The organism is Devosia naphthalenivorans, from assembly GCF_003056355.1.
Lineage (GTDB): Bacteria > Pseudomonadota > Alphaproteobacteria > Rhizobiales > Devosiaceae > Devosia > Devosia naphthalenivorans.
Map to the genome: position 1 here is coordinate 1 of NZ_PYVW01000011.1, position 56,602 is coordinate 56,602.

Annotated in this window: 57 protein-coding genes and 1 pseudogene (1 of these 58 cut by a window edge); 29 read left to right on the forward strand and 29 right to left on the reverse strand. The window is 59.4% G+C overall.

Annotated elements, in window-relative coordinates; all coding sequences use genetic code 11:
• Together C8264_RS13745 and C8264_RS13750 are read left to right on the forward strand one after the other, a co-directional pair.
• A partial coding sequence (locus tag C8264_RS13745) for a cation transporter dimerization domain-containing protein (RefSeq protein WP_483863842.1) occupies positions 1-351 on the forward strand: 351 nt, incomplete at its 5' end.
• A 229-nt stretch (positions 352-580) separates the two neighbouring features.
• Positions 581-1,363, forward strand: coding sequence for a L,D-transpeptidase family protein (locus C8264_RS13750; protein WP_245893188.1), 783 nt, complete (start codon positions 581-583; stop codon positions 1,361-1,363).
• Positions 1,364-1,514: 151 nt separating this feature from the next.
• Here the strand turns inward: C8264_RS13750 and C8264_RS22580 are convergent.
• The 6 genes and pseudogenes from C8264_RS22580 to C8264_RS13780 all read right to left on the reverse strand — a co-directional run.
• A pseudogene (locus C8264_RS22580) lies at positions 1,515-1,739 on the reverse strand (cation efflux transmembrane domain-containing protein); the annotation flags it as partial.
• Between the two features lie 57 nt (positions 1,740-1,796).
• A complete protein-coding gene (gene dmeF, locus C8264_RS13760) occupies positions 1,797-2,741 on the reverse strand; it encodes a CDF family Co(II)/Ni(II) efflux transporter DmeF (protein WP_108461557.1) in 945 nt (314 codons plus the stop codon).
• Positions 2,738-3,016: a metal/formaldehyde-sensitive transcriptional repressor gene (locus C8264_RS13765; protein WP_108461558.1), complete on the reverse strand. Its 279-nt coding sequence runs from the start codon at positions 3,014-3,016 to the stop codon at positions 2,738-2,740. The genes dmeF and C8264_RS13765 overlap by 4 nt, the downstream gene beginning before the upstream one ends.
• Positions 3,017-3,500: 484 nt before the next feature.
• Entirely contained in the window at positions 3,501-3,833 is a 333-nt protein-coding gene (locus C8264_RS22585) for a four-helix bundle copper-binding protein (protein ID WP_108461559.1), read from the reverse strand.
• 438 nt (positions 3,834-4,271) lie between these two features.
• Positions 4,272-4,538 (reverse strand): response regulator, encoded by a 267-nt coding sequence (locus tag C8264_RS13775; protein WP_245893190.1) that lies wholly within the window; start codon positions 4,536-4,538, stop codon positions 4,272-4,274.
• 151 nt (positions 4,539-4,689) lie between these two features.
• A complete protein-coding gene (locus C8264_RS13780; protein ID WP_108461560.1) occupies positions 4,690-5,397 on the reverse strand; it encodes a Crp/Fnr family transcriptional regulator in 708 nt (235 codons plus the stop codon).
• 465 nt (positions 5,398-5,862) lie between these two features.
• Here C8264_RS13780 and C8264_RS13785 point away from each other — a divergent pair, with 465 nt between their 5' ends.
• A complete protein-coding gene (locus C8264_RS13785; RefSeq protein WP_108461561.1) occupies positions 5,863-6,186 on the forward strand; it encodes a hypothetical protein in 324 nt (107 codons plus the stop codon).
• Positions 6,187-6,344: 158 nt separating this feature from the next.
• On the opposite strand, the gene C8264_RS13790 is transcribed toward C8264_RS13785, so the two are convergent.
• Positions 6,345-6,620, reverse strand: coding sequence for a universal stress protein (locus C8264_RS13790; protein ID WP_108461562.1), 276 nt, complete (start codon positions 6,618-6,620; stop codon positions 6,345-6,347).
• A gap of 163 nt (positions 6,621-6,783) precedes the next feature.
• On the opposite strand from C8264_RS13790, the gene C8264_RS13795 reads away from it, so the two are divergent.
• From C8264_RS13795 to C8264_RS13805, 3 genes are read left to right on the forward strand one after another with little or no spacing between them, the layout of a single operon-like run.
• Positions 6,784-8,397 (forward strand): Mu transposase C-terminal domain-containing protein, encoded by a 1,614-nt coding sequence (locus C8264_RS13795; protein ID WP_108461563.1) that lies wholly within the window; start codon positions 6,784-6,786, stop codon positions 8,395-8,397.
• A gap of 12 nt (positions 8,398-8,409) precedes the next feature.
• Positions 8,410-9,291 (forward strand): TniB family NTP-binding protein, encoded by an 882-nt coding sequence (locus C8264_RS13800; protein ID WP_108461564.1) that lies wholly within the window; start codon positions 8,410-8,412, stop codon positions 9,289-9,291.
• On the forward strand, positions 9,288-10,154 hold the full coding sequence (locus C8264_RS13805) for a TniQ family protein (protein WP_108461565.1): 867 nt from the start codon (positions 9,288-9,290) through the stop codon (positions 10,152-10,154). The genes C8264_RS13800 and C8264_RS13805 overlap by 4 nt, the downstream gene beginning before the upstream one ends.
• Before the next feature lie 145 nt (positions 10,155-10,299).
• On the opposite strand, the gene C8264_RS13810 is transcribed toward C8264_RS13805, so the two are convergent.
• The gene (locus C8264_RS13810) at positions 10,300-11,004 is read right to left on the reverse strand and encodes a molybdate ABC transporter substrate-binding protein (RefSeq protein ID WP_108461566.1); all 705 of its coding nucleotides are present in this window, start codon (positions 11,002-11,004) and stop codon (positions 10,300-10,302) included.
• A gap of 355 nt (positions 11,005-11,359) precedes the next feature.
• Here C8264_RS13810 and C8264_RS13815 point away from each other — a divergent pair, with 355 nt between their 5' ends.
• The 4 genes from C8264_RS13815 to C8264_RS13830 all read left to right on the forward strand — a co-directional run bounded on the left by C8264_RS13815 (position 11,360) and on the right by C8264_RS13830 (position 16,281).
• Complete coding sequence (locus C8264_RS13815; RefSeq protein ID WP_108461567.1) at positions 11,360-12,223, forward strand: IclR family transcriptional regulator; 864 nt, start codon at positions 11,360-11,362, stop codon at positions 12,221-12,223.
• Positions 12,224-12,371: 148 nt separating this feature from the next.
• A complete protein-coding gene (gene gndA, locus C8264_RS13820) occupies positions 12,372-13,799 on the forward strand; it encodes an NADP-dependent phosphogluconate dehydrogenase (RefSeq protein WP_108461568.1) in 1,428 nt (475 codons plus the stop codon).
• 12 nt (positions 13,800-13,811) lie between these two features.
• Positions 13,812-15,293 (forward strand): glucose-6-phosphate dehydrogenase, encoded by a 1,482-nt coding sequence (gene zwf / locus C8264_RS13825; RefSeq protein WP_108461569.1) that lies wholly within the window; start codon positions 13,812-13,814, stop codon positions 15,291-15,293.
• Positions 15,280-16,281: a class 1 fructose-bisphosphatase gene (locus C8264_RS13830; RefSeq protein ID WP_162783650.1), complete on the forward strand. Its 1,002-nt coding sequence runs from the start codon at positions 15,280-15,282 to the stop codon at positions 16,279-16,281. Before zwf ends, C8264_RS13830 begins: the two co-directional genes overlap by 14 nt.
• 67 nt (positions 16,282-16,348) lie before the next feature.
• Here the strand turns inward: C8264_RS13830 and pgi are convergent, their stop codons facing one another.
• The 13 genes from pgi to C8264_RS13895 all read right to left on the reverse strand — a co-directional run bounded on the left by pgi (position 16,349) and on the right by C8264_RS13895 (position 30,221).
• On the reverse strand, positions 16,349-17,983 hold the full coding sequence (pgi, locus tag C8264_RS13835) for a glucose-6-phosphate isomerase (RefSeq protein ID WP_108461571.1): 1,635 nt from the start codon (positions 17,981-17,983) through the stop codon (positions 16,349-16,351).
• Between the two features lie 23 nt (positions 17,984-18,006).
• On the reverse strand, positions 18,007-18,963 hold the full coding sequence (gene tal, locus C8264_RS13840; protein ID WP_108461572.1) for a transaldolase: 957 nt from the start codon (positions 18,961-18,963) through the stop codon (positions 18,007-18,009).
• A gap of 24 nt (positions 18,964-18,987) precedes the next feature.
• Entirely contained in the window at positions 18,988-19,770 is a 783-nt protein-coding gene (locus C8264_RS13845) for a hydroxypyruvate isomerase family protein (RefSeq protein WP_108461573.1), read from the reverse strand.
• Positions 19,771-19,833: 63 nt separating this feature from the next.
• Positions 19,834-21,042: a M24 family metallopeptidase gene (locus C8264_RS13850; RefSeq protein ID WP_245893192.1), complete on the reverse strand. Its 1,209-nt coding sequence runs from the start codon at positions 21,040-21,042 to the stop codon at positions 19,834-19,836.
• A 184-nt stretch (positions 21,043-21,226) separates the two neighbouring features.
• Positions 21,227-22,729, reverse strand: a complete 1,503-nt coding sequence (locus tag C8264_RS13855) for a tripartite tricarboxylate transporter permease (protein ID WP_108461574.1) — start codon at positions 22,727-22,729, stop codon at positions 21,227-21,229.
• A 9-nt stretch (positions 22,730-22,738) separates the two neighbouring features.
• Positions 22,739-23,230, reverse strand: a complete 492-nt coding sequence (locus tag C8264_RS13860) for a tripartite tricarboxylate transporter TctB family protein (RefSeq protein ID WP_108461575.1) — start codon at positions 23,228-23,230, stop codon at positions 22,739-22,741.
• A gap of 9 nt (positions 23,231-23,239) precedes the next feature.
• Positions 23,240-24,205 (reverse strand): Bug family tripartite tricarboxylate transporter substrate binding protein, encoded by a 966-nt coding sequence (locus C8264_RS13865; protein ID WP_108461576.1) that lies wholly within the window; start codon positions 24,203-24,205, stop codon positions 23,240-23,242.
• Between the two features lie 151 nt (positions 24,206-24,356).
• Positions 24,357-25,406, reverse strand: coding sequence for a zinc-dependent alcohol dehydrogenase (locus tag C8264_RS13870; RefSeq protein WP_245893194.1), 1,050 nt, complete (start codon positions 25,404-25,406; stop codon positions 24,357-24,359).
• Positions 25,407-26,059: 653 nt separating this feature from the next.
• Entirely contained in the window at positions 26,060-26,536 is a 477-nt protein-coding gene (locus tag C8264_RS13875) for an ureidoglycolate lyase (RefSeq protein WP_108461578.1), read from the reverse strand.
• 48 nt (positions 26,537-26,584) lie between these two features.
• A complete protein-coding gene (locus C8264_RS13880; RefSeq protein ID WP_205245689.1) occupies positions 26,585-27,346 on the reverse strand; it encodes an SDR family oxidoreductase in 762 nt (253 codons plus the stop codon).
• A 2-nt stretch (positions 27,347-27,348) separates the two neighbouring features.
• Positions 27,349-28,389, reverse strand: a complete 1,041-nt coding sequence (locus C8264_RS13885; RefSeq protein ID WP_108461580.1) for a zinc-dependent alcohol dehydrogenase — start codon at positions 28,387-28,389, stop codon at positions 27,349-27,351.
• 2 nt (positions 28,390-28,391) lie between these two features.
• Positions 28,392-29,039, reverse strand: a complete 648-nt coding sequence (locus C8264_RS13890) for an RraA family protein (RefSeq protein ID WP_108461581.1) — start codon at positions 29,037-29,039, stop codon at positions 28,392-28,394.
• A gap of 24 nt (positions 29,040-29,063) precedes the next feature.
• Complete coding sequence (locus tag C8264_RS13895) at positions 29,064-30,221, reverse strand: mandelate racemase/muconate lactonizing enzyme family protein (protein ID WP_108461582.1); 1,158 nt, start codon at positions 30,219-30,221, stop codon at positions 29,064-29,066.
• A 175-nt stretch (positions 30,222-30,396) separates the two neighbouring features.
• Between C8264_RS13895 and C8264_RS13900 the strand changes: the two genes are divergently transcribed.
• The 6 genes from C8264_RS13900 to C8264_RS13925 are packed head-to-tail and all read left to right on the forward strand — an operon-like array spanning position 30,397 to position 35,200.
• Positions 30,397-31,065 carry an amino acid ABC transporter permease gene (locus C8264_RS13900; protein WP_108461583.1) on the forward strand — a complete coding sequence of 223 codons (669 nt, stop codon included), beginning with the start codon at positions 30,397-30,399 and terminating at the stop codon, positions 31,063-31,065.
• Between the two features lie 8 nt (positions 31,066-31,073).
• A complete protein-coding gene (locus C8264_RS13905) occupies positions 31,074-31,727 on the forward strand; it encodes an amino acid ABC transporter permease (protein ID WP_108461584.1) in 654 nt (217 codons plus the stop codon).
• A gap of 24 nt (positions 31,728-31,751) precedes the next feature.
• Positions 31,752-32,552 carry a transporter substrate-binding domain-containing protein gene (locus C8264_RS13910; RefSeq protein ID WP_108461585.1) on the forward strand — a complete coding sequence of 267 codons (801 nt, stop codon included), beginning with the start codon at positions 31,752-31,754 and terminating at the stop codon, positions 32,550-32,552.
• Between the two features lie 47 nt (positions 32,553-32,599).
• Positions 32,600-33,328, forward strand: coding sequence for an amino acid ABC transporter ATP-binding protein (locus C8264_RS13915; protein ID WP_108461681.1), 729 nt, complete (start codon positions 32,600-32,602; stop codon positions 33,326-33,328).
• A 20-nt stretch (positions 33,329-33,348) separates the two neighbouring features.
• Positions 33,349-34,335, forward strand: a complete 987-nt coding sequence (locus C8264_RS13920) for a 2-hydroxyacid dehydrogenase (RefSeq protein WP_108461682.1) — start codon at positions 33,349-33,351, stop codon at positions 34,333-34,335.
• Positions 34,336-34,384: 49 nt separating this feature from the next.
• On the forward strand, positions 34,385-35,200 hold the full coding sequence (locus C8264_RS13925; RefSeq protein ID WP_162783651.1) for an IclR family transcriptional regulator: 816 nt from the start codon (positions 34,385-34,387) through the stop codon (positions 35,198-35,200).
• Positions 35,201-35,822: 622 nt separating this feature from the next.
• Here the strand turns inward: C8264_RS13925 and proX are convergent.
• Complete coding sequence (gene proX / locus C8264_RS13930) at positions 35,823-36,965, reverse strand: glycine betaine/L-proline ABC transporter substrate-binding protein ProX (protein WP_108461587.1); 1,143 nt, start codon at positions 36,963-36,965, stop codon at positions 35,823-35,825.
• Positions 36,966-37,880: 915 nt separating this feature from the next.
• Between proX and C8264_RS13935 the strand changes: the two genes are divergently transcribed.
• Complete coding sequence (locus C8264_RS13935; RefSeq protein WP_108461588.1) at positions 37,881-38,954, forward strand: AAA family ATPase; 1,074 nt, start codon at positions 37,881-37,883, stop codon at positions 38,952-38,954.
• Positions 38,848-41,394 (forward strand): S8 family serine peptidase, encoded by a 2,547-nt coding sequence (locus C8264_RS13940; RefSeq protein ID WP_162783652.1) that lies wholly within the window; start codon positions 38,848-38,850, stop codon positions 41,392-41,394. The genes C8264_RS13935 and C8264_RS13940 overlap by 107 nt, the downstream gene beginning before the upstream one ends.
• A gap of 78 nt (positions 41,395-41,472) precedes the next feature.
• On the opposite strand, the gene scpB is transcribed toward C8264_RS13940, so the two are convergent.
• Together scpB and C8264_RS13950 are read right to left on the reverse strand one after the other, a co-directional pair.
• Positions 41,473-42,135, reverse strand: a complete 663-nt coding sequence (scpB, locus tag C8264_RS13945; protein WP_108461590.1) for an SMC-Scp complex subunit ScpB — start codon at positions 42,133-42,135, stop codon at positions 41,473-41,475.
• Positions 42,136-42,143: 8 nt separating this feature from the next.
• Entirely contained in the window at positions 42,144-43,103 is a 960-nt protein-coding gene (locus C8264_RS13950) for a DUF1403 family protein (protein ID WP_108461591.1), read from the reverse strand.
• Positions 43,104-43,227: 124 nt separating this feature from the next.
• Between C8264_RS13950 and C8264_RS13955 the strand changes: the two genes are divergently transcribed.
• From C8264_RS13955 to C8264_RS13970, 3 genes are all read left to right on the forward strand, one after another.
• On the forward strand, positions 43,228-44,325 hold the full coding sequence (locus C8264_RS13955) for a tyrosine-type recombinase/integrase (protein ID WP_425430681.1): 1,098 nt from the start codon (positions 43,228-43,230) through the stop codon (positions 44,323-44,325).
• A gap of 226 nt (positions 44,326-44,551) precedes the next feature.
• The gene (locus C8264_RS13965) at positions 44,552-44,836 is read left to right on the forward strand and encodes a hypothetical protein (RefSeq protein WP_108461594.1); all 285 of its coding nucleotides are present in this window, start codon (positions 44,552-44,554) and stop codon (positions 44,834-44,836) included.
• 14 nt (positions 44,837-44,850) lie between these two features.
• On the forward strand, positions 44,851-45,063 hold the full coding sequence (locus C8264_RS13970) for a DUF2934 domain-containing protein (protein ID WP_245893196.1): 213 nt from the start codon (positions 44,851-44,853) through the stop codon (positions 45,061-45,063).
• Between the two features lie 36 nt (positions 45,064-45,099).
• Here C8264_RS13970 and C8264_RS13975 read toward each other — a convergent pair whose 3' ends face one another.
• The 5 genes from C8264_RS13975 to repA form a co-directional block, all read right to left on the reverse strand.
• The gene (locus C8264_RS13975; RefSeq protein ID WP_108461595.1) at positions 45,100-45,618 is read right to left on the reverse strand and encodes an RES family NAD+ phosphorylase; all 519 of its coding nucleotides are present in this window, start codon (positions 45,616-45,618) and stop codon (positions 45,100-45,102) included.
• The gene (locus C8264_RS13980; RefSeq protein ID WP_425430682.1) at positions 45,615-45,986 is read right to left on the reverse strand and encodes an antitoxin Xre/MbcA/ParS toxin-binding domain-containing protein; all 372 of its coding nucleotides are present in this window, start codon (positions 45,984-45,986) and stop codon (positions 45,615-45,617) included. Before C8264_RS13980 ends, C8264_RS13975 begins: the two co-directional genes overlap by 4 nt.
• A gap of 99 nt (positions 45,987-46,085) precedes the next feature.
• Positions 46,086-47,426, reverse strand: coding sequence for a plasmid replication protein RepC (repC, locus tag C8264_RS13985; RefSeq protein WP_108461597.1), 1,341 nt, complete (start codon positions 47,424-47,426; stop codon positions 46,086-46,088).
• A gap of 249 nt (positions 47,427-47,675) precedes the next feature.
• Positions 47,676-48,704 carry a plasmid partitioning protein RepB gene (gene repB, locus C8264_RS13990; RefSeq protein WP_108461684.1) on the reverse strand — a complete coding sequence of 343 codons (1,029 nt, stop codon included), beginning with the start codon at positions 48,702-48,704 and terminating at the stop codon, positions 47,676-47,678.
• The gene (gene repA / locus C8264_RS13995; RefSeq protein WP_108461598.1) at positions 48,701-49,915 is read right to left on the reverse strand and encodes a plasmid partitioning protein RepA; all 1,215 of its coding nucleotides are present in this window, start codon (positions 49,913-49,915) and stop codon (positions 48,701-48,703) included. Before repA ends, repB begins: the two co-directional genes overlap by 4 nt.
• A 461-nt stretch (positions 49,916-50,376) precedes the next feature.
• On the opposite strand from repA, the gene trbB reads away from it, so the two are divergent.
• The 8 genes in view from trbB to C8264_RS14030 are tightly spaced (at most 10 nt apart) and all read left to right on the forward strand, a layout consistent with a single transcriptional unit that may run on beyond the window.
• Positions 50,377-51,345, forward strand: a complete 969-nt coding sequence (gene trbB / locus C8264_RS14000) for a P-type conjugative transfer ATPase TrbB (protein WP_108461599.1) — start codon at positions 50,377-50,379, stop codon at positions 51,343-51,345.
• On the forward strand, positions 51,335-51,703 hold the full coding sequence (locus C8264_RS14005) for a TrbC/VirB2 family protein (protein ID WP_108461600.1): 369 nt from the start codon (positions 51,335-51,337) through the stop codon (positions 51,701-51,703). The genes trbB and C8264_RS14005 overlap by 11 nt, the downstream gene beginning before the upstream one ends.
• A complete protein-coding gene (locus C8264_RS14010) occupies positions 51,696-51,995 on the forward strand; it encodes a conjugal transfer protein TrbD (RefSeq protein WP_108461601.1) in 300 nt (99 codons plus the stop codon). The genes C8264_RS14005 and C8264_RS14010 overlap by 8 nt, the downstream gene beginning before the upstream one ends.
• 7 nt (positions 51,996-52,002) lie before the next feature.
• Positions 52,003-54,453 carry a conjugal transfer protein TrbE gene (locus tag C8264_RS14015; RefSeq protein ID WP_108461602.1) on the forward strand — a complete coding sequence of 817 codons (2,451 nt, stop codon included), beginning with the start codon at positions 52,003-52,005 and terminating at the stop codon, positions 54,451-54,453.
• Complete coding sequence (gene trbJ / locus C8264_RS14020; protein ID WP_108461603.1) at positions 54,425-55,225, forward strand: P-type conjugative transfer protein TrbJ; 801 nt, start codon at positions 54,425-54,427, stop codon at positions 55,223-55,225. The genes C8264_RS14015 and trbJ overlap by 29 nt, the downstream gene beginning before the upstream one ends.
• Positions 55,222-55,416 carry a TrbJ/VirB5 family protein gene (locus C8264_RS22200; RefSeq protein WP_162783653.1) on the forward strand — a complete coding sequence of 65 codons (195 nt, stop codon included), beginning with the start codon at positions 55,222-55,224 and terminating at the stop codon, positions 55,414-55,416. The genes trbJ and C8264_RS22200 overlap by 4 nt, the downstream gene beginning before the upstream one ends.
• Complete coding sequence (trbL, locus tag C8264_RS14025) at positions 55,413-56,579, forward strand: P-type conjugative transfer protein TrbL (protein ID WP_108461604.1); 1,167 nt, start codon at positions 55,413-55,415, stop codon at positions 56,577-56,579. Before C8264_RS22200 ends, trbL begins: the two co-directional genes overlap by 4 nt.
• A gap of 10 nt (positions 56,580-56,589) precedes the next feature.
• On the forward strand, positions 56,590-56,602 hold the 5' end (the start) of the coding sequence (locus tag C8264_RS14030; protein ID WP_108461605.1) for a conjugal transfer protein TrbF. The gene runs 650 nt beyond the window's last position; the window shows 13 of its 663 coding nt (coding positions 1-13); the start codon lies at positions 56,590-56,592; its stop codon lies beyond the right edge, outside the window.

Consider the following 56,602-nt stretch of genomic DNA (forward strand, 5'->3'; position numbering starts at 1 on the left):
GCCATCTACGTTCTGATCCATGGCGGAAGCGAAATTCGCGAATCCATTTCCGTGCTTATGGACAGCGCCCCGAAAGGGTTCGACCACGATGGTTTGTTGGCCCACCTTCGATCGGCCGAGGGGGTAGCCGATGTACACCATCTTCATGTTTGGGAAATCAGTGAGGGGCGCACCGCCGTTGAGGTGCATCTTGCCACGGACAGGGACGACCTGGCATCGGCGACGGACATGAAGGAGACCTTGAAGGGAACCCTGCACGACCTGTTCGACGTGGAGCATGCAACAATCGAGATAGAGCTGGCAGGACGTGTTGATCACAAGGGACAGATCATTGCCAAGGATGATGACTGAGGGTTCATTAGCGAGTTTCCCTCCCGGCTTCTGGTCGGCAGGACTCAACAGGACTGCCCCGATCTCGCGCCTCTTTCAGTAGGCTTTGTTTCGCGCTGCCCTTTTGAAGTGCAGCCGATAGGCACGTACCTTTGCCTTACTTGTCTCAGAGCAACGGCGCCACCGGGGTGGACACCAGCCGGTAACCATCGACGCAGTAAGATCGGGCACGTTCAAGATGGACTTTCCGATGCTCAAGCAACTCCTGCATGCCGTCACCCTGTTCGCTACCGTGCTCCTGGTTGCGGGCTGCAGTCAGTTCGTCGGCGACAACCGCCACAATGTTCCCTTGAACAAGGCAGTGGTCGACCGCCTGGCCGAAATCGGATCCTCGCCCGCGGAGCCGATGATGATCCGGGTTTTCAAGCAATCGTCCGAGCTCGAGGTCTGGAAGCGCACCAACTCGGGTCGTTATGCCTTGCTCAAGACCTACCCGATCTGCAAGTGGTCCGGGGCGCTCGGTCCGAAAATCCAGGAAGGCGACTACCAGTCACCCGAAGGTTTCTATGATGTCACCCCGGCCCTGATGAACCCGAAGTCTGCCTATTGGCTCTCATTCAATGTCGGCTTCCCCAACAAGTTCGACCAGGTATGGGGACGCACAGGCACCAATCTGATGGTGCATGGCGACTGCAAGTCGGTCGGCTGCTTCGCCATGACGGATGAAGGTATCAAGGAACTCTATGCCTTAGTCCGTGAGTCGTTTCGTGGCGGAAACCGATCCGTGCAGCTCCAGTTGCTGCCCTTCCGCATGAACGACACCAACATGGCAGCACACGCCTCCAGTCCGCATACCCCCTTCTGGGCCAATCTGAAGCAAGGCACGGACGCTTTCGACGACACCCTGCAGCCACCGGCGTGGGATGTGTGCGAGCGGCGCTACGTCTTCAACCGAAACCAACCAGGCGGGGTACCGCTTGATCCGAATGGTCCTTGTCCCGTTGGTTCGCTGTCAACCATAGTTGCGCTCTAGAAGCTCCACGGCCACTGGTATGGTGCTGCGGCAGCAAGGGCGCTGCCCAAATCAATCCAGGTTGCCGATCGCTGGCACTTGATGGGGAAAATGCCAGTGCTGCTTTTACCGATGCCGTACGGGGAAACGAAGCTTCATAAGCTTGATAAAGCATCGCGACGGCCGCGAAGAGGATCATCACGCCCACTACTATCGCCGAAAGGTATTCGGCCTTGTGATGTCCATAAGGGTGCTCGGCGTCCGGCGGCTTCGCCGCGATCCTGATCGCGATGATAACAGCCGCCGCGGTCGCGACGTTGACGACGCTCTCAAGCGCGTCCGAATAGAGCGCCACGCTTCCTGTTAGCAGGTAGGCAGCATATTTGATCGCGAGCACCGCAAGGCTGATTGCGCAAGCTGCCAAGGGCTGTTTTCAGGGGAGACTGCATGCCCTTTATGCCGCCCTTTCGACCTCAATCGTCACATGCGAGAGGTCGTGAATGTGGGCCAGTTTCTCACGATAGATAGATGGCTCCCGGGGAGCGGCCGTCCGGATCGACACGATTGCACCATGATGGCCTGGACCAAGCTGCCAGATGTGCAGGTCGGTAATTTGGTCGCCTTCGCCCTCAATAGCTTCGCGGATTTCGTCGGGCAAATCTTCCCCGGCAGGTATGTAGTCGAGCAGGACGCCGCCAGCGTCCCGGATCAGGCCCCACGACCACCGGGCAATCACAAGGCCACCGACTATGCCCATGGCTGGGTCCATCCAATTCCAGCCGTAAAAACTGCCAAGCACAAGGGCGGCAATCGCCAGAACCGATGTGAGGGCGTCGGCCAGTACATGCAGATAGGCCGCGCGCAGATTGTTGTCCCCGGCATGCTCATGGTTGTGGTTGTGGTCATGCCCATGGCCGTGATGGTGCCCATGATGGGAATGATCTTCGCGTAGCAGCCAAGCGCAAAGCAAATTCACCCCCAGCCCAACAACCGCTACAGTGATAGCCTGCGGGAAGTTGATCGCTACAGGGCTGTAAAAGCGCAGCAGGCTTTCCCACCCGATCAGCAGGGCAACAAGGGCTAGCACAACGGCACTGGCGAAGCCTGCAAGATCACCCAGCTTGCCCGTGCCGAAGGTAAAGCGCGGATTGCGGGCATTCTTCCGGGCAAAAAGATAGGCGAGAGCTGCGATGAGCATTGCCGCCGCATGCGTTGACATGTGCCAACCGTCTGCAATGAGCGCCATGGACCCGAACATCGACCCGGCTGTGATCTCAACAAGCATCATTGTTGCTGTAATCACAATGACCAGCCAAGTACGGCGTTCGTTGCGTTCGTGGTTGTCGCCTAGAAAAACATGTTCATGAGGGCTCAAGAGCGGGGCGCTTCGATCGTTCATCTTAAGTACGTCCTAACGACTTCGATTAGTTCGGCCGCCCCCTGGGCACGGGCTGAATTGTCGTCCTTATCGGGATTGGAGACATGCTCGCGGATATGATCCTCGATCAGCTCGGCCGTTAACCCGGTGACCGCGCCGCGAATGGACGCGACGAGGTTCAAGACCTCGCCGCAAGGAGCCTCGGCCTCAAGGGACCGCTCGACGGCTTCAATTTGGCCCTTGAGCCGCCGCACGCGGGAAAGAAGTTTGGATTTGTGTTTCGCAGTGTGAGACATAAGGTAGGGGGATACCCTATCTACACAGGGCCTGCAATGAAGATAGCGAGGAGAAATCATGTAGACTGATCTGGCCCAGTGGGCCGGGAAAGTGCCAGTTTGCTCATTGAAGGGGCATGCCCCGGCGCAGTTTCCTCGCCCAGCGCAGCGCGCAAGCGGCAGGGATCAACAACATGGCCCCGGTGTGCACGCTGAGGGCAACGGCGTCGGACTAGAACCGATGAACTTCAGCTTTGCCCAACGGCTCCAAGGGCAGCCCTGTCTGATTTCCGCTCGGAGCGGTCGCAACTTTTCAAAAGCGGCAGGTGCCTGATACAGGCTTCAGCAGGGATGGGCATTAGCCGCTCAGTGTTCTGCTTAAGATCAAAGACGAGCCTAGATGCGCGTCTAGATTCTGCGCCATTCGACAACCTACCTGGCTCGCAGCGTCCGCATGTGATGCATAAATCTAAGTTTGTGCACCACATGCATCGGAGCCCAGCCGTCAAGCTGCCATCTCGCGGCAACTTTCTGCACAGCGGCGGCAGGCATCCACGCATTCTTGCATGTCACCAACCCGCCCGCAGTCTTGGGCGCACTGCTCACAGATTTCAGCGCACTCGCGGCACGTATGCTTATGGTGAGGTGTCCCGATCAGCATAAAGTGGGCGCTCGTCCGGCAGATTTCGGCACAGGCCATCATCAGTTTGAAGTGTGCCGGCTCCGTGTGCTCACCACCCATTTCGAGGCAGTGGTTCATAGCCATGCTGAGGCAGGTAGAATAGCACGATAGGCAATTATCGAGGCAGGCTTTCATCTCCGGTGAGAGCTTGTCCATGATTGTTCCCTTTCAGTTGGTAAGCAGGAAACTGACCAACGGCGGGATGATTAATAAGTTCGCTCTGCGTATTGCCGAAACCTTGCGACGAAAGGCGCCTGGACGAGGTTCTTCGGGCCATTTGTCGAACAGTTACCAGTGGGCCGGTAAGGCCCTCCCTTCGGGACACCTCAGCGGAAACCGTGAGGATTTTGCCGGTCGAGCGAAGTTCCGAAATGGACCCGCGCGTCAGCATATCGCTCCGTCGTTCTCGCGCTGGTTCAGATTAGGGCAATGCGGTTGCTTAGGGGTCTGCGTCTCCGTTAAGGCTCGCCGAGTTGCTAGCTTAGTTCAGCAGGGTGGTTAGGGCCGTGATGAGTTGGGCAAATACGAATGGCTTTCGCAACATGATGCTTTCAGGCACTCCGTTGGCTGACCAGTCATAAGCGCTATCCCCGCTCATGTAGATTGTGGAACGCCGGAAACGGCCTCACGTCCCTTGTGCCCTACGTCCCAACCATTCGGACCTGGGCCTAATCTTATGTCGGTTATGACGGCCTTGAAGCGGTCGCCGGTCGCGTCCAGCTCCGCAATAGCTTGTGCACCACTGGTGGTGGCAACCACTTCAAAGCCTTCGTCTGCAAGCGCTAGTTCCAGCACAGCCCGAAGAAGGCCGTCGTCTTCGACCAATAGCAAAATAGGCTGCTGTTCAGGATTTGAGGTCATTTTGCTCCACCGTAAAAGGGGAGCAAACGGCAAAAGGACCATTATCTCTCAGCCGCCAACAACCGGTAAAATATGCCTGACGGTACGGCACCGTACCAAGCAACTGGTCGGCCCGCACCCCTTCCATGACAAACGGTGATCGCTGGAAAAGCTACTTCATCGGTCCGATCAAACGCCCATATTCCCGCTCGGGAACGCCATAGGCATCGGCCGCAAAACTCTCCAGTCCTGCGCGATCGCGGATCGTTATGAGCCCCCGGTCCGAGTAGATCAGCCGATTGCCTTCGAGAACATGCAATGCGGTCGTAACGCTTGGCCGCCGCACTGCCAGCATGATGGAAATGAACTCATGCGTGAGAGCAACATCGCCATCCTCAGCCCGGTCAATGGACATCAATATCCAACGTGCCAATCGTTCCTCGACATGGTGGACGGCATTTGAAAGAGCGGTGTAGGCCGTCTGGACAGCGAGCGTCTGCACAAACCGCACCAGCAACCGACGCAACTCCGAAGTGTCAGAAATCAATTGGCCAAAAACACTCGCCTCGATGCGGTAGCCATGGCCTCCCACCTGTACGATTATGGTATGAGGCGTGCTGTCGCACTCCATGATCGCTGCTGTCGGGAGAACCCCATCGCGGCCCACAAGGCCGACTTCGACCTTTTGACCTTCTAACGAGATGGCTACGATTGAGCCAATGCCAGTTTCCATGAAGTAGTAGTGCTCGATAACCTGATCGGGCTCGACCACGCGAAAGCCCTTTGGCATCTCAACGTGTTCCAGATGCGCGGCGATGCTCTGGAAGGCATCTTCCGATAGAAAACGCAGCAAGCGGTTTTGAACTTCGGATTGGAGCATAGAGCTTGCTTCACACCAGGTGGCGAAGTGACATAGCCTATTACCGCCAGCTCGACCGCATTGACGTCATGGCGCACAATGGGCGCGACACTGCCATGGCTAAGCAGGTTGGCATAATGCTCAAAGAGTCACTGGACCGCAGCAGCGCATGGCTGAACTTCCTGCGAAACTTGCAGCAGTAAAATACAAGAGACTGTGCTTCGATCACCAAGTGACGACCGCTTCGAAAATTAGCGGCATTACAATCGAATAGGGTCGATGGCTGTCTCGAAAGGCAAACGTAACACAATCCAGAGTTGCTAGATTTCGGCCGCTATACTCAGAGCATTCAAACGTCTAGTGAATGGCCTGTTCAAATCAATCCAGGTGATCGCGATGACCATAGTGGCGGATACGGCAACTCACCTCATCCATGCGAAAGGCGCTCGCGGAAACGGTTGAGCGCCTTTCTTTGTCCGACTGCTCATGATGCGGCGCATTCCGGCCGGCATAAGCTCCGAGACACAGCTGGAACGATTTCGCGTTCTCGGTGCCATCATTCCCGAGTTGGACGATATTGTTACCGACAGGCTGATATCGCTTCCATCTACAGCCAGACCGATCCTGCCGCTGCATTTGCGTCCGGCATTGCTTGCCGGTGTCGCGATGGTGGAGCGCATCGGACCCGCCATGCTGGAAATGCTCAAGACCCACACGTTGGGAGAAAATCGAAATCGCTTCGGCAATCTCGTCGCGAAGATGACAGGCCAAGGCGCAGGGCGAACACCGATACAGCTGCAGTTAATGTGAGAATGCGACCATTCCATTCTCATAATTAGATGCCCAGTCCCGTTCTCTTTGCCGTGTTCTTAAATTTAAGTGCCAAACGACAGCGGCCATTTCTCGAACTGCCGGGTAGGGGCCGCAACCGGACCAACTGCCTCTGGTTCTTCGTGGTGCGAAAACATTCAAGCCCTTGGCTGCGAGAGTGGCTGGGGCCGGACAACAAGGATATCCGTCTTGAACGTTTCGAGGATGCGGGGGCCCTGCCCGCCGATCAATGAGTGAAAGAGACGACCCCGTTCATAGGCTCCTATCACGGTAACGTCGGATTCGTGTTCCGCGCCGTATTCCTGCAGCATCTGCGAGGGCGGTCCGTGCTCGACCAGGGGAACGACCCCGTCCTTAATGACCTGCGGAAGGTCCGCGCGCTCGATGAAGCGGCGGATGGTTTCCTTCTCCATGGCGCTGTCGCTTTCCACTTAATTCTGAGAATCCGACCTCAACGATTTCAGTACGTTAATCGCGCACTTAATTTGAGAATAAGCAGTTAATTTGCGAATCTGCCTTGGCGTTTGTTACTTAACGTGAGAATAGGGCTCGCAGTGTTTCTCTCGCGAGCTGGCCATGAGTGACCCTTTCCCCGACGAGATTGACCAGACGCTTTGGGACGAAGCGTGCCGACGGGCGGATGCGATCCGCAACTTCCTGAAGGGCCATCCTGACGGCACCACGTCCCGCGACGTTGCGGAACTTGCGGCCGATCTCGGCCTCAGCCAGGCAACGGCATATCGTCTAATCAAGATATTTCGCGGAGGCGGAACTGTCCTGTCTCTGGTTGATCGTAAACGTGGGCGGCCAGAGGGGCATCGCGTCCTGGACGTTAAGCGAGAGCAAGTCATCCGCGCCACAATCAGCGCGTACTACCTGAAGCGAACCAGACCGAGCATTTCGCAGTTGGTCCGGGACGTACAGACAAGCTGCATTTCGGTTGGAATGAAACCCCCGCATCGCCGGACGATCGCGGCTCGCCTCGAGGATATTGACCTCCAGAAGCGCGCCCGGCGCCGCGGTGAACAGAAGATCTTGAAGGAGACAACGGCTGTCCCCGGGACTTTCAGCGCTTCCCGCCCGCTGGATGTAGTCCAGATCGACCATACTAAGGCCGACGTCTTCGTCGTCGACGAGGAGACGCGGCAGCCACTCGGCCGACCGTGGCTGACGCTGGCGATGGACGTCTGCAGCCGCATGGTAACCGGATTCTATCTCACAATGGACGCCCCTTCCCGACTGTCCACCAGCCTTTGCCTTCTCCATTCAGTCTTCGACAAGTCGGCATGGCTGAGAGAACGCGAAATCACGGACCCCTGGCCTGTCGCCGGTCTGCCCGCACTGGTTCACGTCGACAACGGCGCCGACTTCCGCAGTCGGGCGTTCAAGCGCGGATGCGATGATGCCGGCATCGCGATTGACTGGCGCCCCCCGGGCGAGCCGCGCTTCGGTGGTCACATCGAGCGTTTGATCGGCACGCAGATGGGAAAGCTGCACCTGCTGCCCGGCACGACGTTCAGCAATGCGCAGGAGCTCGGCGAATATGACTCGAAACGGCATGCGGCGCTCACACTACGTGAGCTCGAGCGGTACATTGCACTCGACATTGTTGGCTCCTATCACCAGTCAATCCACGGCACCCTGGGCCGCCCGCCTATTGCGGTCTGGCGGGAGCACGAGGGCGAGATCCCACTCAGACTACCGCAAGATCGGCTCCGCTTCTGGCTCACCTTCTTACCCGAGCAGGAGCGCACTTTGCGGCCAACCGGCATTCATATGTTCGGCCTGCGCTATTGGTCCGCAGCCCTCAGCGCCGACGTCGGACGTTCTGACCGTCGTCTGCTTGTCAAATACGATCCACGCGATATGGCGCGCGTCTTCATTAGGCGGCCTTCAGGAAACTTCGTGGAAGCCCGCTATGCGGATCTGACGCTGCCTTCGGTCACCCTGCACGAAGCAGTGACCGCCCGGCGCACCCTTCTGGCGAAAGGTCGCCGTGAGGTCGATTCCCGCGCGATCGTACGCACCGCCATCGCACAGCGAGAATTGGTCGAGGCGGCAAGCAAGAAAACTGCGGCCGCACGACGAGGAAAAGCGTTTTCGAAATCGAAAGTGGATGACCGGGGATGGGGCTCGCTCCGCGGCGTCGACTCCAGCAAACCTGTACCCTTTGTTGAGGATACAGATTGAGCTGGAGTGAACATGAACGATGAAGCTGCCCATCTGACCACTGGCGCCGCGGCGCTGCTTACTGAAACCGACGAGCGACGCATTCGTGCCATACGATCACGTCGCTGGGTGCTCTACCCTCGCGCCAAACAGGCCCTCGACCGGCTGAGCGCGCTCCTCGATCACCCGCGAGGCACGCGTATGCCCTCGGTCGCGATCTACGGTGACAGCGGCATGGGTAAGACCATGATCATGAAGCGGTTCCGTGACAAGCATCCACCAAGCTTCAACGCGGTGACTGGCACCTTGAAGACGCCCGTACTTGCCATGGAAATGACCAGCAGGCCCGGCGAGCGGCGCTTCTATGCCGAACTCCTCACTCTACTCGGTGCACCCCAACGGCCGCGCGCCGACATCGCGCAGATGGAACAGGCCGCTCTTCGCATCATGGAAGCCATCGGTGTGCAGGTGCTGGTCATCGACGAGGTACACAACATCCTCGCCGGATCCTATCGTGAGCAACGCATTGTCCTGAACACCTTGCGGTTTCTCAGCAACCGTCTCCAGATCTCGCTCGTCTGCTTCGGTGTCAATGAAGCGCGTGAGGCCATCGGCGGCGACGTCCAACTTGCCCGGCGTTTCGAGCAGTTCACCTTGAACAGGTGGGCAGCTAACGAGCAGTTCGAGACCCTGATGGTGTCGATTCTGCGGAATACGCCGCTGCGCAGACCCTCCGTGCTGACGCCGAAATCGCTGCGGCGGATTCTGCAGATCACAGAGGGCATCACCGCCAACATCTTCCACATGATCAATAGCCTCGCCATTGAGGCTGTCGAGAGTGGCCACGAGCATATCACTGACGAAGCTGTCGAAAACTGGGAACCTGAGTTCGATGCCGAGGCGGCATTCGCATGACGGAGAACACGCCGGCGCGCCGATTGCCAGTGCGGTTGCCGCCCCATTCGGATGAACTTCTATCGTCCTGGATCGGCCGACACGCCGCTTTTTACGCAGTTCCACCGCTGGTCATGCTGCGGCATTGCTTGCCGGAAGCCCCCTCATTGCGAGCGGCCGATCTTCATCTGAGCAGTGATCAGGAAGCCCGCTTGGCCAACATCTTTGGCACCGAGCTGGCAGCGGTACATCGAATGACCTTCGCAAGTGTCGCGCAAACATCGCGTCGGCTTATTGCAACGCGGCCAACGCAATTTTGCCCGAGCTGCAGCCCAGGTGGCGCTGAACCGGCGCCAGTCTTGCGAAGCCAACTGCTGGGTTGGCGCATCACATGCCCGTTGTGTGGAGAGCAACTCAGAGATTCGGGCCCACGCAAACTCCCCTCCCCTTTCCAGCCGTATCGCGCTGCAGCCGCTCGCGGCGAAAAACTGCTCGACGATGAAGCCGAACGTGGCATCAGCACATGGACATCGCCGGCCGACATTGCTCGACTTCTGCTGATGCGACGGATTCCGAGACCCATACCCCGCGAGTTGGACCTTTGGCGGTTCCGCGTGCTTGGTGCCATCATCCCCGATCTCGACCATGTGGTTGCCGATCAACAGGAGAATCTACCCACACCCGCCAAGCCGATCCTGCCACTTCATCTGCGGCCAGCTCTTCTAGCAGGCGTTGCCATGGTAGAGCGTGCCGGACCGGAAATGCTGCAGATGCTGCGTGGTCACATGATGGGGGACAATAAGGTCCGATTCACAGACGCCGTAGAAGGCCTGATTGCCCAAGTGCGCAGGCCGAAAGCTTGTTCACAGATGCAGTTAATTTGAGAATCCAGCACCCACCATTCTCACGATTTAATGCCAGATCAGTGCCGAACCGGCGCATTCTTACAATTAACTGCCAAGCGACACATGGCGACCGGCGTGGCGTGCAGCAACACTATTCTGGGAACAGCTTTGGTCATGCTCAGCCTCAGATTCGAACAAGATTGCGGGGTGTCAGTCCGCCGCTCCGATAGGCATCGGCGGCCTCGGACGACGTCAGGTGGGCGATGAAGCGGCGCGCAAGGTCAGGGTGGGCGGCGTCCGCGAAAATGGCTGCGGAAAAGTCGGTGGGCTGCTGCAAAGGATCGGGAAAGGGTCCGACCACATCGACACCATCGACTGACATCAGTTCGCTGACCTGCTGGACAGCCAGATCGGCTTCGCCGGTCAGCAACTTTTCGCCTGTGAACCCTGCGTCAATCGTCACGGCCTTGGGCAGCACCTGATCGGCGATACCGAGCCGCTCGACCAGCTCGACGAAATAGCGCCCGCTCGCCCCGGTAAGGGAATAGGCAACGCTTCGCGCGGAGGTGACGGCTTGGGCAAAGGCCTCTGGTGTCGAGATGTCGGGCTTGTTCGTCCCGGACTGGACACCAAGTCCAAACTTGGCCTGAGCGATCGGCACGATTGTGCTTTGGTCGACGATGCCTTCGGCAGCGAGCTTTGCCATGGGCTTGTCGATGACGATGACGACGTCGCCGCGCGCGCCTTGGGCAATCTGATCCATCAGGACATTAGTCGGCGCCCAGACGACATCAAGATCGCCATTTTTCTGGCTCCAGGCAGGGAGCAACGAACGCTTGAACGCAACTTCCACAGCCAATGTGGTAAGCAGCCGCAGACGTGGCGACATTACAACCTCCCGCAGACAGGGTTACTTCGCGATACTTTGGCGGACCAAAATTTCATTTGGTTCTAGGTTTCTGTCCTAAAATAAGAGCCGATCAGCGCCGTCGAAGTCAACGCGGGGTGGGGGTATTTCACGTGGTGAAAATACGGGGCGGTTGCGGAATTACGGAGAAAAACTGCCGGAAGCGGTTGCCACAGCGTGCTCGGACCCTTCTCATCAAAGGGTTTTGCAACCACGCGTGACGCCATTTGCCCGGAATTTGAATTTCACATCGTGAAAATGTGACTGTCGGACATAGGTTGGCGATTGACCCCTTTCATCAAAGGTTCATACTTCGAAAGGGGGTGAGGAGGCTGAAATGGTTCTGTCGACACTTGATCGAAGCGACACAAGCACGGAAATTCGCAAGCTCCAGTACGAGCACACCGCCAGAGCGCTTGATAAAAACGACGGCGGCAAGAGCATCCAGTCAGTGGACCGCGCCCTGTCCATCATCGAGGTTCTGTCGCTGAGCAATGCGCCCCTGATGCTGAGCGAGTTGTCGACGCTTACCGACCTCAACCTGTCCACCTGCCATCATCTGGTCAAGACGCTGGTTCGTCGGGGCTATGTCGTTTATTCCGGTCGTGGTCGGGGTTATAGCCTGAGCTCCAAGCTCGAGAGCCTGTCGCGCCGCACGGCACGCGGATTTCATCTGGTCGAATTTGTTACCCCTGCCCTGCGCGAACTCAATAACGATGTGCGCGAATGCGTGCAGATGGCGGTGTTGCGCGGCTCGGTGCTGGTCACCGAGGTGCGGTTTGCGTCGCAAATGCCTTCCCAGGCCGACACCCATGGCGCGCCAAAGTTGCACGCCGCGCACGCCTTGGCGCTCGGCAAGGCTATCCTCGCATGGCTGCCCGAGACAGAACTTGCGCGCGTTGTTGCCGATAATGGGCTGAAGCGCTTCACGGACGTGACGATCACCTCTTTATCCGGCCTCGTCGAAGAACTCCGCATGGTTCGCCGTTCCGGTTTCGCCTTCGAAGACGGCGAATTTCACCCCGACCTCGTCGGCATCGGGGCTTCGGTTCGCGATACGTCCGGCGCCGTTGTCGGCTCGATCGGCGTCACCATACCGCGTCGGCGCGCCACCGATGCCTATCGGGAATACATCGCGCAGGCCGTGATGAAATGCGCCAAGGACATTTCCGGCCGCATGCCGGCGGGCTGCTTTATCTGACCTTCGTCAATTGCCAGAGCCGTAATAACGGACCCGTATAATCGAGATCTTTCGCTTAATTTCACATTATAAAACTGCCTATTCGAAAGTAGAACTCGCAAGACCTGCTGTTATTTTCCCGCAAACAATTTAGTGCGTGGAGGATAAAATGACGAACAGCAAGGCCGAACTCGGCGTCATCGGACTGGGTACGATGGGTGCCATGCTGGCACTTAATTTCGCCGAGAAGGGGTTCGAGGTCGCCCTCTTCAATCGCACAGTTGAAAAAGCGCACAAGCTGCGCAGCGACAATCCGGAACTTGAAACGCGGCTCTATCCGCAAACAAAGCTGAAGGACTTTGTCGCCTCGCTCAGCACGCCGCGCGTCATCGTCCTGATGGTCAATGCAGGCTCGGCTGTCGATGACCAGCTGGATGCGTTGATGCCGCTGCTCGAAAAGGGCGACATAGTTATCGACGCCGGCAATACGGACTTCAACGACACGCGGGCGCGCAATGCGCGGCTGGCCAGCACCGGCATTCACTTCGTGGGCATGGGCGTTTCGGGCGGCGAACTTGGAGCCCGTCATGGCCCATCGATCATGGTCGGTGGCGATGAAAATGTCTGGGCTCGTCTGCGCCCACTGCTCGAACCGATCTCAGCCAAGTACGAAAGCAGCCCCTGCGTTGCCTGGCTGGGCATTGACGGCGCCGGTCATTTCGTCAAGACGATCCACAATGGCATCGAATATGCCGATATGCAGATGATCGCCGAGACCTACGGCATCATGCGCGATGGCCTGCAGCTCTCGCCCCAGGATATGAGCAAGATCTTTGCCGACTGGAACACCCGGGGCCTGTCCTCCTACCTCATCGAAATCAGTGCCGTGGTGCTCTCGGAGGCAGATCCGGAGACCGGCAGACCGCTCGTCGATCTGATCGTCGATGCGGCGGGGCAGAAGGGCACTGGCCGCTGGTCGGTGATCGAAGCACAAAAGCTGGGCGTCAGCGCAACGACGTTGGAAGCCGCTGTTGCGGCCCGCAGCATCTCGTCCAGCCGAGCCGAACGCTCCAGAGCTTCGGCAATTTTCGGCGACCTGGCACTACCAGCACCGGACTTCTCCCCAGATGAGGCAGGGTTGAAAGAGCTCGAATTGGCGCTCGAAACCGCCAAGATCGTCGCTTATGCGCAAGGTTTTGCCGTGATGTCGGCGGCGTCCGCGGAATTTGGCTGGGCCCTGCCCTTGGGCGAAATCGCCCGTATCTGGCGCTCGGGCTGCATCATTCGCTCCGAATTCCTGCGCGATATCATGATCGCTTACAAATCAGGCGGTGAAGCGGACAACCTGTTGCTCAATCCTGCTTTCGCGCGACGGGTGACGACCGGACAGGCCGCGCTGCGCGCCGTTGTCGCCAAGGCTGCCCTGAGCGGCATTCCAGTACCTGCCCTTTCCGCTGCCCTAGCCTATTTCGACGATTATTGCCGCGAGCGGGGCACGGCCAACATCATCCAGGGTCAGCGAGACCTGTTTGGCGCGCACACGTTCCAGCGCCTCGACCGCGAAGGCACATTCCATCACAGCTGGCCTGCGGTCTGAGCGGAAACGTCCATGACCAGCCAGATCATCAAGGTCGATGAATTCGACTATGTCATCTTTGGCGGTGCGGGGGACCTTGCCGAGCGCAAGCTCCTGCCTGCCCTTTATCATCGGGACATTGACGGCCAGATCCGCGAGACATCGCGCATCATCGGCGTCTCCCGCACTGAACGGTCGGACGAGGACTATCGAAAATTCGCGCTCGAAGCGATCGAGCGCCATGTACCGGCCGATTGCCTCAAGCCCGAAGACATTGAGCGGTTTCTCGCCCGCCTGCATTATCGCTCCGTCGATGCTCGGGGCGAAAAAGGCTGGCAGGATCTCAAGGATCTGCTGGAGAGTGCCGGATCGGCGCCACGGATAAGGGTATTCTACCTTGCGGTTGGGCCCGAAATCTTCGGCACGATCGGCGCCCAGCTGACCGAAAGGGGCCTCAAGAACGATCTTGCACGGCTGGTCATCGAAAAGCCGATCGGCAACGATCTGCAATCGGCACAGCTGCTCAATGCCACGATTGCCGAACATTTTGCAGAAGAGCAGGTGTTCCGTATCGACCACTATCTTGGCAAGGAAACGGTGCAGAACCTGATGGCGCTGCGCTTTGCCAACACCATCTACGAGCCAGTCTGGAACTCCAATTTCATCGACCACGTCCAGATAACGGTGGCCGAGAGCGTCGGGCTGGAAAATCGCGCTGGCTATTATGATACGTCAGGAGCGATGCGCGACATGGTGCAAAACCACCTACTGCAGCTCCTGGCCCTGATCGCGATCGAGCCACCTTCGTCCTTTACGGCAGATGCCATTCACAACGAGAAGCTCAAGGTTTTGCGCGCGCTGTCGCCGATCGGCAAAGCCAATGTCGACCAGAAAACCGTGCGCGGGCAGTATCGAGAAGGCGCCGTGGATGGGCAGGCCGTAGGCGGTTACGAGACGGACCTTGGCTCGGACACCAGCCAGACGGAAACCTTTGTCGCGCTCAAGGCAGAGATCAACACCTGGCGCTGGGCCGGGGTGCCGTTCTACCTGCGCACCGGCAAACGCCTGCCGCGCCGGGCGTCTGAAATCGTAGTCACGTTCCGGCCCATCCCCTATTCGATTTTTTCGGACGATACTGGCGAGATCATGCAGAACCGTCTGGTCTTGCGGCTGCAGCCCGGAGAAGGGCTGAAGCAGTTGGTGATGATCAAGCGGCCCGGGCCGGGCGGCATGAAGCTGCGTCCGGTGGCGCTCGACATGACCTTTGCTGAAACCTTCAAGATTCGTCATCCCGACGCCTATGAGCGGCTGCTGATGGACGTAATACGCGGCGACCAGGCGCTTTTCATGCGCCGCGATGAAGTCGAAGCGGCCTGGGACTGGGTCGACCCGATTATGAACGCCTGGCGCGATGCCGAGCAACAGCCTGCCGGGTACGCCTCTGGCTCCTGGGGGCCAACCGCCGCCGCTGCCCTGATCGAACGAGATGGGCGGAATTGGCATGAACCCGAATGAGGACGTGATGCTTACTCTTGAGGACTTCCTGGACACCTTGGCCTCCCGTCCTGCTGGCGATGACGTCAAGGCATCGATGCTGGCGCTGGCTGACGCGTCCAAGACCTTGCATGGTGCCATCAGGTCGGGCTCGATTCCAGGCGCAGCGCAGGTCTCGTCTGCCAATGCCAGCGGTGAAATGCAGAAGCCGCTGGACGTTTTTGCCGACGAGACGTTTCTCGCCGCTGCCAAGGCGGCACCGATCGCTATCTATGGCTCGGAGGAGCAAGAGCAGCCGATAATGACAGGCGCCGGTTCGCTGGCGATTGCCATCGACCCGCTGGATGGCTCTTCCAACATCGAGACCAATATTGCGGTGGGCACGATTTTTTCCATTCTCGCCACCGGGGGTACCGAGGATGCGGGTGCGGTCTTTACCCAACCCGCGACGGCCCAGCTCGCTGCTGGGTTCTTCATGTATGGCGCGCAGCTGCTGCTGGTGTTTAGCGCTGGCACGGGGACGCACACTTTTGCCCACAATCCCGATACCGGGGGCTTTGAGCACGTTGCGCGCTGCGAAATTCCGCCACAGTCACGCGAATATGCGCTGAACTCCTCCAATCGGCGCCACTGGCACCAGCCGATGCAAGATTACGTGGCAGACCTCGAGCGAGGCGCGGAAGGGCCTCGTCGGCAGGACTTCGGCATGCGCTATGTGGGCTCGCTGGTTGCGGACTGCTACCGCATCCTGCAGCGCGGTGGGGTGTTCATCTATCCAAGCGACCGGCGCAAGGGATATGAGAGTGGACGGCTGCGCCAGCTTTATGAGGCCAATCCGATCGGGCTTTGCATCGAGCAGGCAGGCGGCGCCGCGACCGATACCAAGACACGCCTGCTCGATCTGCCGTCCACAACTCTTCATGCCAAGGTCCCCCTGGCCTTTGGCTCGCGCGACGAGATCGCCGTGCTGCAGAGCTATGCCAATGGCGGAGCGAAAGTCCTGCAGTAGATTCTGTGAAAAGCGATGCCGGATTGAGGCCCTCGGAGTCCAGCTTCGAGGGTCTCTTTGGTTTGGTTCAGCGCATTGCCTGCAAGGTGTCAAGCAGGCCGCGCGTCAGGCCGGTGACTGCACCTGGCTTTCCCGCGACGGCAGGCAGAAGTGCTACTGCCAGTTCCTTGCCGAGCTCAACGCCCCACTGGTCATAGGCGTTGATGCCGAACAGTTGCGCTTCCACAAAGACGCGATGCTCATAGAGGGCCACCAGCTTACCCAGGGTGTAGGGGTCGAGCCTATTGTAGGCGAGGGTCAGCGAGGGCCGATTGCCGCTGAAGGTGCGATGGGGCGCAATGCGTGCGGCATCTTCGATGCTACGGCCCGCAGCCAGTAATTGGCTCGTGGCTTCATCCAGGGTTCGTCCGCGCACTAAAGCCTCGCTCTGGGCCAGGCAATTGGCGATCAGAAGATCGTGGTGGTTGGAGAGATCTTCATGCGCATTGGCGGCGATCAGGAACTCCACCGGCACGACGTCGGTGCCCTGATGCAGCAATTGAAAGAAGGCATGCTGCCCATTGGTGCCCGGCTCACCCCAGACGATGGGGCCGGTTGGCCCGGTGACCGCACTACCGTCATGCGCAGTGCTCTTGCCGTTGGATTCCATGTCGAGCTGTTGCAGATAGGCCGGCAGCCGCGCCAGGCGCTGATCATAGGGAATGATCGCGCGCGACCCATATTGCTGGCACACGCGATGCCACCATCCCACCAGGCCCATCAGCGCGGGCAGGTTTTGCTCAAGGGGCGTGTCGCGGAAGTGCAAGTCCATGGCGCGTGCACCCGCCAGGAAGCTGCGGAATTCGTGGGCGCCGATGGCGATCATCAGAGGAAGGCCGATCGCCGACCAGATTGAGTATCGGCCGCCAACCCAGTCCCAGAATCCGAAGCTCCGCTCAGGGGCGATGCCGAAAGCGCTAATCTTATCGATGGCCGTAGAAATGGCGCAGAATTGCTCGGCGACTGCGCTTTCTCCCAAGGCTTCGACAATGAACTGGCGCGCGGTTGCGGCATTGGTCATGGTTTCGATGGTGGTGAAGGTCTTGGAGGCGACGATAAACAGCGTCGTTCTGGCATCCAGCCCGCGCAGCGTATCGGCCATATGCGCGCCATCGACATTGGAGACGAAATGCACCCGCGGGCCATCGTGAAAAGGCGCGAGTGCCAGCGTGGCCATGGCGGGACCAAGATCGGATCCGCCAATGCCGATATTGACCACATCGGTAAATCGGTTGCCGGTGCTCGAAGTCAATTCCCCCGATCGAATGCGCGTCGCGAATGTCGACATGGCTGCGAGCACGGTTTCCACATCATCACCGACCGGCTTGCCGTCGACGCGGTAGTTGTCAGAAATTCTTCCCCGCAGCGCGACATGGAGGACGGCGCGATCCTCGGTCGTGTTGATGCGCTCGCCGGCGAACATGGCGTCGCGCTTTGCTTCGAGCCCAGCGGAACGGGCATGTTCCAACAGCGCCTCAAGGTCCGCTGCGGACAAGGCGGTTTTGGAATAGTCGAGCAACAAATCCTTGTGCAGCGCCGAGAAGCTGGCGAACCGGGCTGGATCGGCGGCGAAAAACGCGGCGATGCCATGGGTCTTGCTGGCGCGGCCGCGTTGGATCAGGCCGTCCGGCGATGCCGCTTGGCGCTGTTCAGAATTGTGCATTGCGTTTTCTCCTGAGTGGCCGGTTAGTTGGCCAGCCGCTGGTGCACCAGCTGGCGCAAAGCGTGCAGGTCATTTGCGAACTGCCTGATCCCTTCGGAAAGCTTTTCGGTTGCCATGGCATCTGCATTGAGAGCCCAGCGGAAACGCGCTTCGTTTAATGCGATGAGCTCAACCCTATTGGCGCGATCAGCAGACAGCCGCTGCTCGAGGTGCCCGGTATCGGCGTCGAGCTTTTCCAGCAAAGCGGGCGCGATCGTCAGACGGTCACATCCAGCCAGCGCCTCAATTTCTCCGATGTTGCGGAACGAAGCGCCCATAACAACGGTCTTGATGCCGTTGGACTTGTAGTAGTCGTAGATGGCACGTACGGAAATCACGCCTGGATCCTCGTCGGGCGCATAAGTCTGGCCGGTGCGGGCAGCATGCCAATCCATGATCCGGCCAACAAAGGGCGAAATCAGGAAGACACCTGCATCTGCACAGGCAATGGCCTGCGCGAGCGAAAACACCAGCGTGAGATTGCAGTCGATGCCTTCACCTTGCAGGATTTCGGCCGCCCTGATGCCTTCCCATGTGGCCGCTAGCTTGATCAGAATGCGCTTGCGGTCGATACCCAGGCGATCATAGTCGGCGATGATCCGGCGACCTGAAGAGACGGACTTTTCGACGTCGAACGACAGATCGGCATCGACTTCGGTGGAGACCCTGCCCGGCACCTCGTGGGCGAGCGCAGCACCGACCCTGACTGCTAGTCGATCGGCCACTGCGGCAGCCACAGTTTGGGAGCTTCCCGTCTGCCCGCCACCCCAACGGATGGCTTCTGCAAGACGGTCTTCAAAACCAGCGCCCGAGATGGCCTTGAGCACGATGGTCGGATTGGTAGTGCAGTCCATGGGCCGGTGATGGCGCACTGCATCGAGGTCACCCGTATCGGCGACGACAGTCGTCATGGTGCGCAATTGCGCAAGCTTGGAAGCCAACTCATTTCCCCTTGGTGCTTTAGTTTAGGCGAGCTTTGCCTGCAGCCAGCCCAGGCCCGCTTCGGTATTGTCCGCGGGCGAATATTCGCAGCCCAGAAGACCGCCATAACCCACCTCTTCAAGCACGGCCTCGACACGGTCGAAATCGATCTGGCCTGACCCCGGCTCGTGCCGGCCCGGCGCGTCGGCAATGTGCACGTGCAGGATGCGACTGCTGTGACGGCGAATAATTTGCTCGATGTCCAGGCCCGTCGATGCGGTGTGAAAGATATCCAGCAGCAGACCGATGTTCGGTGCGCCGGTCGCTTCGATCGCCTCGACCGCCCGATCCGGCGTGTCGATATAATAGTCAGGCACGGCCTGTGCGCTCATTGCCTCGATGATGATTGATATGCCGTGCTGCCCAGCTTCGCGCGCGGCGAAGCGAAGATTTTCCACGTAGCAATCCCAATGGCCGGGCAAACGCTGCGCCTCGGGGAGAACACCGGCCATGGCATGCAACTTGTCGACGCCGATGGTGCGAGCGTAGGCGATCGCTTCGGCAACGCTGCGCTTAAACTCCTCGCGGCGATCGGCAAAGATGCCTATTCCCTTTTCGCCGGCCTCTGCATTGCCGGAGCGAAGGCCGAACTGGGTGTATGCAACGCCTGCCGAAGCCAACAAGTCCCGCATGGTTTCGGCTAGGATGGCATAGGGCGATGGATGCTCGACGGCGGAAAAGCCGTTGCGTGCGGCCGCGTCAACGCGGGCCTGTAGCGGCATTTCCCCGAAGAGGTAGCCGATATGAGCGCTGTAACGAAATGACATGATGAGGGCACTTCCGATTGCATGCCTGCACGGGCTTTCCCATGCAGGTATTTAACGCCGTGATCAGCGGCCAGCGATGTTCCAACCACGACCGTGGTCGCCATAGGCCTCAAAACCGCTCTTGGTGATCGCCACGGTATCCTCGAGTTTGATGAATCCGCGCGTCGTGTGATGGAGTTCGGTTTCGATCGACACGACCATCCCCGTTTCGAGCGGCTTGTCGGCATGATAGGCGGGGTAAGTGGGAACCGCAGTGCTCATCAGCCAGGGCGCTTCGTGGCTGACAATTCCCATGCCGTGAGCGGAGAAGAACATTTTCTCGCGGGCAGAACTGCGCGAAAGCGCCTCATTGGCCCATTCGAAAATATCGCCGCCGCGCACGCCTGCCTTGAGTTTGCCGCGCGCTGTCTGCTGCACATCTTCCACCTGACCGAGGAGGTCGATGAGTTCCTGATCGGGCTCTTTGGTGTAGGCCATCCGGCAAAGGTCGCCGATATAGCCTTTGTAATTGCCACCGGAATCGAGGGCCAGGGTTTCACCGTCTTCCCAGATCTTGTCATAGGGAGCCCGGTTGAAAGCAGTGCCGATATTGGTCAGGGCATATTCGAACTTGAGGCCGCGCTTGGTTTCTTCCTGACGCAGCGCCTCGAACAGGGCCCGCTTGCTCGTGCCAGGCCCGTGAGCCTGGATCACCGCCAGCATAGAGTCCACAACTTTTTCGGAGGCCTCGCGCAGCATGGTGAGTTCTTCGGCGGACTTCAGCGCCCGCAGCATTTCTAGAGTAAAGGTCGCATCAACCAAGTCGGCGTCGGGCAAGGTGTCCTTGAGCACCGTGTAGGCGTCGATCGGCATGAAACCAACCTCGATGCCAACGCGACCCTTGCCGCCACCGATGCCCTTAAGCATCTCGGCTGCAGCTCCGGCATAGTCGGGGCTCTTGAACGTCTTAAGGCTCAGGTTGGAAACCCAGAAGCTGCCCAGCTGCTTTTCGTAGCGCTCCATCGGCGCGCCGACATAGCCGGAATCGAGCGGACGCCCCTTCACGTAGACAAAGAACGGCAGATAGCGGCTAAGCCCATGGGCATCCATGTAATCATAGAAAAAGAAGCGATAGCCGCCCAGCAAGTACTGGATCGAATGTTTGGAGGTCACGAGTAGCGCATCGAGCTTGGCTTCCTCCATTAGTTGGTCAAGCCGGTCGGTATCGAAGGGCGGCCTGTGCAACTTGGATGTGTCTTCCGGCGGGTTGCCCTCGGAAAAAGCAAAACTCACGATCTATCCTCCTGTCGGTTGCTTGAGGCGAGGTGTTCACGCCTTCAGAACACTTGGTCTTTCAAGTTCTGAGCGGACGTTGGGACTTGCCGGGTGGCAAGTCAACGCGGCGCTAGACCGGTTTTACGATGTGAAAGAAAGCGGCCCGGACTAATGTCCGGGCCGCCAAACTTGAGCGCCGATGTTAGCCCACAGAAGGGACAGGTTCAGGCTTCTTTCGCACCGTCCCCACGATCTGGAGCACGACCACCAGAAGGGCCATCAGGAAGAAAACGACTGCCGCGGGGGATGTGTAGAACACCCCATAGTCACCGCCCGAGAGGTTCATTGCCGTGCGGTAGTTGCTCTCCAGCGTCGGTCCGAGGACCAGTCCCAGCACCAGCGGCGTAGTTGGTATCCCAGCCTTGACCAGCAGGAACCCTGCAACACCCACGATAGCCACCGAGTAGATATCGAAGATGGAGTTACGGAAGGCATAGGCACCCACACCGCACAGCACGACGATCACCACGGCCATCAGCTGCTGGGGAACCCGCAGTACGTGAACAAAGAGGCGAATGCAGAGCAGCTGAAGGAAGAACAGCATGATCAGCGACACCATGATGATGATGTAGATGCCATACACATCGATACGGTTGTTCAGGAACAGCGCAGGACCGGGCACAAGCCCCTGGATCTGCATGCCCGCCAGAACAAGTGCCGTCGCCGGATCGCCCGGGATGCCCAATGACAGTAAGGGGATCATGGCGCCGCCGATAACGGCGTTGCCTGCCGTTTCAGGTCCTATGACGCCGCGCAGATCGCCCTTGCCGAACTTGGATTTGTCCTTGGAGAAGCGTTTGGCGCTGTCATAGGCAAGGAAGGAAGCGATCGGGCCGCCGGTGCCCGGGATGGCCCCGATGCCCGTGCCGATCAGGGAACTGCGAATGATCAGCCACCAATTGGCGAACAGATAACCGAGCGAGGGAAACTGCACCTTGATCTTACCCGTGGCAGCGGCAGGGGTGACCCCCGCCCAATGCTGGAGCAAGGCACGAATGATGAAGGGCACGGCGAAAAGGCCGATCATCGCCACGATCATGTTGACGCCCTGCAACATCTGCACGGAGCCAAACGTCATGCGGGGCACCCCTTCGAGCGCGTCGAGCCCGATGGTCATCACCATCAGCCCCAGCACACCCGCAATAAGGCCCTTTATCATAGACGTGCCCGCCAGCCCACAAATTGTGGACAGGCCAAAGACCACGAGCGCAAAGATTTCAGCCGGACCAAACGAGATGGCAATCCGGGACACGAGGTCGACGGACAACACCATCAGGACCAGGCTGAAAAGCCCGCCGAAAACCGAAACGATGACTGCTGCACCCAGCGCCAGGGCTCCCTTGCCCTGCTGGGTCATCGGGTAGCCATCCAGCACCGTCGCGGCGGCTGTCGGCGTCCCCGGAATACCCAGGAGGATCGAACTCACGGCGCCGCCGGTCATGCCGCCAATGTAGGTCCCCAGCAGCAAGCCAATGGAAGGCAAAGCCGGGAGGCCGAAGGTGAGCGGCAGAACGAGGGCAAGAGCAACAGTATAGGTGAGGCCGGGAATCGCTCCGAAGATGAGACCGATGGCAGTCCCGATCAGGATCATGCCCAAAGTCAGCGGATCGAGAACCAGGACGGCTGCTGCAAGAAAATCTTCCAATTCCGCCTCCTATCCGAAAGTGATCATTGTGCCCAAGGGCATGTAGACACCCAGCAGGCGCGAAAAGACGAGCCAGGCTCCGAACGCGGTTCCGACGCTGAAGGCCAGAATTTTCAGAGGATTGCGCTCACGCAGACCTATGACCATCATCGAGAGGGTGATGACAAAGGTTGAGAGGGCGAACCCGATCTTGTCCATCAGGAAGCCATAGGCCACCAGGTGCCCAAGAACGATCAGGACACTGAGCGTGCTGCGCCCGGCGCCGAAATCCTCGGTTTCGTCCTCGACACCCAGCGGCAGCGGGCAGGCCATCCAGGTCTTGATCGCAAGGCCAAGCGAGAGAATGCCCAATGCGATACCAAGGATGAGCGGAAATCCTCGCGCCCCTATGTCGCCTGGAGAAAAGCCGCCGGGGATGGTTTGGACGGTTATTACCGTCCAAACGCTAGCGACCACAAAAAGAAGGGCTGCCGTAAACAGGTTGCGTTGCTTGTCAGTCATGACACTCTCTTACTGAGCCAGACCGAGCTTGGTGAGCAGGTCGGCGTAGAAGACGTCATCCTCCGCAATCACCTCGGCAAACTCTGCCGCAGGCAGGAATGCGGGCTCGAAGCCGACATTGCGGCTGGCATTGATGAAGGCCTCAGAAGTGACGCTCGCGCGTGCAGCCTCTTCGAGCTTTGCAACGACTTCCGGAGGCGTGCCCGCTGGCGCGGCAATACCACGCCACATGGAGATGTCGATGTCGTAACCCTGTTCCTTGGCGGACTGTACGTCAGGCAAGGAATAGATCTCGTTTGTGCCCAGGGCGCCGACCGCGACCAGATCACCGGACTCGGTGTAGGACGAAATCTGTCCAGGCCACTGTACGGCCGCATCGATGCGGCCGGCGAGAAGCTCGATCGGGGCGTTGCCTTCGCCGTAGGAAACATAGTTGACGAGTTCAGAGATACCCATCGCGTCGAACAGGGCTGCTGAAGCAATGTGGGTAAACGAGCCACGGCCCGAAATACCGACATTGATGCGTCGGCCTTCGGCGCTAACCGCTTCGGCCATCTGCGTCAGGTCGGTCCAGTTCGAGTTGGCATTGACCGCCATCACCGGCACTTCAACCGAGATTTGGGCCACTGGTACAAAGGCGTCATAGCCGAAGGGCAGCATGCCCATGTGATGCACGGTGTTGATTGAATTCGAGTTGAAAACGACTGAATAGCCGTCAGGCCGGCTGCCCTGCACATGACTGTATCCAATTGCGCCGCCACCGCCGGTTCGCGCAATAGAAACCACCGGGCTGCCCAGTTGCTGAGACATGGTTTCAGATAGCAGCTGGGCGATCGTGTTGGCTGTGCCGCCGAAAAGCACGCTCATTTCTACGGGTCGGGTCGGATAGTCCGACTGGGCCTGCACGGAAACCGGCGCTACCGTCAGCGCAATGGCCAGTCCCAACGACAATTTGGTAAATTTGGTGAAGTCCATGGCTTTCTCCTCAAAGCATGAAATCGCTGCAGCCTGCGGCTGCTTGTTATGATGGCGTCCCTGATTGCCGTCTCCTTCGACAATCAGGGAGCCTACTGCCCTCCCGAGCAAGCTTTATGGTACCAAAAGGGGCGCTTCGGGTTCAGTTCAGTTATTCAGCGGCCTGAGCCTGCTCCACGGCATTCTTGTTGCGCACTACCACCTTGATGGCATCTTCAACGCGGTCCTTGGCATAGCGCAGGGCCTCTGGAAGGTTTTCCATGTCGAACGTGTGGGTGTGGATCAGGCTGGCATCGAAGCGCTTCTGGCGCATGAAGGCCTCGGCACGATGGGTCGCCGCCTTGCCTTCGCCGCGGATGCCGTAAACATAGATGTTGTTGCGCACGAGGTAGGCGACGTCGACTGGCACAGCCTCGCTGGGGAATGCTGCCAGGCAAATCTTGCCACCGCGATTGAGCATCTGAGCGGCTTCATTGACTGCATTGGGCGCGCCGGAGCATTCGACTACATAGTCGACGCCCTTGCCGCCAGTGATTTCGCGCACGCGCGCTACCGGGTCTTCGTTGCGGACATTGATGACATAATCGGCGCCGAGCTTCTTGCCGATCTCAAGTCGATTGTCGCGCGTGCCGGTCAAGATCACCGGTTGGGCGCCCAGCGCCTTCGCAACTGCCGCGCCGAGGAGCCCGATCGGGCCGGGGCCGCTGACGACCACGCTTTCACCCGCGACCAGTCCACCTAGTTCGGTCAAGCCGTACATGGAAGTACCGGCGGTAACCACCAACGTCGCTTCTTCGTCGCTCATGGTATCGTGGACGTGGACCAGGGTATTGATGTTGTTGACCTGGTACTCGCAGAAGCCACCGTCAGTGGTGAAGCCGTTGGCGCGGTGACCCTTATCCACGTCGCCGTAGTTTTTGCCGTAATTGTGGCAGGACGTGTACATTCCCTGGCGACAACGCTTGCACTGGCCGCAGCCGGCATGGATTTCAACAGTTACGCGTTCGCCGATCTTGAACTCGTCGACGCCAGGCCCAAGAGCTACCACCGTTCCCATATATTCATGGCCAGGGGTGAAGTTCTTGTTGTAGGGCTGCCCCCCTTGAATCATCGCGGGAGGACCATGATAGATGATCTCGAGATCAGTTGCACAGATAGCCACAGCATCGATACGGACAAGAACTTCGGCCTTTTTTGGCACTGGAACTGCCTTGTCAACAAAATTCAGCTCACCTGGACTCCCAAGAACCCAAGCTTTCATTGTCTCAGGCACCGGATATTCTTTGCTTGTCGTTACGTGATTTGCGTTGACCACAGATGTCTCCTGAAAATAACTGCAGCAGGCCTTTAGGGAAGCGTGCAAGACCTGCTAGCTCTTCATTGGACGATGTTGTTGGATGGGAGTGGCCACCGTCAATGTGGCTTAAAATCTTTTCATGATGTGAAATAACTTCTCACGTAGAGGCTCCCCGCAAGCAGCGGCAATCCCGGAGAGCCCAGTATCCAACACCCTAGCTACCGCCGTCACAACCTCCGTCGGTTCCGGCTCTGCATGCTGGCCACACCATCCCCAAAGGCGACAACTGCCGTTCGAGATGAAGTTCGACGGATACCGCGCGTAGATCGCCATAGAGTGTCCGAGGCAAGGGTCTTCATCGGCAACGCCAAGACCATGGGGTCCATCCGCTCTCACCGTTCCGATCCGCATATTATGCGAATCCGGGTGGATTCGTTTCCCCGCTGGTGACGGCAGCTCTGCGGCGCCCATTTCGGTCGCTCAGGCTGTCTAAAGGATCTCCCGAAAGCAGCCGCCTCGTCAAAGGTTCGAAGATCCAAGTAGCATCCTTTAGCCCCTTAGATCGTCACTTCTACCAGTTGCCTGATGTTATAAATTTCTGTGTCTGATCCTGCCGGATGCCGCATCATGGTCATGGCATATTCGTTAGGCGCGACAAGCGGCGAAACGGCGCGGTGCCAGACATTGCGACGGTAGGTGACACCTTGGTTCGCTTCGGCAACAAAGGCGCGCAGCGTCGCAGGCAAAGCCGTGCCGTCCGGAGCGCTGTCGCAGACGATTACAAGGCTTCGTCCCCCTTCAAGGGTCAGAAAAGTCTGGGAAGAATGGGGGTGGCGCTCAAGCTTGTCCACCAGCAGGGGCATATCGACCGCTTGCTCGATGCGAAGAAGATTAAGGCTCGGAGTCGTTGCTGACTCATCTCGCTCGAAAGCATTGGCAACGACATTGAGAACGCCATTTCGGTCATGCTGAACCACTTGTCCATAAGGGGCGAACGCTGCCGCGGTCAGCGGCTCGGCTTCGATCATCATCATGCAGATTTCCTTGAAAATTAAACGCCGGCATCGCGCCCTTCCGGCCCGTCAGCGACCCATCCAGCCGCCATCCACCACCATTGTATGGCCGTTTATATAAGCGGCAGCCGGAGAGGCGAGGAACACGGCGGCACCGGCAAAATCTTCAGGATTGCCCCAGCGGCCGGCGGGAATGCGATCAAGGATGGCCCTGGAGCGGACAGGATCGTTGCGCAATGCTTCGGTGTTGTCGGTAGCGATATAGCCCGGGGCAATGGCATTGACGTTGATGTTCTTGGCTGCCCATTCATTGGCCAGGGCCATAGTGATCCGACCGATGCCGCTCTTGCTTGCCGCATAGCCGGGCACGTTGATGCCGCCTTGGAAAGTCAGCAGAGACGCAGTGAAAATGATCTTGCCGCCGCCCTTTGCAATCATGCGCCGACCGAACTCGCGGGCCAGGATGAAAGGGGCCGAAAGATTGGTTTCCAGAACTTCGTCCCAGATTGCGTCGTCGTGCTCTGCAGCCGGCGCGCGCTTGATAGTACCGGCGTTGTTGACCAGGATATCGATCCGGTGCCGGTCGGCAGCCGTGTCGACAAAGCGGCGCAGGGCCGATCGATCGGAGAAGTCGCATTGATAGGCGGTAAACTGCCGCCCTAGCGAACGCACGCCCGCTTCGCATGCGCTTCCCTCAAGCGCGAGGCTGGCGCTGACGCCGACGATATCGGCGCCGGATTCGGCTAGGCCAATAGCAATGGCAAGCCCGATGCCGCGATTGCAGCCGGTAACCAGGGCAGTCCGGCCCGCGAGACTGAATTTATCGAGGATGCTCAAAGGTTTGCTCCCACACGGATAAGGGTCTTCATGGCGATTGAATTGCCATGAAGGCCGGCAAAGGCCTGTTCGATATCGTCGAGCGCACGGATGTCGGTGATGAGCGCACCGACATCGATCGCTCCCCTGGCAAGCAGGCCGATCGCCTGCTCGTAATCCTCCGGCTCGTAAACGCGGGCACCCAGCATTTCCAGTTCCCGCCAGAAGAACTGGAACAGGTCGACTGGAGGCTTCTTGTTGTTGATCGCAACCATGACGATGCGCCCGCGCGTTGCGGCCGCTGCGGTCATGGTCTCGACCCCGGCCTGCGACCCCGAAACTTCGAACACCACGTCGGCGCCTTTGCCCCGCGTTTGGGTCTTGATCGCCACCTCCACCGGGCCGTCCTTGGGATTGAGCGCACCTAGCCCCAGCTTCTTGGCGATGGACAGTCGATTTTCATTGATCTCGGCAACCGCCACTTCGGCGCCCACATGCTTGGCGACCATGGCGATCAGCATTCCGATCGGTCCACCCCCGATCACGAGGGCCGTTTCCCCCGAAACCAGCCGTGCACGCCGCACATCGTGGCAGGCGACCGCGAGCGGTTCGATCAATGCCGCAAGCTTGAGATCGATCCCCTCGGGCAGGGCATGGACGGTATAGGCCGGAACGCTCCACTTCTCCTGAAAGGCGCCATTGGTATCGAGCCCAAGGAATTTCAGGTTGTGACAGATATGGCTGTGTCCGGCCTCGCAGGCAGGACAGGCGCCACAATGCGCCAGCGGACGCACCACGACGCGCTGCCCCACGGCAAAACCTGAGGCACCCTCGCCCAGAGCCGAGATCGTGCCCGACATTTCATGGCCGATGACACGATGCGTGGTCACGCGGGCATCCATATCGCCGTGAAAGACGTGCATATCCGTGCCGCAGACGCCGCAAAAGGCGACATCGATCTGGACTTCGCCGGCGCCGGGCACAGCTGCGGTAATCTCTTCGACGCGAAACGACTTTTCGCCGGTATAAAAGGCGGCCTTGATGGAATGTGCGGTCATGATCAGAACTTGCCAAACTGGAGATAGGCCTGCTGCGGGTCGACGCCCTGGAGGATTGCCTTGCGAACGAGGTTTTCGGTGGCGATGGCCTTTTCGGACCGCTCGATGACGTCTTCGACGATATCCAGCGGCACGCGGATCATCCCGTCCCGGTCGCCCACCATGTAGTCGCCGGGATTGATGACGACGTCGCCGATCTTGACTTCCACCTGGGTCGCGGCCGGCAACCAGTAGCCGACGATGTCGCGCGGCGTGTGTCCGGCGCACCAAGTCTGGAAACCCAGGTCCAGCAGGAAGTTGACGTCGCGCACCAGCCCATCGGCGATACAGCCACGTACGCCCTTGTCGCGCAGGGTTTCTGCCGAGAGCTCGCCCATGTGGGCAACCACGCGGTCATTGGGCTGCGAAACCCAGATCGAACCCGAAGGGGCCTTTGAAAGCAGCCCGGTCCAGGCAAGCAGTGTTTCATGGGGGTCAGCATCGAGGTCCGCCTTGCCGAGCACTGTGAATGCCGGACCGGCCATGGCTTTTTCCGGCATGATCGGCCGTAGATAAGGCGGCAGGGTAAAATCGCGCAGCCCCATGGCGCGCATGACGTCATGGACGACGCCGGTATAGCAGGCTTCCAAGCGCTCGGTGATCGAGGCCATGTTCATTCTCCTCCAATGTTCAGATCAGGCGGCACGCATCTTGGCACCGTAGCCGCCCTGCCAGGGATAGGCAGCGCGCAGCTCATCGGTCAGTCGCACCCCAAGTCCGGGCGCCGTCGGGGGCAACAGATGCCCGTTCTCGATGCGGAGCGGCTCCACCAGCAGCGCATCGCGCAGCGGGAAGCCCCAGGTGGGGACTTCCTGGATGAAGACGTTAGGCTGGGTGAACGCCCAATGCAGGTTGGCCATGACAGTGACCCCGCTCCCCCAAGCATGTGGTGCCACCTTGGTGCCAAACAAAGCCGCCGCCCCGGCAATACGGATGCATTCCAGGATGCCGCCCGAGGTGCAGGCGTCGGGCTGCACGATATCCACGGAACGATTGCGCAGCAGATGGCCGAATTCGATCAGGCCGAACATCGTCTCGCCGCCACTGATCGGCACCGGCGACAGGCGCCGCACCTCGGCAAGGCCCTCATAATCGTCGGCGGCGCAAGGCTCTTCGAGCCAGGTGATGTCATAGGGAGCAATGGCATGGGCGAATTTGACTGCCTGCTTGCTGTCCCAAGGGCTTGGATGCGAACCCATCACGGCATCCACCATCAGCTTGATATTGGGGCCAAGCAGTTCACGGCAACGCGCCACCTTGGCGACAGCCTGGTCGAAATTGGTCGAAGTGCGGATTTTGACGGCCGGAACGCCGTCGCGGACATAGCCGCTCATCTCGCGTTCCATCGCATCGGCCGGCTTTTCCTGTCCGGCGGAGGCGTAGAACGGCATGCGCTCATGGGCGAGCCCGCCGATCAGTTTCCACACTGGCAGCCCGGCTTCCTGGCCGGCGATGTCCCACAGGGCGTTCTCGATGGCGCTGATCGCGTTGATCGAGGCCCCGACCCGTCCCCAATACTTGCAGGAATTGCGCATCTTTTCGAGTAAACGCGCGACGTCCAGTGGATTTTCCCCGACCAGTACGCCGTTGAAATGCTCGACCAGACCACCGGCGGCTTCGGGGTAGAACCACCCGCCGCCATAGGTGTCACCCAGGCCGATCAGGCCGGAATCGGTGTGCACTTGCAGCATGGACACGCTCGCCACCGTCATTTCCCCGCCTGACCACCGCGCCGCGGAATCCTCCGCCAGCGGCACGCTCATCAAAACACTTTCGATCCTTGTGATCTTCACGTCATCGCCTTTTTCATTTGCAAAATCCGTTTTCGTATATAAGATGACGACGAGAGATGAGGCTTGTCAAGCCGGGTTGTGTCCCTCAGCGAGGCGCTGATCGGCCAAGTGGGCAAGACGAGGGAGATGCGCTAGCGGCTAGCAAGGGCAGGTCGTCCGCCGATGGAGGAATGGTTTGGGATTTCAGTTCCGCTTCGAGCCTGTGCTCGCTGCCTGGCCTGAATTGCTGGAGGGAGCCTGGCTGACGATCCAGCTATCGCTCGCCGCCATGGCGATCGGCCTGGTTGTCGCCGTGCTCTGCGCGCTGGCCAAGACATCGGGCCCCAAGCCGGTGCGCGTCGTGGTCGATTTCTATATCGAGATCGTACGCAACACGCCGTTCCTGGTGCAGATCTTCTTCATCTACTTCGGCCTGCCGGCCCTGGGCCTACGGCTTTCTCCAGGCAATGCCGCGCTGCTGGCACTAGTCTTCAATGTGGGCGCCTATGCCGCCGAGATTATCCGCTCCGGCATTGAAGCGGTGCCGCGCGGCCAGATCGAAGCAGGTATCGCTCTGGGCCTCAAACCCTTGTCGATCTTCCGCCACATCGTGCTCAAGCCGGCGCTGCGGGCAACCTTTCCCGCCCTTACTAGCCAGTTCACGCTTCTGATGCTGTCCACCAGCGTACTGTCGGCGATCTCAGCGGATGAGTTGACCTCCATGGCCAACAACATCCAGTCCCGCACCTTTTCCAGCTTCGAGGTCTATCTCGTCGTGACCGTGATCTACTTCGCCATCTATATGCTGTTCTCAGCCATGTTCGCCCTGATCAATCGGCGGGCATTTTCCTATCCGAGCAAGTAGGGGCCGAGATGATCAGACCATTCGGCATCAACGAAGCGTTCTTCATCATTTCTGCCATCCAGTGGACTGTTCTGTTGTCGCTGACCGCCTTTGCTGGGGGAGCCTTGGGGGGCTTTGCCATCGCCCTGATGCGAACCTCCCCAATCCCCGCTTTGCGCCGCATCGCATCGGGCTTCATCCAAGTTTTCCAGGGCACGCCGCTCCTGATGCAGCTTTTCCTGGTTTTCTTCGGCGCCTCGGCGATGGGCTGGAAGCTCAACCCTTGGGTAGCAGCTGCCATCGGCTTGACCCTTCATGCGAGCGCCTTTTTGGGCGAAATCTGGCGCGGCAGCATCGAGACCGTGCCACGTGGGCAGTGGGAGGCCGCTCATGCCCTGGGCCTACGTTACCGCGAAAAGATCCGCGATGTGATCCTTCCCCAGGCCATCAAGCTTTCCCTCGCGCCGACCGTGGGTTTTTTGGTGCAGCTCATCAAGGGCACTTCGCTCGCTGCCATCATCGGGTTCACCGAACTGACGCGTGCCGGGCAGATCGTCAACAACGCCACGTTCCAGCCCTTCCTGGTCTTCGGACTGGTCGGCGCACTCTACTTCGCCCTGTGCTGGCCCCTCTCGATGCTGAGTGCGCATCTGGAACGCCGGCTCACCAGGGCAAGCCGCTGACAATCATAACAAGGAGGAGAAGAAATGACGAAACTGACACGCAGAACGTTTGGAGTAGCCACCGGCGCCCTGATGCTGGCCATGCTGGCCGGCTCGACGGTTCCCGCAAGCGCGCAGACACTCGACAGCGTCAAGCAGGCCGGAAAGATCCGCGTCGGCATGCTGGTGGACGTGCCGCCATTCGGCCTGATGAGCACCACCGGCCAGCCGGAAGGCTTCGACGCCGATATCGCTGCCATGCTGGCGGAATATCTGGGCGTGGAACTCGAACTGGTGCCTGTGACCGGCCCCAACCGCATTCCTTATCTGCTGACGGGCCAGGTCGATGTTCTGGCCGCGGCCCTCGGCATCACCGAGGAGCGTTCCAAGCAGATCCAGTTCTCCCAGCCCTATTCAGGGCTCGGCGCGATCATCCTTGCCCCGGTAGACATGGAAGTTTCGAGCTTCGACGATCTCGCCGATCGCAGTGTCGGTCTGCCCCGCGGCGGCAGCCAGGACCCGGTGGTGACCAGCAGCGCCCTGCCCTCCACCCAGATCCAGCGCTATGACGATGATGCCGGCGCAGTACAGGCTTTGCTCTCCAACCAGGTGGATTCGCTGGCGGTCGCAACCGTTCTCGTCCCCCAGATCGAGCAGATGGCTCCCGGCCGCTACGACACCAAGTTCCTGCTCTATAGCCAGGTCCAGGGCATCGGCATGCGCCCCGGCGAGGCTGACCTGCTCGAACAGGTCGATGCCTTCATTGCCCAGGCCAGGGCAGAGGGCAAACTCGAAGAGCTCTACGAAAAGTGGCCGGGTACCCGCCCGGCGGATCAGCAGGACTGAAGCCTATGACCATAGCGGCCGAAACGGTTGATCGAGCAGCGGACGCGATGGTGAGCATGGAGGGTGTCGAAAAATGGTTCGGCACCTTCCAGGCCCTGCACTCCATCGATCTCTCGGTCGCACAGGGCGAGCGCATAGTGATCTGCGGACCATCAGGGTCAGGCAAGTCCACCCTGATCCGCTGCATCAACCAGCTCGATGCGCACCAGAAGGGCCGCATTGTTGTCGACGGCGTCGAAATCCTGCCCGGCTCGCGCACCATCGAAGCGGTGCGCAGCGAAATCGGCATGGTGTTCCAGCAATTCAATCTGTTCCCGCACATGACGGTGCTGCAAAATTGCATGCTGGCGCCCATGCGGGTCAGGGGCGCCAGCCGGGAGCAGGCCGAAGCCGAAGCGCGCAAATATCTTGAGCGCGTGCGCATTCCCGAACAGGCAGGGAAATATCCGGCAGAGCTTTCGGGCGGCCAGCAGCAGCGTGTCGCCATTGCCCGTGCGCTGTGTATGCACCCCAAGATCATGCTGTTCGACGAACCAACTTCGGCGCTTGATCCAGAGATGGTCAAGGAAGTCCTCGACACCATGGTGAGCCTGGCCGACGACGGCATGACCATGTTGTGCGTCACCCACGAAATGGGCTTCGCCCGCCGCGTTGCCGATCGCGTCATCTTCATGGAGCGCGGCCGCATCGTTGAAGAGGCACCTCCCGAACAGTTCTTTTCCAATCCGCAGCATGAGCGAACCCGGGAGTTTCTCGGCCAGATACTCGCCCATTGAGCCAATATGCCGAGCGCCCCATGACCAAGCCGCTGATCTATCTTCCCAAGCCTTTGCCGCCCGCGGTGACCGATCCCCTTGAGCAAAAGTTCGAACTGTTTCGCGCTTGGCAGGCCGGCGCGTCCGAACAGCACTCGCCAGCGATCAAGGAGCGCGTCCAGGGCATCGTGACGCTGGGCGGGCGCGTGGACCAGGCACTCATGTCGCGCTTTCCCAGACTTGAAATCGTCGCCAATTACGGCGTCGGATACGATATCGTTGATGCCGCCGGGGCTGCCGAACGCAGCATCATGGTGACGAATACCCCTGACGTTCTCAATGATGAGGTTGCCGATACCGCCATTGGTCTCCTGTTAATGACCATTCGCAACCTGGGTGAGGCCGAGCGATACCTGCGCGCCGGCGGATGGGAAAGTGCGCCTTTCCGCCTGAGCCCGGTCTCAATGCGGGGCCGCAAGGTAGGACTTGTCGGTCTCGGTCGGATCGGCACAGGCATCGCGGAGCGGCTGGTGCCGTTCGGGGTGGAAATAGCCTACCACAGCCGCAGCCCCCGGCCCGAACACCCCTTCCAGCACTTTCCCGACCTCGTCGCCATGGCGCGCCATGTCAATATCCTCATCGTCATCGTCCCGGGCGGCGAACAAACTCGTCACCTCATCAACGCCGAAGTGCTCGACGCGCTCGGAACGACCGGCATTGTCATCAATGTCGCACGCGGTTCCGTCATTGATGAGCAGGCGCTGATCACCGCTCTCAAATCAGGCATCATTCTAGGCGCCGGCCTCGATGTTTTCGAGAACGAGCCCTATGTGCCTGCCGATCTGCTGGAAATGGATCATGTCGTGCTGCTGCCCCATGTTGGCTCTGCCAGCGTGCCGACGCGCAATGCCATGAGCCAACTCGTGGCTGACAACGTCATCACCTGGTTCGATACCGGCAAGGCACTGACCCCGGTCTCGGAAACCGCGCACATTGTTCGGCGCACCGGTCCGGTGCATAAGGACTGATTGTCGCCGCCACCGCGTCGATATGATCGCCCCATTTCCAGGTCGCACCATGCCGACAAGCAAAACCGAGAACGTGAAGGCAGCGTCGGAAGCGCGCTACAAGGCGCCCGCCCTCACAAAGGGTCTGCTGATTCTGGAAACCCTGGCCGAGTACCCGGCCGGGCTTAGCCTTACCGAAATCGCCAAGCGCCTCCAGATGACGGTGAACGAGATTTTCCGCATGGTCATCACCTTGCAGGAACAGAAATACATCTCCCTAGGAGAGGACGAAAAGTTCCGTCTGACGCTCAAGCTTTTCGAAATCGCCCACCGTCAGGAGCCTGTCCACTCCATCGTCACCGTGGCCCTGCCCCACATGCAGCAATTGGCCAACAAGACGCTCCAGTCCTGCCATCTCGCAGTTTATTACGACGGCAGATCGATGATTGTGGCTCAGGTCGACAGCCCCGAACGCTGGACTTTCAGCGTCAAGGTCGGCGCCATTGTCGATCTGCTTCAAACCTCCTCAGGCAATGTCATGCTGGCCTTCAGCAGCGATCTGCGCCGTACCCAGATGCTTGAGGAGCACCGTTCGCTGCCTACGTCCAGACCGATCGACGAGACAGAACTGAACTTGCGACTGGCAGAGGTACGTAGCCAGGGAGGCTGGTCCGCCAAGAGCCAGCAGACGGTCGGCGTCACCAACATCGCCCGTCCCATTTTCGCCCAGGACAATTCAGTCGCTGGCGTGCTCATCGTTCCTTTTCTGGACCGGGTGAGCCCTGAAGACCAACCCTCGCTTGACGAGGTGAAAACCCAACTCGCGCTAATCGCGAAAGACATCTCGCGGTTACTGGGTTTCTCTGGACCAAGAACTGGGGGGTGAATGAAAGCCCCCGATGTCTGTCCGTACGGACCTATGTGCTGCTTCTGCTCTTGATGAGACGTCTAGCAACCTCTGTCTCTTCCCTGCTGAACTGCAGCTAGTGCCGCTCGATCCTAAAACTCGCAGGTCCGCAACAGGCCCGCGAGGCGTCGGCACCCCGTACTTCAGATGTCCGCCTTCAAGCTTGCGTGAACTGTCTTTCGGCGCCACTAGTTGACCCCGCTGGTGATCGCAATTTCAATGGCTTACCTTGCCGATCGGCGCCGAAACCCCTCGCCGATTTACAAGCGTAGTCGTGCAGATGGTACACGGCCCGCGCCAAGGGGCCTGGAGCGTCGCAGAGGTGATTGCCAACAAAGGCAAGATGTTCTGATCAGAACCTCTTGCGGCCGGCACTTGGCTCCACTGGCTATAGCCAACCACTGAGCGCCGTGCTCCAGCAGGCCTGCGGTAGGAAAGGCCCACGAGTTCAGCAATAGGGCGCACGGGACGATTCGGTATCAGAGGCTCGACGTCGCAACGATCCTCTTGGGCTGCCATTTTGCGCCAGTATACAGCAGGTATGCGAAGAGGCTGAGCGACTAGCCAGCCTCTTCCATTACTCGATGTCGTCCTTGGGCGATCAGTTCGCCGCGGCGCGCGCCTCTTCAAGCCAGCTATCGACCACTGATCGGTTCTCAGCGATCCAGTCCGCAGCCTGCTGCCTGATATCGTCTGGGCTGCCAGCGCCTGCATTCATTTTGGCATTTTGGGCAAAGATATCGGCAAGTGGAATAGAGGCGAGTTCAAAAAGTCGCGCGGCAGCGGGGTTGTCGTCCAGAAACTGCGAGTTTGCCACTGGCACGATGTCGTTGACGGGAAACCCGAGCACGCAAGGCTCGGCAACGCAGCCTTCGATCCCGCTTACCACCGCGGCGTCGGCTAGTTCGGCCTGCGCTTCGGGCAGGTCCACCCGGGGCACTTGGATCCACATGACGTCCTCGCCGGGGACCAATTCATTCACTGTCCAATTCGGCGTCCATGTGTAAAAGAGGATCGGCTCGCCGGCCTCATAGGCTGCAACGGCATCAGCCATGGATGCCGGATAGCTCGCCTTGATCGGGTTCACATAATCGCGTAGCCCATAGGCATCGAGATGGTGTTCGATGGTAACTTCGCAGCCCCAGCCCGGCGGGCACGCCACGAGATCGGCCTTGCCGTCACCGTCGCGGTCAAAGGCTTTCTGCACCTCTGGACGCTTGAAGTCTTCGAGCGTCTTGATGCCGAACTCTTCCACAGAGGCCTTGTCTACGAGATATCCTTCAAGTGCGCCGCCTTTCGCCACCGCACCGACAATCTCAGCTTTGCCCTCGAAAGTTGGGCGGTAGTTATTGTGGAGTGGAAACGAACCATCGACCCAGAAGTCGACGTCACCCTGGGCAACGGCCAGGTAGAAGGGCGGATTGTCGAGCGTTGTCGGTCCATCAACGGTATAGCCGAGTTCCTCAAGCATTTGCTTGTAGATTTCCCCTTGGAACCACCCGGTATCCCATGTGGCCCGCGCCATGTTGATGGTCGTGCCGGCGTGCAGCTCATCCTGCGCCGCAGCCGGTGCGCATGCGATCAGTGCAGCAGTTGAGAAAACGGCGAAAGATTTCGTGAGACGGGACAAAGGTCTTTGTCTCCCCTTGTTTTTCGTTACTGAGTGTGCGGACTGGGGGGCCGCTCGAAATGACGCAGCGAGGCGTCTGAGAAAGGGCTGACGAGCCCTTCTGGCTTCCTCCATGACAACTCGTGCGCCACGGCGGGGAAGGTAAACCAGCGGCTGGCCCCGAATACATGTGAGTATTCGGGTTGCAGACCGGCCAAGGTTTTCAGAATTGAGCTAATCGGAAGAGTTCGACTCTACCGGGCAGGCAACAACGCTGATGTGTGATATGACAGACGATAGAGCGCTCACCGGCATTTTTCAACCTTTACCGAGCCGGAAAGTGCTTAGGGCCAGCTTTCGGAGTGTGAGAGGAGCGCCAACATCTGCGATACACATGGCGAATGACTGGCCGACGGTTTTGGTCAGACCGCGGATTTGATTGATCATGGTCGTGCACATGCGAACGGTCCGCTCACGGGCACTCAGAATGGCGCACATCCGGTCGCCGTGGATCGCATTGATCACATCATCGGTAGGCTGCTGGACGAAGTTCTGAAGGACTTCATATGGCGCTGCCGCATAGAGGTCTTAAAGCCACTTGATGCCATGACCTGGTTGTCATTCCCCGGCCGCCGGAGTTGATCACGCTTGCTGGCCCCGAGGGGCGGCGACTGCTGTTGATTGCGCGACTCCGTGCATCGAAGATTCAATGGGTTGCACCTGGTGCACCACATGACCGACATTAAGCAGGAGGCGGGATCAGTGATACATGAGCCCATCGTTCTGTGGTCGCCGGGGTTGGCCGCCTGATCACGACGGCAATGTCGGCACATCATCCGTCCACGTACCTTGCCCTTGCTGACGTAAGATTGCGTTGATACATTCTCGATAGTCTGAGGAACCGCACTGTGGCAATTTTGCGTCTGCTTGGACGCGATGGAACGGTTGCCTAAGTGCGCTGTTTATATCGTGGCTTAGTCCAGTACATTCGAGCGTCGTAGCGTGCTGTAGTGCACGTGCGTTTATGCGCATTCAACGGCGGATTTTCAAATGGCACGCAGTGATCTGCTTTTGTCGATAGTGAGGGCTGGCGCCGCGGGTGATCAGCCGACTCTCAGAGCCTCGGTCGAGGCTTTGGTAGCAGACGAGCGCGCCAAGAATCATAACGTGCTAGCAGATCGGCTCGCCCGCCTCTTGAGTTCGGTCACGGTGTCGAGCGAAATGGCGCAACGCCGGCAGCCTGCGCCAGGCCGTGACATCATTTTGGAGACGGAGCCGCAGACCAAGCTTAGCGACCTAATTTTGCCGTTGCCGGTAATACATCAAGTCGGTCATCTGATTGAGGAGCAGCATCGCGCGGACCTTTTGCGCGCTCATGGTCTGCAGCCTCGTCATAGGATTTTGCTTTCGGGCCCCCCCGGCAACGGCAAGACATCGGTCGCAGAGGCCGTTGCTGAGGCCTTAGCGCTCCCGCTCTTCACGGTGCGATACGATGCACTCGTTGGGTCTTATCTTGGTGAGACCAACACGAGACTTCGTAAGCTTTTCGACTATGTGCGCACAACCGCTTGCGTGCTCTTCTTTGATGAATTTGACGCCATCGGAAAGGAGCGCGGCGACACGCATGAGACAGGTGAGATCAAACGCGCCGTCTCGTTTCTGTTGATGCAAATAGATCAGTTACCCAGCTATGTCATTACCGTGGCAGCTACCAACCACCATGAACTTCTCGATCGAGCTGTGTGGCGCCGCTTCCAGCTAAGACTAGGACTCCCCTCGCCAGACTGGCGTCAATTAGCCCTCCTAATTGATCGTCAATTCGCATTGTGGGACCAGTCTCCTGGAATATCCTCGGAGAAGTTGGCCAAAGCACTTGCGCCTAGCAGTTTTGCGGAAGTAATTGATTTCTGTCAGACGGTTCGCCGTCGTCATATCCTTGGATTGGGGCAGAGATCCCTGCAGGATATTTTGGCGGAGGAAGTTGAATTATGGTCCAGCCGAGTGGAGCAGCCGTCAGGTGAAAGCGGATCCGACAAAACCGCTGTTGAAGCTCGATCAAGCGGAGGCAAGCGTCCGACAGCCGGGACACGGCGGAGCAACGCCATCAAGGACAATCGCGCGTAACGAGCAGGGCGCGCGTCTGGGGCCCGCCTTCAATCGCCTTCAAACGGTCCTTGCTCAAAATAATCCCGAATTGGCAATGCGGCAGGACCCCTCTGGCCTCGCGCCAGAGCGGCTACTTGTTTTCGAGGTAACCGGTTCAGTCACCGACTTCGCAAAGGCCGTAGCGAATGTCCCGGGCCTCGCATTTTCGGGCGAGGACATGCTTGAGGAGGACGGAGAAGACCCGGAACCGGTGGTCTATCTGCTCCTTCCTGATCTTCTCGCTCTTCGGCAAATCCTTTCTCTTTGGCAACGCTGGCAACGCGGCGAGAAGGCCCAAAGAGGCTTTGCACCTTGGGGCCACTTATTTTCGAAACTTCGCGATATTCGACCTTGGGGGCCGAGTGACCGCGTGCAACCGTCCGACCGCTCGCTCTTGGCGCTGGCGTCCGATGGCATGGCGGATGGTGAGTTAATTAGGCTTGAGTGCGAGCTCGTATTCAGGGCGAATCCTGACAGTGCAGCAATTGCCGAGAATGCGGTGCGCACAGCGATCGCAACCGCGGGCGGGAGCGTCGTGCATGCCGCGAGGCACCCTGAATTTTCCTATCATGCGTTGCTTCTCGACCTCCCGGCGAATGGGGTCAGACGAATCGTGGATTTGGAATCCGCCAGCTTGGCAGGACTGGAGCCGATCCTCTCGATCTACCCGCAAAGCCTGGGGTCCGGCCTCGAACTCGGTGAAACGAGTGAGGCTCCACCACCTGAACCAGTACAAGTCAACGATGAGCCCGTCGTTGCAATTTTTGATGCTGTCCCGCTTCAGGCTCACCCATGGCTAGGCCCATGGTTAAACGTTGTTGATCCACACGGTCTGGAGGGATTGGCCGTTGGTCGGCGCGTCCACGGCACGGCGATGGCTTCGATCGTCATTCACGGCGACAAGAGCGTCCAGCGGCCGGCCATTGGTCGTCGGGTATATTTTCGAAGCGTCATGTATGCGCCGGCCGATGGCCCGTTTGGGCCTCCTGCGGAGCGATTTGTCGATGACCGACTTATCGTCGACGTTATGGTCGAAGCTGTCCGCACCATGCGCGCCGACGGCGGCAACCGGGTCGTCGTCGTTAACCTATCCCTTGGGGATGCCAATAAGAGGTTTGCAGACCGGCTGTCTCCCTGGGCTCGGGCATTAGACTACCTCTCTGTGGAGTATGGCCTGCTTTTCGTCGTGTCTTCAGGCAATATTGGTGCTGATGTCCCCGTACCCGATTTCCCTGGAACTATTGATTTTGAAGACGCCCAAACAGAAAATCGCATCACGAGCCTGTTTAAAGCCATCGATGCCGTGAAGGCCGACCGCCGCATCTTGTCTCCATCCGAGAGCATTAATTCATTGACGGTTGGCGCATGGCACAACGATCCGATGGATCCGGTCGCGCTGCCAAGCATGAAGTTCTTCCCATATCCCGATATGCACATGCCAAACCTGTCGTCCGCATTGGGCCTTGGACATCGGCGATCAATCAAGCCCGATGCACTGTTTCCAGGTGGCCGGGAACATCTCAACTTACGACCAGGTTTCGCCCCCGCAACTTTACGACCGCACGCTCACGGCAATGTTATGGGCGGGATCAAGGTAGCGGCGCCTCCCGGTGTCAGCCAAGGGCTTGGAGCGAGTGCGTGGACAATCGGCTCTAGCGGGGCAGCAGCTTACGCAACTCACGCGGCTCACAAGCTGCACGACAGCCTCGAGTTGGAGTATGGTGACGCTTTCGCTGCACTACCGAATATCGAGCGTGCCGCTTTGCTAAAGGCCCTCCTTGTTCATCCAGCTTCATGGAGAGACAGCCACGAGTTCATAATCAGCACGAAGTTCCCAGTGAAGCAAAACTGGGAAACAATGCGACGCGAGGTCAGCCGGCACCTTGGCTACGGTTTCGTCGAGCCGGAAGACTGCCAAAGTTGTGCAGATGATCGCGCGACTATGTGGGCCACGTCGCACCTGGTATCCGAACAAGCCATCGAATACACGATCCACCTGCCCAACGCATTCAGCACGACAAACGCTATCAGGGCCGTCCATGCAACATTGGCTTGGTTTTCACCTGTTCGGCCGGGCCACCAGCTCTATCGTGCTGCGAAGCTCAGAGTTCTCCCCTTGGGCGACGACACCAAGGCCGTTGCCGGAGTTGATACGACCGTCGAGCCACCTTACCACCAGACGGAAGCGGGCACCATAATCCACCGTCGTTGGGCCGGGGCCAGCTTCGGCCATGCCGGCCAGGACGGAAGCATCAGGCTGCAGGTGCAGAGAGAAAAGGACCAGGGTGTGCCATTGGACGATGCGATTTCGTTTGGCTTGGCTGTGACCGTGAGAATGGATGACATGCCTGGAATCTACGAGGAGATCCTAACTCGTGTCGCCATAAAACCACGTAGCAAAATCCTGCCGCAAATCTAAGGGCACGAAACTCGAACAACGCGAGGCGGTCAGGGATCCGCGCCCCTCAATCTAGCCCGACTGAAAATAAGGTGGCGCCTAGGGTCCCTCAAAATCCGAATCTGCGTACCCGATATCGCGAGAATGTCCGTCATCACTTCGATGCAGCAAGCCAGCATCTTCAAGCCCCTCGATCTCCGGCAGATCCTGCAATGTGTCGAGCCCGAAATGCTCCAAAAACCCCTTGGTCGTCACATAGGTGAACGGCGCCCCCGCAGTCGGACTCCGTGGTCCCGCGGTAATCATATTTTTGTCGCGCAGGGCCCCGATCACGTCGCGCGACACCTCCCGACCCAGAATTTCCGACACCCCTGCCCGCGTCACCGGCTGGTGATAGGCAATCGACACCAGCACCATGGCCTCGTTCTGGGTCAGATCAACCGCACGGTCCGGCACGGCAGCGGAGGTGGCAATCGCATTGGCATAGGCCGTTCGGGTACGGAACGCCCAGCCCCCGGCGACATTGACCACGTCATAGGGTTTGCCGCGCAGCGCTTCGCGGATGTCATCGATCAGCAGGTCGATGCTGGCGTCGCGACCGATCACCCGCGCCAAAACCGCACGGTCGACTGGCTTTGGCGCTGCGAACAGGACAGCCTCGATGCGGTTCATCCACTCGCGCCACCGAAGATCGGCCGGCATGTCAGCCAACTCGGCATCAAAAATCGGCGGTTCGGCATCTGTCCTCTTTTTCCTAGCCATGCTCGCCCTCACAACCCGTAGAGCCGGAACGTCGGCCGGCCGCTGAGTTCCCGCACCGCGCCCAGCTCGCCCAAGCGATCGAACAACCGTCGGGCGCCGCGTGCCGACAGCTTTGAACTCGACCAGGAGCCCGGCACCACGTCATCGGACAGCAGCAGTTTGATGACGTCGCCAGACCCCTTGGCGCGCAACTTCGGCGCCACCATCATCAGTTTGACCGCGCGCGGCGCTAAAACATCGGCGCCGAGATCGCAGGCTTCTGCCGCCGCCGTGGCGTAGGCCAAGAACACCGCCCGGCCCCACCCCTCCGCCCCCGGCCGGATGCGCTTGCGATTTTCGCCGGACTTGAAGACCGGCGAAAAAACCTGCCCCATCAGCAGCGGCACCGGAATGGGCCATCTGAATTTTTCGGCGAGCAGCATGTCGGCGAGCCAGAACCCCAACAATTCAGCATCGGGCCGGGCCCGATAGACGGCGGCGGCAATCTCGGCCGCCAGCACTGGCGCCGGCCGCGACGAGACCATCATGTCCGTGGCATTGGCCACCACCTCGGCGAGACCGTCATCCCAGTGCAGCCCAAACTGCTGTTCGGCGACCGGCCGCACGATTTCCGCATCGCAGTTGGTGGTCCGGCCGGCCAATCGGCGCCAGGCCATTAGCAGGTGACCGGAGGGGCCAGGATCGTCACCGGCCCCGCGCAGGAAATGGGTATCGCGCAGCGCAGATTCGTCCTCGCGCCGACCCGTTAAACTCACCGCCGCCGCCGCGCACTGCAAAGCCAGCCGCTGGCGCCAGACGCCGGCCCAGGAAAAGTCTTGGCGCACCAGATTATTTAATGAACTCAATGCCGCACCAGCCAAATAGGCCGCATCGGCATCGTACAACACCAGACCGCGCGGTCGCGCCCAAACCGGTACTTTCGGCACCAGGGGGGCATCGGCAGGGAGCAAATCAGCGCGTGATTTCATGCCGGCAGGCTACCATCTGACGGCGCTTAACGCCACCAAAATCGGATATAAGCGCCCGACCTGTCGGTGAATAATAACGACCGATAATCTTGCATTATCGGACGTTATGCGCATTATAGAGGAAATGGCCCAAAACCCCGACGAAACCGCCGAAAACGACGCCGGCAACACCCCCCTGCCCGCTGCTGCACCCGCGGCACCCGTCGGCAATTCTGCCGTGTCGGTTCCGACCGGCGAACTGGCCCATTTGCGCGACCTCGCCGATCGTGCGCGGGACTACGTCGAAGCGGCCAGTTCGGCCAACACCCGGCTAGCCTATGCCTCGGATTGGCAGCATTTTTCCGGCTGGTGTCGCCGTCAGGGGCTTGAAGTTCTGCCGCCCGATCCGCAAACAGTCGGCCTCTACGTCACTGCCTGCGCTTCGGGTGAGGCAGCCGGCGGCCAAAAATATGCGGTGAGCACCATCGAACGGCGTCTGTCCGCTCTGTCTTGGGCCTACACGCAACGCGGCCAAGCTCTGGACCGCAAGGACCGGCATATCGCCACGGTGATGGCCGGCATCCGCAATACCCACGCCAAGCCGCCGCGACAGAAGGAGGCTATCCTGCCCGAGGACCTCATGGCCATGCTCGAAACCTTGGATCGTGGCGGCCTGCGCGGCATTCGGGATCGCGCCATGCTTTTGCTAGGCTTTGCAGGCGGGCTGCGGCGCTCGGAAATTGTCGGGCTCGACGTCAGTGAAGGCCAGAGCGAGGACGGCCGTGGCTGGATCGAGATCCTAGACAAGGGCATGGTCCTCTTCATTCGCGGTAAGACCGGCTGGCGTGAGGTGGAGATTGGCCGGGGATCGTCGGATGCCACCTGCCCAGTCGTGGCCGTCGAAACCTGGATCAAGCTGGCGCGGATCGCGCACGGTCCGCTGTTTCGACGGGTTACCGGGCAAGGCAAGACCGTCGGCGCCGATCGGCTCAACGACAAGCAGGTCGCCCGCCTGGTTAAGACCGCCGCCCTGGCGGCCGGCGTGCGGGGCGATCTGTCGGAGGAAGCTCGGGCGCCGCTGTTCGCCGGCCATTCGCTGCGGGCGGGCCTCGCCTCCTCGGCCGAAGTCGACGAACGCTACGTTCAGAAGCAACTCGGCCACGTCTCAGCGGAAATGACCCGGCGCTATCAACGCCGGCGCGACCGGTTTAGGGTCAATCTCACCAAGGCAGCCGGCCTATGACCCCTGCCCTATTGAATAACAGGCACACAATGGATGCTGCGCATGTCAAGCAGAGCCTTAGGACACTGGCAGATAGTCTTCGCTGTCACGCCGACATCATAGGCTGGCGCTATGGCTACGATCCGGTTCCGGCTGCCGTCGGAAAGTGGATTGAATGGCTTGCTGCGGCGCATGACAGCAATTCACCTCCTGCAGGCGGTCCCGCGCCCGAACCCTTGGACCAACAGTGAGGCAGGCAATCATTGATCGACTAAGCCAGGAATTGTCCGAGCGCTATTTGATTTATCTGGAGACGCTTCTGGTCGAACTGGTGAGCGAGGGCGGATCGCTGCAGTTTCAATGCGGTTTTAGCCTACGCAGCGATCATCAGCTGCGGACCTGCCGATTTGGAGTGCCTTCAGGGGAGTGGTCCACCGACGCAGAGCGCGACGTCATTGCTGCCGCAGTTTTTGAGGAGTTGGAGCACTTTATCGACGAGGAGATCGCGGAAACGCTGAAGGACGCGAACTAGGAAGAAGAATACCCATGGCACAAGAGGATGACCTGCCGATTGGCAAGAGCATGGAGGATTTCACCGCCGAAGTGGGTGGAACGGCGTATTTTCTCTGGGAGCAGGCCGGACGACCGCGCGGGCGAGAGGATGACTTCTGGTACAAGGCGCTTGATCAGCATATTCGGGCACGCGCGAATGTCGAAAAACTCAGCCAGGGCCCGCCGCCCGACCTTCCGTCGGCCTAGCCGCGAAGTCTGGAACCCTCAAACCCACTCCGACGCCTAGGTCCAGGACAACTGATCACGCGGCAAACGGCCGCTTGGATCGAACACCTCAACCTTGTGTGGCAGAACTGGACCCCAATCCCACAAAACCAGGTTGCGATCGTCGGCATCGGCACCCGGCGCATAACTGGGCACGACAATGCCCGCGACGCCGCGGCGGATGAGTTGATCATAGATTGACCAGGAGGCCGGCCGATCTCCATTGGCGAGAGCCGTTGCCCATGCGCACCGCATGTCCTCGTCCGCAACAGCAGCTGCCCCCCTGCCCTGCTCTGTCGTCAGATCTATGACGTCGTCGCAGTCCACATCATAGGAACACAGCACCGTCGGATCGAGTCGGTGGGGGAAACCTTGGCTGATTTCCTTGATCGCCGTCATAATGCTGAGCCCAAGATAAAGCGCAGGCACGCCCTTGGGGTTAAATCGCGCGCCGCGGATCGCAGCTCCCTCGCCGGACGTGGGCTTGAACGCCCAGCGTGGATCATGGGCACGATAACAGGTTCCGACGAACCTCACGCAAATCCGCCAAGGGCCATATGATCGAGATAGTCACGCACCGCCGCGGCTTTTCCGTCCTTGACCAAGGCTTCGGCGGTCCGACCACCAAAGGCCGGCAGCGGTTGAGCGCGATACCAGGCCATTGCCTGATCCTTGCCGCCCGCCCAGTCGGTCACGCGACTGATGATCTCGAGCATTTCGCGCAACCGGCCTTGAGTTTTCGGCGCTCCAACCCGTTCAGGCCGATAGAGCGTTTCTCGCGCCAGCCCGGCTGTCTCGGCAAGCTGCGATTTGGACATCCCAAATTCATCGGCGACCCGCGCGGCGGCGATCTGGCCAGCCTGATCCATGTAGGACAGGATCAACGGCCCTGCCTGCGCTGTCATTTTCTGTATCTGGGTCACCTAGGACCTCCTCGACAATCACTATGCCATAATTTTTATACGCAATATATGGCATCCGGACTGGCATTTCAATGATCGGCGTTATTTATCTCTGTCCCATTTGCCCATCGTTTGGCGCAGCGCATCGCTGATTTCCAGTCGCTTTTCGGTTCGCATCACCCGCTCCGCGGTCGCAACCGCCTCTTCCGCGGCCCCCTCCCCTGCCCCAGATGCCTTTGTGGCATCCAGTTTGGCCCGCACCAGGGCCATAACCATCGGCCAGACGGAGAATTTAGCCGCCTTGGCACGATCCGTCAGGCTGCGCAGATAGCCACCAGGACTTTTGATCTGATCCTGCCGCTGATAAATCGCTCCGATGGTAATCGCCGCCTCTCGTTCACCCATGGCCGCTTTCGCGTCGTCCCAGGCGCTGGGGCTGATGCCCAAAACGGGCCGGACCAGTTCTGCGGCCGCCAGATAGTCGCGCCAGGTGCGGATTTCACCACTTTTGACCAGCCAGAGCACATTTGAGCAGGCATCCAGCACAATGGCTAGGGGCAATTCTCGCCGCGGCAGGCTCTGCACGTTGGATGCTTCGCCGGCGCTGCCGCTCGCTTCTTCTTTTATTCCTAAGCGGTATTCAGAGTCTAATTTAGAGTCTGGTTTTGAATTCTGTATGTGGCGCTCAGGTTGAGACTCATTGGCGCTCATATTTGTAGATTTGACGAAGGATTCCAACACGTCGCGGATCTCGGACCAGAGGTCTTCCAACTCGGCGACAATCGTCTCCAGTACTTGGCGTGGAGCCGTGCGGGGGAGCCGGGCAACAATGGTCTGATAGGCTTGCAGCACCCTGCCCCAGTTGCCTGGCACACCCTCTTCAATGCCAGCGTCGATCATCTTGATGATGTCGCGACGGCAGATGGTTAACCGCTCCTTAACGCGGCGGTAGGCCTTCTTTTCGGCCTTAAGCGCCTCAGCCAGGTCCTTAAACTCAGCCGCTCGGGCAACGATCGGTGACAGGTCAATGCCATAGGCCTCTTCAACCTCGCCCCCCTGCCCCTTGCGGGCAAAGCGCTTGCCGTTGGGGCTGTCACGCCGAATGACCAGACCGCAGTCAATCAGGTTCGCCAGATGGCGCCGGAGCGTCGCCGGCGACATGCCGTTGGCACGGTTGATCAGTTGTTCGTTAGAGGGCCAAACGATTAAGGCACTGTCGCCGTAGAAAGCCGTTTCCGGATGGAACGACAGCAAGGCGCTGAGGATCGCCAGGGCACGATCGGTTGCCCCCAGCGCCATACGCACCTCCTTGATGTCAGCAAACACCTGCCACTTGTGGACTGTTGCATCTGCCGGCGCTGTCTTGGCCGTTACCTGGGTTGAAATCATGCCAAGCGTTAGCGACCGCCGCCCAAAAGGCGTCGTTGAAATATGCGTTTGCATTGTCTTTCACCTTGCGTAAGGCAAAAGAATTCCGGCCGCCGTAAGCAGCGTGACCCTAGTAGGGTCTTGACTGTGATTCCAGGAAATGCGATTCTCTCGCTACCAGACTTGAGAAGGGCTTCCGGACATCCGTTTCGGGGGCCTTTTTTCTTTTGCTGCCTTTTGCTCGTATTCCTTTTGTGTACCTACATAATTGGCCACCGTTGTCGGTGGCCATCGACGGAAACTTGTCAGCTGACAAGCACCCGATCACCTATCGCCGTTTTCGGCGAAATACCTATCTACAAGATCGGGCAGCGCTCTTTTCATAAAGGACGCGAATCCACCTTCCTGCCCTTTGTGCACAGAAACCCGGACGCCATTTGGCTCAAAAACCGCCTTACCGAAGGATGTGCCATCGGGGCGCTTTAGCTCGACTGCTGGCGTCGCCTCGCCGGAGTCGCTTTTCAGCGAACTCAACACCGCGCGAAATCGTCCATCAGATGCCAGGATCGAAACCTTGTCATCTGACAAGGTTTTTCGGATTACAACCTCAGCATCCGGGCGCCTTGCAACCGCCGCTGAAAGCTCCAGCCATCTCGGTCGTCCAACCTTCGGGGCTCTCCCGATCGCAGCAACGAGTTCAGATGGCAATGCCTTACAGACGCTACGCATCTTGGCAAGTTCCGCGTCATCGATCGAAAGCGCTGCCCTTATGTCGCGTGTTTTGATGCCTGCAGCGTCCATCGTCGCTGCAAAGAGCGCCTTCTCAATCCACGTGAGATCTTGCCTCGCACCATTCTCGATGCCCTGGGCGACAACCAAATCGGTATCACTCAGCTCGAGAACGATAGCTTTGAGTGGAATGCCCAGCTCGGTCGCGGCACGCCAGCGGCGATGCCCATAAACGATCTGATACCGGCCTTCGGCGTGCGGATGCTTCCGTACTTGAATCGGAACCTGTTGTCCCTTGTCGGCGATCAGCTGCTTAAACTGTTGGAAAGGGACCTTCGAGTCATCTTCTAAACGGTCTGGAAAAGGAGATGGGTCCACAACTTCAGGCTTAAGCTCGATGCTTCCGCCTGCGTCAACGACAGCTTGAAGTCGATCTCGCTGTTCCCGAAGGTCGCTCAAAGACCTGTGTGTGGCTCCAATGACACCGGCCCCTACACGATCCACTAGTTTAGCTGGCGCTGTCGCCGCATCCCCCTCACTTGACTCCACAGGGTGCCCTGATTTCACATCTGCAAATGCGCCAAAGTTTGCAAGTATCGACTTCCCTGGACTTCGCTTGTTCATGTCCGCCCCCAACTTTCCGAGATGAGCGCCAGGATGCGTTCGTTTACCGCATCAACGGACTCTCTCGCTCGTTTTGCAGTGGCCGCCGCAACATTGCCCGATTCCAGCTCATACAAAGTTCGCTTGGCGAGGCCCGCGGTCTCGATCGCCGCACTTTCGATTGCCGTGGGTGTCAGCACATCATCATCAAAAAGGTGACGCAGCATGGAGACCACATGCACTTGTGACTGATCGTTGGGATCGTGCCTCGTCACGATATAGCGCAAGAAATCCTGCCGCATCACAGCTCCAGCATTGCGGATAACCGAAATCAGGTCTCCCATCATCAAGAGGAACTGGTTCATGGACATTACGTCGAGCATCGCCGGATGAACGGTCACCAGCAACCCTGTCGCTGCGTAGATAGCGCCTAGAGTTAGAAATCCAAGCGACGGCGGGGTGTCGAGAATGACCACGTCATAATCTTCTTCGACCTCGCTGATACAGAGCCTAAGCCGTTCAAAGAAAATATCCTGGGAGCCGGAGCTCCGCTCAGCAAGAACTCTTGGAGTTTCGTGCTCATACTCCATGACCTCGATATTGCCAGGAATGAGGTCGATGCCGGTAAAATAGGTAGGCCTAATAATGTCTTTGATAGGCTTGCGATCTGCATCATAGCGAAGGGCCGCATAGATGGTCTCGTTTTGTTGAACGTCCATTTCTGGCTGAGCACCAAACATCGCTGAAAGCGATGCCTGTGGGTCAAGGTCGATCGCCAGAACCCTATATCCGTGCAGCGCCAGATAGTGAGCAAGATGAGCGCTCGTTGTCGTCTTGGCACTTCCGCCCTTGAAGTTTGCGACCGCTAATATCTGCAGATGCTCATCTTTTCGCCGATGGGGCTGGAACCGCAACGCGTCCGTCGGCCTCTGTTCGGCAAAAAACTGCCGCAACTCGTTAATCTGTGCGAGGGTGTATGCACGATGGTTGTTTTCAAGTCGGGCAGGGTGAGGACCTTTGCCTTCATTGGACATAAGCTTGAGCGTGGACTCAGGGATCGAGGTCAGCTTTGAAACTTCGTTGGTCATGAAATAACGCAACGTCTTCTCTGCCTTGGGTGGGTACATCTGCTCGCGCCGAGCCTGAAGATGCTCCGACAGCAACGCTGCGTGCCGAACAATCTTGTCAGCCGGATTCTCGCTAGGTTCTGCGTTGATCAACATCTCGGGCATTGTCGTCCTAAACCCACTTTGTCGGGAATAAGCCGGTTTGGCGGCCTTTCTCCGCTAAAGTTAGCCATAAATCACTTTGCCCGTCCAGCGCTTTAAGGTTAACAACATCCTAAGTTGCCTTAGCGCTTCAAGTTCCATTTTGAACTTTTGATGCCCGAAACATACGTATTATCAATAGATTAACGGGATTACGGCTCCGCATAGATAGCCAGATGGACCCGGCATAAATGCCGGGGGCAGCCAGCTAAGATAGCGCCTTCGACAACACCAAAAACGCTGAACCGGGAGAATCGGCGCGACTCGGTAACTCCCAGACCCGGCATTTATGCCGGGCTGACCCAGCTGTCGCATTGTTGTTAATGCCCCTCACGTTTCGAGGAGCGGGCACCGCACATGCATCAGAACCATCAAACACCAGACCGCTCAGCCACCAACGCACTTGCGCATCAAGATCACGGCCGATGATAGCTTCGCGCTCGCATCACCGGCTTGTCCGCAAGCTGCAAGATGCCCTCGGCGAAACCGTCTGCTCGGCGCTGGACGATCCTTCCGTCGTGGAGATCATGCTCAACCCGGACGGACGACTGTTCGTGGAGCGGCTGGGGCAGGGGATCGACAGCATGGGCCAGCTACAGCCCGGCGCTGCCGAGATCATCATTGGCAGTGTTGCCCACGCGCTCCAAACCGAGGCCGATGAAGACCAACCGATCATCTCCGGTGAGCTACCGATAGGTGGCCACCGATTTGAAGGACTGTTGCCACCGGTCGTCCGGGCTCCCAGCTTCACTATTCGTAAGCGCGCCTCGCGCCTGATTCCTCTCGATGATTACGTTCGCAGTGCGATCATGACATCGGAACAGTCGCATTTGATCCGCGAGGCGATCGAGGCCCGGCTTAATATCGTCATTTCGGGCGGCACCGGCTCCGGCAAAACAACACTGGCCAATGCCGTCATTGCCGAGATGGTCCGCAGTTCGCCGGAGCACCGCCTGGTGATCCTGGAAGATACCGCCGAGATTCAATGCGCGGCCGAGAATGCAGTTTCGCTGCACACGACCGATACGGTCGACATGGCGCGCCTTCTCAAAAGCACCATGCGCCTGCGCCCCGATCGCATCATCGTCGGTGAGGTCAGGGACGGTGCGGCACTGACGCTGCTCAAAGCCTGGAATACCGGGCATCCCGGCGGCATCACCACAATCCACGCCAACAACGCGTTGTCGGCGCTTCGTCGCCTCGAGCAACTCACCGCTGAAGCCAGCCAGCAACCGATGCACGAAGTGATCGGGGAGGCCGTGGATCTCGTGGTTTCCATCGAACGCGCGCCGCAGGGGCGGCGGGTGCGCGAGGTCATCCACGTCGAAGCCTTCCGAGACGGCAACTACCAGATTGAGACCTATTCAGGAGAAAGACGTTTCGATGACGCATAGCAAGCGCTCCCTATTGGCAGGTTTCCTACTGGCCTTCGCGGTATTGACGGTCGAACCCGCTCTGGCCTCCAGCGGCGGCGGCCTCCCTTGGGAAGGCCCCCTGCAGCAGATCCAGCAATCGATCACCGGGCCCGTCGCTGGCTTCATTGCCTTGGCTGCGGTCGCAGTGGCCGGTGGCATGCTGATCTTCGGCGGTGAGCTGAACGATTTTGCCCGCCGGCTGATGTATGTCGTGCTGGTCGCCGGCATCCTGCTGGGCGCCACGCAGATCGTCGGGCTGTTCGGCGCCTCAGGCGCATCTATCGGCGAGGTCGGAGCGGCCGCCTGGTCCGGGGCAGGGGAGGGAGCTCATGGCTGAAGCCAGCGCTCCCCTTGCGCGCTCACGCATCCATCGCGCGCTCTCGCGCCCAAGTCATCTGATGGGCGCCGATCGCGAACTGGTCCTGCTGACCGGGCTGGCGACGGTAATTTTGATCTTTGTGGTGCTGACCTGGTTTTCCGCTCTGCTAGGGATTGCCATCTGGATCGGCGTTGTTGGCGCGTTGCGGATGATGGCCAAGGCCGATCCGGTGATGCGGCAGGTGTATCTGCGTCACATCACCTATCGCCAGACATACCGCCCGACGTCTTCCCCCTGGCGTCGGTACTGAGACGCTGATGGTTGCCCTTCGCCAGTTTCGCAACACGCGCCCGTCCTTCTCGGACCTCGTCCCCTATGCCGGGCTGGTCAGCGATGGCGTGCTCCTGCTCAAGGATGGGAGCTTGATGGCGGGGTGGTATTTTGCCGGCCCGGATTCAGAGAGCTCGACCCATCTCGAACGCAACGAGGTGTCACGCCAGATTAACGGCATCCTGTCCCGATTGGGCTCTGGCTGGATGATCCAGGTCGAAGCGGTGCGGGTGCCCACAATTGCGTACCCAGCTAGCGACCACGGTCATTTTCCTGATCCCGTGACGCAGGCCATCGACAATGAGCGGCGCGCTCATTTTGAAGCCGAGCGCGGGCACTACGAAAGCCAGCATGCGCTGATCCTGACCTATCGGCCGCCGGAGCCCCGCAAGTCGGCCATGACGCGCTATGTCTATTCGGATGTCGAGAGCCGCTCCGAAACCTATGCCGACACGGTGCTAGAGAGCTTCCGCTCCTCCATCCGCGAGGTTGAGCAATATCTCGGCAATGTGCTGTCGATCCGACGCATGGTCACGCGCACGGTAGTCGACCCAGAGACCGGGCGCGCGGCGCGGTATGATGAGCTGTTCCAGTTTATTCGCTTCTGCATCGTCGGCGAAAATCATCCGGTCCGGCTGCCAGAGATCCCGATGTATCTCGACTGGCTGGCTACAGCCGAGTTCCATCACGGGCTCTCGCCCATGGTGGATGGACGCTATCTGGCCGTGGTGGCCATTGATGGCTTTCCGGCCGAGAGCTGGCCTGGCATCCTGAACCTGCTTGATCTGATGCCGCTCACCTATCGCTGGTCGAGCCGGTTTGTTTTTCTCGATGAGCAGGAGGCCCGGCAAAGGCTCGAGCGCACCCGCAAGAAATGGCAGCAGAAGGTGCGGCCCTTCTTTGACCAGCTGTTTCAGACCCAGAGCCGCTCCGTCGACCAGGACGCCATGCAGATGGTGGCTGAGGCCGAGGACGCCATCGCCGAAGCGTCCTCGCAACTGGTGGCCTATGGCTACTACACCCCCGTTATCGTGATGTTCGACACCGATAATACCCGCTTGCGCGAACAGGCCGAAGCGGTACGCCGCCTGATTCAAGCCGAGGGCTTTGGCGCGCGGATCGAGACCCTGAACGCCACCGAGGCCTATCTCGGCAGCCTGCCGGGCAATTGGTACGCCAATATCCGCGAACCGCTCATCAACACCCGCAACCTGGCAGATCTGATCCCAGTCAATTCAGTATGGTCGGGCAGTGCCACAGCACCATGCCCATTCTATCCGGCCGGATCGCCGTCGCTGATGCAGGTCGCCAGCGGCTCCAGTCCGTTCCGGCTGAACCTGCATGTCGACGACGTTGGCCACACGCTGGTCTTCGGACCAACCGGATCGGGGAAATCGACCTTGCTGGCGCTGATCGCCGCTCAGTTTCGGCGCTATGCCAGCGCGCAAATTTTTGCCTTCGATAAGGGCAAATCGCTGTTGCCGCTGACCCTCGGCGCCGGCGGCGATCACTATGAGATCGGGGCAGGGGAGGGCGGTGCAGCACTGGCCTTCTGCCCGCTGTCCGAACTCGACACCGACGGCGACCGCGCTTGGGCCGCCGAGTGGATCGAAACTCTCGTCGCCATGCAGGGCGTCATCATGACGCCGGATCATCGCAATGCCATTTCGCGGCAGCTTGGCCTCATGGCCTCGGCTCCTGGCCGATCGCTGTCGGACTTTGTCAGCGGGGTGCAGCTGCGCGACATCAAGGATGCCCTGCACCACTATACGGTCGACGGGCCGATGGGCCAACTGCTCGACGCCGAAGAAGATGGCCTGACCCTTGGCGCGTTTCAGTGCTTCGAGGTCGAAGAGCTGATGAATATGGGCGAGCGCAATCTGGTGCCAGTGCTGCTCTACCTGTTTCGGCGGATCGAAAAGCGCCTCACCGGGGCGCCGAGCCTGATCGTCCTCGATGAGGCCTGGCTGATGCTGGGTCATCCCACCTTCCGCGACAAGATCCGGGAATGGCTGAAAGTGCTGCGCAAGGCCAATTGCGCGGTGCTGCTCGCCACCCAGTCGATTTCTGATGCAGAACGCTCCGGCATCATCGACGTGCTGAAAGAAAGCTGCCCGACCAAGATCTGTCTACCGAATGGCGCGGCGCGCGAGCCGGGCACGCGCGAGTTCTACGAGCGGATCGGCTTTAATGAACGCCAGATCGAGATCGTGGCCACGGCCACACCCAAGCGCGAATACTACGTCGCCTCGCCCGAAGGCCGACGGCTGTTCGACATGGCGCTCGGACCTGTGGCGCTCGCCTTTGTCGGCGCCTCCGGCAAGGACGACCTCAAACGCATCCAGCAACTCACCCAGCAGTACAGCGCCGATTGGCGGGCGGTCTGGGTGACGGAAAGGGGGATCGGCAATGCCGAAAATATTCTCGCCCGCAAATAAACTTGCCGTCGCAGCTCTTGCCATTGCGAGCATGATGCAGATCGGCCCAGTCCATGCCGGGGCCGTCACCGGCAACGCGACGGAATGGACCCAAATCCTCAACAATCTCGAATTGGTGGGTCTGAGCGGGCAGTCGGCCGAGCAATTGCAAAATCAGGCGACGCAAATCTCCCAGCTCGCCGAGCAAATCCAGAACCAGATCCAGATTTATGAGAACATGCTGCAGAACACGTTGCAGCTTCCCGACCATGTCTGGGGGCAGGTCGAAAGCGATCTGACGCGCCTCCAAAGCCTCGTCACCCAGGGGCAGGGCATCGCGTTTTCGATGGGCAATATCGACGATGTGCTGAAACAGCGGTTCCAAAGCTTTGGCGAGTTCCAAAGCGGCCTGGCCGATGGCCAGGACTTCTCCTCCAGCTACCAGGATTGGTCGGATACCAACCGCGACACCATTGCGTCAACGCTACGGGCTGCGGGGTTCACCGCCGAACAATTTGGTTCGGAAGAAGCCACGATGGGACAATTGCGTTCCATGTCGCAAAGCGCCGTCGGGCAAATGCAGGCGCTGCAGGTCGGGCACCAGATTGCGGCCCAGCAGGTCGCCCAGTCCCAGAAGCTGCGCGGTCTGGTCTCCCAGCAAATGACCATGATGGCCACCTGGTATCAATCCGAACAGGCCAGCAAGGACCTGGCCCAGACCCGACGCGAGGAATTTTTCAAGTCAACCGCGCCGGCAACCTCGGGCGGCCAGACGATGGAGCCGCGCTGGTGAACCGGGTCGTTGTAATTGTGGCGGCGTTCTGCGTCGTGATCGGCATAGCCGTGACTATATGGACGACGAGGGCTCCCTCGGTCACGTCGCTCGCCCCCGGACCCAGTGCCATTCCACCCCAACAGTTTGACACCACCGGTGGCCAGCAATTGCAGCCACGCTGGAGCCAGGAAGACGGGCCGGGCAAATGAGGTCACCAATCGGCAAGGCCGCTTTTACTGCCTGTATTGGCCTCCTGATCCTGACAGTACCGGCCTTTGCCCAGGACGGATCATTGTTGACGAACCTTGAGAACGAGGTCGCCAGCGCTGCACAGGGCTGGGAAACGACCGTTTTACAGGCCGCGCGGTCGCTGTTCTGGATCCTTGCTAGCATTGAAGTGGGCATTGCCGCGGTCTGGCTCGCCCTGGCGGCCGCTTCGCTCGATACCTGGTTCGCAGAACTGGTGCGGCGCATCATGTTCATCGGCCTGTTCGTCTTCATTCTCGAACAGGGGCCGGACTTTGCCAAAGCCATGGTCGACAGTCTGTTCCAGATCGGCGCCGGCGGCGGCTCGGCCTCGCCGGCCAACGTCTTCAATGCCGGATTGCAGGTGGCCAGCGCCATGTCGAGCAAGGCGCAGTTCGGCCTGTTCGAGGACAATGCACTGGCGATCGCCGCCGTCTTTGCGATGATTGTCGTCGTCATCTGCTTCAGCCTGGTCGCCGCAATCTTCATCGCCGTGATGGTTGAAATGTATGTCGGCCTGCTGGCCGGCATGATCATGCTGGGTCTGGGTGGCTCAAGCTTCACCAAGGATTTTGCCGTCCGCTATCTGGTCTATGCCTTTTCCGTCGGCATGAAGCTGATGGCCTTGGTGATGATCGCCCGGATCGGCTCCGAGGTCTTGGTCAATCTGGCAGATGGCCCAGAGGCTGCGGATGAGTTCCTCTCGACGCTCGCCATTGGTGGCATCTCCGTCGTCGTCTTCATAATCTCGATCTATGTGCCCAACATCATCCAGGGCGTGGTGCAGGGGGCTTCGGTGGCCGGTGGGATGGAGGCCATCCGCCACGGTGGCCAGGCAGCAAGCTTTGCTGCCGGCGGCGCTGCGCTGGCGTCGGGTGGCGCGCGGGCAGGGGCGGCAGCCTATTCTGACGCCCGCGCCGCCGGTGCATCCTTTGGGTCGGCCGCACTCAAGGGTATGGCATCGGGCGCCAGTGCTGCTGGAGGCGCCCTAAGCGCTGCTGCGCGAGACAAAGCCATCGGCGTGCCGGGGACCTGGGGGGCATCCACACTCGGTCTGGCCAATTCCAAACTCGATCAGTCCCAAGGTCGGCCCACCACCAAACCATCAAGCGACGACAAGGCGTAAGTAAGCAATAATGGCTGGACGCA

What these genes read in the sequence shown, in the direction of transcription:
- repC (WP_108461597.1), bottom strand. Translation starts at nt 47,426, where the DNA reads ATGCAAACGCATATTTCAACGACGCCTTTTGGGCGGCGGTCGCTAACG.
- trbJ (WP_108461603.1), top strand. Translation starts at nt 54,425, where the DNA reads ATGCCGAAAATATTCTCGCCCGCAAATAAACTTGCCGTCGCAGCTCTT.
- C8264_RS13845 (WP_108461573.1), bottom strand. Translation starts at nt 19,770, where the DNA reads ATGTCATTTCGTTACAGCGCTCATATCGGCTACCTCTTCGGGGAAATG.
- gndA (WP_108461568.1), top strand. Translation starts at nt 12,372, where the DNA reads ATGACGAACAGCAAGGCCGAACTCGGCGTCATCGGACTGGGTACGATG.
- C8264_RS14010 (WP_108461601.1), top strand. Translation starts at nt 51,696, where the DNA reads ATGGCTGAAGCCAGCGCTCCCCTTGCGCGCTCACGCATCCATCGCGCG.
- C8264_RS13885 (WP_108461580.1), bottom strand. Translation starts at nt 28,389, where the DNA reads ATGACCGCACATTCCATCAAGGCCGCCTTTTATACCGGCGAAAAGTCG.
- C8264_RS13795 (WP_108461563.1), top strand. Translation starts at nt 6,784, where the DNA reads ATGAGTGACCCTTTCCCCGACGAGATTGACCAGACGCTTTGGGACGAA.
- C8264_RS13935 (WP_108461588.1), top strand. Translation starts at nt 37,881, where the DNA reads ATGGCACGCAGTGATCTGCTTTTGTCGATAGTGAGGGCTGGCGCCGCG.
- repB (WP_108461684.1), bottom strand. Translation starts at nt 48,704, where the DNA reads ATGAACAAGCGAAGTCCAGGGAAGTCGATACTTGCAAACTTTGGCGCA.
- C8264_RS13765 (WP_108461558.1), bottom strand. Translation starts at nt 3,016, where the DNA reads ATGTCTCACACTGCGAAACACAAATCCAAACTTCTTTCCCGCGTGCGG.
- C8264_RS13750 (WP_245893188.1), top strand. Translation starts at nt 581, where the DNA reads ATGCTCAAGCAACTCCTGCATGCCGTCACCCTGTTCGCTACCGTGCTC.
- C8264_RS13790 (WP_108461562.1), bottom strand. Translation starts at nt 6,620, where the DNA reads ATGGAGAAGGAAACCATCCGCCGCTTCATCGAGCGCGCGGACCTTCCG.
- C8264_RS14005 (WP_108461600.1), top strand. Translation starts at nt 51,335, where the DNA reads ATGACGCATAGCAAGCGCTCCCTATTGGCAGGTTTCCTACTGGCCTTC.
- proX (WP_108461587.1), bottom strand. Translation starts at nt 36,965, where the DNA reads ATGGAGGAAGCCAGAAGGGCTCGTCAGCCCTTTCTCAGACGCCTCGCT.
- C8264_RS13980 (WP_425430682.1), bottom strand. Translation starts at nt 45,986, where the DNA reads ATGACAGCGCAGGCAGGGCCGTTGATCCTGTCCTACATGGATCAGGCT.
- C8264_RS13780 (WP_108461560.1), bottom strand. Translation starts at nt 5,397, where the DNA reads ATGCTCCAATCCGAAGTTCAAAACCGCTTGCTGCGTTTTCTATCGGAA.
- C8264_RS13800 (WP_108461564.1), top strand. Translation starts at nt 8,410, where the DNA reads ATGAACGATGAAGCTGCCCATCTGACCACTGGCGCCGCGGCGCTGCTT.
- scpB (WP_108461590.1), bottom strand. Translation starts at nt 42,135, where the DNA reads ATGGCTAGGAAAAAGAGGACAGATGCCGAACCGCCGATTTTTGATGCC.
- dmeF (WP_108461557.1), bottom strand. Translation starts at nt 2,741, where the DNA reads ATGAACGATCGAAGCGCCCCGCTCTTGAGCCCTCATGAACATGTTTTT.
- C8264_RS13805 (WP_108461565.1), top strand. Translation starts at nt 9,288, where the DNA reads ATGACGGAGAACACGCCGGCGCGCCGATTGCCAGTGCGGTTGCCGCCC.
- C8264_RS14015 (WP_108461602.1), top strand. Translation starts at nt 52,003, where the DNA reads ATGGTTGCCCTTCGCCAGTTTCGCAACACGCGCCCGTCCTTCTCGGAC.
- C8264_RS13815 (WP_108461567.1), top strand. Translation starts at nt 11,360, where the DNA reads ATGGTTCTGTCGACACTTGATCGAAGCGACACAAGCACGGAAATTCGC.
- C8264_RS13915 (WP_108461681.1), top strand. Translation starts at nt 32,600, where the DNA reads ATGGTGAGCATGGAGGGTGTCGAAAAATGGTTCGGCACCTTCCAGGCC.
- C8264_RS13955 (WP_425430681.1), top strand. Translation starts at nt 43,228, where the DNA reads ATGGCCCAAAACCCCGACGAAACCGCCGAAAACGACGCCGGCAACACC.
- C8264_RS13860 (WP_108461575.1), bottom strand. Translation starts at nt 23,230, where the DNA reads ATGACTGACAAGCAACGCAACCTGTTTACGGCAGCCCTTCTTTTTGTG.
- C8264_RS13890 (WP_108461581.1), bottom strand. Translation starts at nt 29,039, where the DNA reads ATGGCCTCGATCACCGAGCGCTTGGAAGCCTGCTATACCGGCGTCGTC.
- repA (WP_108461598.1), bottom strand. Translation starts at nt 49,915, where the DNA reads ATGCCCGAGATGTTGATCAACGCAGAACCTAGCGAGAATCCGGCTGAC.
- C8264_RS13920 (WP_108461682.1), top strand. Translation starts at nt 33,349, where the DNA reads ATGACCAAGCCGCTGATCTATCTTCCCAAGCCTTTGCCGCCCGCGGTG.
- C8264_RS13875 (WP_108461578.1), bottom strand. Translation starts at nt 26,536, where the DNA reads ATGATGATGATCGAAGCCGAGCCGCTGACCGCGGCAGCGTTCGCCCCT.
- C8264_RS13785 (WP_108461561.1), top strand. Translation starts at nt 5,863, where the DNA reads ATGATGCGGCGCATTCCGGCCGGCATAAGCTCCGAGACACAGCTGGAA.
- trbL (WP_108461604.1), top strand. Translation starts at nt 55,413, where the DNA reads ATGAGGTCACCAATCGGCAAGGCCGCTTTTACTGCCTGTATTGGCCTC.
- C8264_RS22585 (WP_108461559.1), bottom strand. Translation starts at nt 3,833, where the DNA reads ATGGACAAGCTCTCACCGGAGATGAAAGCCTGCCTCGATAATTGCCTA.
- C8264_RS13910 (WP_108461585.1), top strand. Translation starts at nt 31,752, where the DNA reads ATGACGAAACTGACACGCAGAACGTTTGGAGTAGCCACCGGCGCCCTG.
- C8264_RS13950 (WP_108461591.1), bottom strand. Translation starts at nt 43,103, where the DNA reads ATGAAATCACGCGCTGATTTGCTCCCTGCCGATGCCCCCCTGGTGCCG.
- C8264_RS13970 (WP_245893196.1), top strand. Translation starts at nt 44,851, where the DNA reads ATGGCACAAGAGGATGACCTGCCGATTGGCAAGAGCATGGAGGATTTC.
- C8264_RS13865 (WP_108461576.1), bottom strand. Translation starts at nt 24,205, where the DNA reads ATGGACTTCACCAAATTTACCAAATTGTCGTTGGGACTGGCCATTGCG.
- C8264_RS13830 (WP_162783650.1), top strand. Translation starts at nt 15,280, where the DNA reads ATGAACCCGAATGAGGACGTGATGCTTACTCTTGAGGACTTCCTGGAC.
- C8264_RS13905 (WP_108461584.1), top strand. Translation starts at nt 31,074, where the DNA reads ATGATCAGACCATTCGGCATCAACGAAGCGTTCTTCATCATTTCTGCC.
- zwf (WP_108461569.1), top strand. Translation starts at nt 13,812, where the DNA reads ATGACCAGCCAGATCATCAAGGTCGATGAATTCGACTATGTCATCTTT.
- C8264_RS13775 (WP_245893190.1), bottom strand. Translation starts at nt 4,538, where the DNA reads ATGACCTCAAATCCTGAACAGCAGCCTATTTTGCTATTGGTCGAAGAC.
- trbB (WP_108461599.1), top strand. Translation starts at nt 50,377, where the DNA reads ATGATAGCTTCGCGCTCGCATCACCGGCTTGTCCGCAAGCTGCAAGAT.
- C8264_RS13925 (WP_162783651.1), top strand. Translation starts at nt 34,385, where the DNA reads ATGCCGACAAGCAAAACCGAGAACGTGAAGGCAGCGTCGGAAGCGCGC.
- pgi (WP_108461571.1), bottom strand. Translation starts at nt 17,983, where the DNA reads ATGCACAATTCTGAACAGCGCCAAGCGGCATCGCCGGACGGCCTGATC.
- C8264_RS13810 (WP_108461566.1), bottom strand. Translation starts at nt 11,004, where the DNA reads ATGTCGCCACGTCTGCGGCTGCTTACCACATTGGCTGTGGAAGTTGCG.